The 57,671-nt window shown below is 52.7% G+C and carries 38 protein-coding genes, 2 tRNA genes and 1 pseudogene (1 of these 41 running past the window's edge); 6 read left to right on the top strand and 35 right to left on the bottom strand.

What is annotated here, in order from left to right:
* Nucleotides 1-85: 85 nt before the first annotated feature.
* The 6 genes from FJV47_RS06550 to leuC all read right to left on the bottom strand — a co-directional run bounded on the left by FJV47_RS06550 (nucleotide 86) and on the right by leuC (nucleotide 6,684).
* Nucleotides 86-1,198: a D-alanine--D-alanine ligase family protein gene (locus FJV47_RS06550; protein WP_159611266.1), complete on the bottom strand. Its 1,113-nt coding sequence runs from the start codon at nucleotides 1,196-1,198 to the stop codon at nucleotides 86-88.
* Nucleotides 1,198-2,232 (bottom strand): NAD(P)H-dependent glycerol-3-phosphate dehydrogenase, encoded by a 1,035-nt coding sequence (locus FJV47_RS06555; protein WP_200831968.1) that lies wholly within the window; start codon nucleotides 2,230-2,232, stop codon nucleotides 1,198-1,200. The genes FJV47_RS06550 and FJV47_RS06555 overlap by 1 nt, the downstream gene beginning before the upstream one ends.
* Before the next feature lie 33 nt (nucleotides 2,233-2,265).
* Entirely contained in the window at nucleotides 2,266-3,030 is a 765-nt protein-coding gene (locus FJV47_RS06560; protein WP_235026382.1) for a 1-acyl-sn-glycerol-3-phosphate acyltransferase, read from the bottom strand.
* A 17-nt stretch (nucleotides 3,031-3,047) separates the two neighbouring features.
* Complete coding sequence (gene murA, locus FJV47_RS06565; protein ID WP_159611268.1) at nucleotides 3,048-4,367, bottom strand: UDP-N-acetylglucosamine 1-carboxyvinyltransferase; 1,320 nt, start codon at nucleotides 4,365-4,367, stop codon at nucleotides 3,048-3,050.
* Between the two features lie 257 nt (nucleotides 4,368-4,624).
* Nucleotides 4,625-5,230, bottom strand: a complete 606-nt coding sequence (gene leuD / locus FJV47_RS06570; protein WP_159611270.1) for a 3-isopropylmalate dehydratase small subunit — start codon at nucleotides 5,228-5,230, stop codon at nucleotides 4,625-4,627.
* Between the two features lie 14 nt (nucleotides 5,231-5,244).
* Nucleotides 5,245-6,684, bottom strand: a complete 1,440-nt coding sequence (gene leuC / locus FJV47_RS06575; protein ID WP_159611765.1) for a 3-isopropylmalate dehydratase large subunit — start codon at nucleotides 6,682-6,684, stop codon at nucleotides 5,245-5,247.
* 122 nt (nucleotides 6,685-6,806) lie between these two features.
* Here leuC and FJV47_RS06580 point away from each other — a divergent pair, with 122 nt between their 5' ends.
* Nucleotides 6,807-7,532 carry an IclR family transcriptional regulator gene (locus tag FJV47_RS06580; RefSeq protein ID WP_159611272.1) on the top strand — a complete coding sequence of 242 codons (726 nt, stop codon included), beginning with the start codon at nucleotides 6,807-6,809 and terminating at the stop codon, nucleotides 7,530-7,532.
* A gap of 26 nt (nucleotides 7,533-7,558) precedes the next feature.
* Here FJV47_RS06580 and thiL read toward each other — a convergent pair whose 3' ends face one another.
* The 10 genes from thiL to FJV47_RS06630 all read right to left on the bottom strand — a co-directional run bounded on the left by thiL (nucleotide 7,559) and on the right by FJV47_RS06630 (nucleotide 18,513).
* Nucleotides 7,559-8,569: a thiamine-phosphate kinase gene (thiL, locus tag FJV47_RS06585; RefSeq protein WP_159611274.1), complete on the bottom strand. Its 1,011-nt coding sequence runs from the start codon at nucleotides 8,567-8,569 to the stop codon at nucleotides 7,559-7,561.
* A 6-nt stretch (nucleotides 8,570-8,575) separates the two neighbouring features.
* On the bottom strand, nucleotides 8,576-10,219 hold the full coding sequence (locus FJV47_RS06590) for a GTPase (RefSeq protein ID WP_159611276.1): 1,644 nt from the start codon (nucleotides 10,217-10,219) through the stop codon (nucleotides 8,576-8,578).
* The gene (locus FJV47_RS06595; RefSeq protein WP_159611278.1) at nucleotides 10,216-11,985 is read right to left on the bottom strand and encodes a dynamin family protein; all 1,770 of its coding nucleotides are present in this window, start codon (nucleotides 11,983-11,985) and stop codon (nucleotides 10,216-10,218) included. The genes FJV47_RS06590 and FJV47_RS06595 overlap by 4 nt, the downstream gene beginning before the upstream one ends.
* Before the next feature lie 96 nt (nucleotides 11,986-12,081).
* Nucleotides 12,082-12,157, bottom strand: a tRNA-Glu gene (locus tag FJV47_RS06600).
* 48 nt (nucleotides 12,158-12,205) lie between these two features.
* Nucleotides 12,206-12,277, bottom strand: a tRNA-Gln gene (locus FJV47_RS06605).
* Nucleotides 12,278-12,626: 349 nt separating this feature from the next.
* Nucleotides 12,627-14,132 carry a glutamate--tRNA ligase gene (gltX, locus tag FJV47_RS06610; RefSeq protein WP_159611281.1) on the bottom strand — a complete coding sequence of 502 codons (1,506 nt, stop codon included), beginning with the start codon at nucleotides 14,130-14,132 and terminating at the stop codon, nucleotides 12,627-12,629.
* 158 nt (nucleotides 14,133-14,290) lie between these two features.
* Nucleotides 14,291-15,055, bottom strand: coding sequence for a fumarylacetoacetate hydrolase family protein (locus tag FJV47_RS06615; protein WP_159611283.1), 765 nt, complete (start codon nucleotides 15,053-15,055; stop codon nucleotides 14,291-14,293).
* A 44-nt stretch (nucleotides 15,056-15,099) separates the two neighbouring features.
* Nucleotides 15,100-16,167, bottom strand: coding sequence for a UDP-glucose 4-epimerase GalE (galE, locus tag FJV47_RS06620; protein ID WP_159611285.1), 1,068 nt, complete (start codon nucleotides 16,165-16,167; stop codon nucleotides 15,100-15,102).
* Between the two features lie 75 nt (nucleotides 16,168-16,242).
* Nucleotides 16,243-17,337 (bottom strand): branched-chain amino acid aminotransferase, encoded by a 1,095-nt coding sequence (locus FJV47_RS06625; RefSeq protein ID WP_159611287.1) that lies wholly within the window; start codon nucleotides 17,335-17,337, stop codon nucleotides 16,243-16,245.
* 117 nt (nucleotides 17,338-17,454) lie between these two features.
* Complete coding sequence (locus tag FJV47_RS06630) at nucleotides 17,455-18,513, bottom strand: 3-isopropylmalate dehydrogenase (RefSeq protein ID WP_159611289.1); 1,059 nt, start codon at nucleotides 18,511-18,513, stop codon at nucleotides 17,455-17,457.
* 504 nt (nucleotides 18,514-19,017) lie between these two features.
* On the opposite strand from FJV47_RS06630, the gene FJV47_RS06635 reads away from it, so the two are divergent.
* The gene (locus tag FJV47_RS06635) at nucleotides 19,018-19,926 is read left to right on the top strand and encodes a sensor histidine kinase (protein WP_235026383.1); all 909 of its coding nucleotides are present in this window, start codon (nucleotides 19,018-19,020) and stop codon (nucleotides 19,924-19,926) included.
* A 6-nt stretch (nucleotides 19,927-19,932) separates the two neighbouring features.
* Nucleotides 19,933-20,625 (top strand): response regulator transcription factor, encoded by a 693-nt coding sequence (locus FJV47_RS06640; RefSeq protein WP_159611291.1) that lies wholly within the window; start codon nucleotides 19,933-19,935, stop codon nucleotides 20,623-20,625.
* An 80-nt stretch (nucleotides 20,626-20,705) separates the two neighbouring features.
* Here the strand turns inward: FJV47_RS06640 and metG are convergent, their stop codons facing one another.
* From metG to FJV47_RS06685, 9 genes and pseudogenes are all read right to left on the bottom strand, one after another.
* Nucleotides 20,706-22,256: a methionine--tRNA ligase gene (metG, locus tag FJV47_RS06645; RefSeq protein ID WP_159611293.1), complete on the bottom strand. Its 1,551-nt coding sequence runs from the start codon at nucleotides 22,254-22,256 to the stop codon at nucleotides 20,706-20,708.
* Between the two features lie 57 nt (nucleotides 22,257-22,313).
* A complete protein-coding gene (locus tag FJV47_RS06650; protein ID WP_159611295.1) occupies nucleotides 22,314-23,321 on the bottom strand; it encodes an NYN domain-containing protein in 1,008 nt (335 codons plus the stop codon).
* Nucleotides 23,322-23,345: 24 nt separating this feature from the next.
* Nucleotides 23,346-24,833, bottom strand: a complete 1,488-nt coding sequence (locus FJV47_RS06655; protein ID WP_159611297.1) for a glycosyltransferase — start codon at nucleotides 24,831-24,833, stop codon at nucleotides 23,346-23,348.
* 89 nt (nucleotides 24,834-24,922) lie between these two features.
* Entirely contained in the window at nucleotides 24,923-26,611 is a 1,689-nt protein-coding gene (locus FJV47_RS06660) for a stealth conserved region 3 domain-containing protein (protein ID WP_159611299.1), read from the bottom strand.
* An 818-nt stretch (nucleotides 26,612-27,429) separates the two neighbouring features.
* Nucleotides 27,430-30,147 (bottom strand): stealth conserved region 3 domain-containing protein, encoded by a 2,718-nt coding sequence (locus FJV47_RS06665; protein WP_159611301.1) that lies wholly within the window; start codon nucleotides 30,145-30,147, stop codon nucleotides 27,430-27,432.
* Nucleotides 30,144-30,986, bottom strand: a complete 843-nt coding sequence (locus tag FJV47_RS06670; RefSeq protein WP_159611303.1) for a hypothetical protein — start codon at nucleotides 30,984-30,986, stop codon at nucleotides 30,144-30,146. The genes FJV47_RS06665 and FJV47_RS06670 overlap by 4 nt, the downstream gene beginning before the upstream one ends.
* 478 nt (nucleotides 30,987-31,464) lie before the next feature.
* Nucleotides 31,465-32,730: pseudogene (locus FJV47_RS06675) on the bottom strand (transposase).
* 267 nt (nucleotides 32,731-32,997) lie between these two features.
* Nucleotides 32,998-34,836, bottom strand: a complete 1,839-nt coding sequence (locus FJV47_RS06680; protein ID WP_159611305.1) for a glycosyltransferase — start codon at nucleotides 34,834-34,836, stop codon at nucleotides 32,998-33,000.
* A 34-nt stretch (nucleotides 34,837-34,870) separates the two neighbouring features.
* Entirely contained in the window at nucleotides 34,871-37,486 is a 2,616-nt protein-coding gene (locus tag FJV47_RS06685; RefSeq protein WP_159611307.1) for a polysaccharide pyruvyl transferase family protein, read from the bottom strand.
* Between the two features lie 260 nt (nucleotides 37,487-37,746).
* On the opposite strand from FJV47_RS06685, the gene glf reads away from it, so the two are divergent.
* Nucleotides 37,747-38,919, top strand: coding sequence for a UDP-galactopyranose mutase (gene glf / locus FJV47_RS06690; RefSeq protein ID WP_159611769.1), 1,173 nt, complete (start codon nucleotides 37,747-37,749; stop codon nucleotides 38,917-38,919).
* Nucleotides 38,920-39,214: 295 nt separating this feature from the next.
* Here the strand turns inward: glf and FJV47_RS06695 are convergent, their stop codons facing one another.
* Nucleotides 39,215-40,219 (bottom strand): glycosyltransferase, encoded by a 1,005-nt coding sequence (locus tag FJV47_RS06695; protein ID WP_370514971.1) that lies wholly within the window; start codon nucleotides 40,217-40,219, stop codon nucleotides 39,215-39,217.
* A gap of 384 nt (nucleotides 40,220-40,603) precedes the next feature.
* Between FJV47_RS06695 and FJV47_RS06700 the strand changes: the two genes are divergently transcribed.
* Entirely contained in the window at nucleotides 40,604-41,782 is a 1,179-nt protein-coding gene (locus tag FJV47_RS06700; RefSeq protein WP_159611309.1) for a glycosyltransferase, read from the top strand.
* A gap of 399 nt (nucleotides 41,783-42,181) precedes the next feature.
* Here FJV47_RS06700 and FJV47_RS06705 read toward each other — a convergent pair whose 3' ends face one another.
* From FJV47_RS06705 to FJV47_RS06725, 5 genes are all read right to left on the bottom strand, one after another.
* Nucleotides 42,182-43,222, bottom strand: a complete 1,041-nt coding sequence (locus tag FJV47_RS06705) for a glycerophosphodiester phosphodiesterase (RefSeq protein ID WP_159611311.1) — start codon at nucleotides 43,220-43,222, stop codon at nucleotides 42,182-42,184.
* 65 nt (nucleotides 43,223-43,287) lie between these two features.
* Nucleotides 43,288-46,818, bottom strand: coding sequence for a PKD domain-containing protein (locus tag FJV47_RS06710; RefSeq protein WP_159611313.1), 3,531 nt, complete (start codon nucleotides 46,816-46,818; stop codon nucleotides 43,288-43,290).
* Nucleotides 46,815-47,561: a hypothetical protein gene (locus tag FJV47_RS06715; RefSeq protein WP_159611315.1), complete on the bottom strand. Its 747-nt coding sequence runs from the start codon at nucleotides 47,559-47,561 to the stop codon at nucleotides 46,815-46,817. The genes FJV47_RS06710 and FJV47_RS06715 overlap by 4 nt, the downstream gene beginning before the upstream one ends.
* A 19-nt stretch (nucleotides 47,562-47,580) precedes the next feature.
* Nucleotides 47,581-48,033: an adenylyltransferase/cytidyltransferase family protein gene (locus FJV47_RS06720; RefSeq protein ID WP_235026384.1), complete on the bottom strand. Its 453-nt coding sequence runs from the start codon at nucleotides 48,031-48,033 to the stop codon at nucleotides 47,581-47,583.
* Between the two features lie 91 nt (nucleotides 48,034-48,124).
* The gene (locus FJV47_RS06725; protein ID WP_159611317.1) at nucleotides 48,125-49,315 is read right to left on the bottom strand and encodes a glycosyltransferase; all 1,191 of its coding nucleotides are present in this window, start codon (nucleotides 49,313-49,315) and stop codon (nucleotides 48,125-48,127) included.
* A 380-nt stretch (nucleotides 49,316-49,695) separates the two neighbouring features.
* Between FJV47_RS06725 and FJV47_RS06730 the strand changes: the two genes are divergently transcribed.
* Nucleotides 49,696-52,155 carry a right-handed parallel beta-helix repeat-containing protein gene (locus FJV47_RS06730; protein ID WP_159611319.1) on the top strand — a complete coding sequence of 820 codons (2,460 nt, stop codon included), beginning with the start codon at nucleotides 49,696-49,698 and terminating at the stop codon, nucleotides 52,153-52,155.
* A gap of 71 nt (nucleotides 52,156-52,226) precedes the next feature.
* Here the strand turns inward: FJV47_RS06730 and FJV47_RS06735 are convergent, their stop codons facing one another.
* The 4 genes from FJV47_RS06735 to FJV47_RS06750 all read right to left on the bottom strand — a co-directional run.
* Complete coding sequence (locus tag FJV47_RS06735; protein ID WP_159611321.1) at nucleotides 52,227-53,492, bottom strand: O-antigen ligase family protein; 1,266 nt, start codon at nucleotides 53,490-53,492, stop codon at nucleotides 52,227-52,229.
* Nucleotides 53,493-53,503: 11 nt separating this feature from the next.
* Entirely contained in the window at nucleotides 53,504-54,796 is a 1,293-nt protein-coding gene (locus FJV47_RS06740; RefSeq protein WP_159611323.1) for a Wzz/FepE/Etk N-terminal domain-containing protein, read from the bottom strand.
* 85 nt (nucleotides 54,797-54,881) lie between these two features.
* On the bottom strand, nucleotides 54,882-55,616 hold the full coding sequence (locus FJV47_RS06745; RefSeq protein WP_159611325.1) for a CDP-alcohol phosphatidyltransferase family protein: 735 nt from the start codon (nucleotides 55,614-55,616) through the stop codon (nucleotides 54,882-54,884).
* Nucleotides 55,617-55,780: 164 nt separating this feature from the next.
* A protein-coding gene (locus tag FJV47_RS06750) for a PKD domain-containing protein (protein WP_159611327.1) crosses the window boundary here: on the bottom strand, nucleotides 55,781-57,671 show its final stretch. Its footprint extends 3,575 nt past the window's final position; 1,891 of the gene's 5,466 nt are visible here — the last part of the coding sequence; the start codon falls outside the window, past its right edge; it ends in the stop codon at nucleotides 55,781-55,783.

Raw genomic sequence — 57,671 nt, forward strand, 5'->3', positions numbered from 1 at the left:
AAAGTTGTTGACTTTTTCAGTCCAACTTTCGGGGAGCAGTTCAAAATTTCGTATCCTCGCCTTTTTATTGAATGTTAATTACCGCCTAGCGCAGACCAACGTTGCGTTCGGTCGCTAATGCGATCAGTTCATTGATCAATTCCGGGTACTCAATGCCCGTCTTGGCCCACATTTGTGGATACATGCTGGATGGAGTGAAGCCAGGCATGGTGTTGATTTCGTTGATGATCCATTCACCTTCTGGGGTGTAGAAGAAATCAACGCGAGAAAGACCCTCAGCGTCTAAGGAATCAAAGGCTTTGACAGCAAGTTCACGAATTTCTTGAGTTGCTTGCTCACTGAGCTGGGCAGGGCAGCTCAGTTTCGCCGCGGTGCCATCAACGTATTTTGCTTCAAAGTCATAGAAAGTGTGCCCGTTATCCGCCACGGCAATTTCGCCCGGCATCGAGGCCCGTGCAGCTGAGCTACCGCGGCCTTCCAGAACACCACACTCGATTTCTCGGCCAACAATGCCCTGCTCAACGATGACCTTGGGGTCTTCTGCGCGAGCAAAGTCGATTGCCGCCGGCAAATCGGAAGGAACATCCACCTTGGTGATTCCCACCGAAGAGCCTGCGCGAGCAGGCTTAACGAAAAGCGGGTATTCAAGACGCTGGCAGCGTTCTAGTGCAGATTCACTATCGCGAAGCCATTGCTTATTAGTAATGACTTCATAAGGGCCAACGTTAAAACCGGCGCCTTCAAAGACCACCTTCATGAAGTGCTTGTCCATGCCCATGGCGCTGGCAGCAATTCCGGAACCAACGTAGGGAACGCCGGCAGTTTCCAGCATTCCTTGGATCGAACCGTCTTCACCGAATGGGCCGTGTAACAGTGGGAAAACAACGTCCACATCTGCAACGTCTGCGATGGTTGAGCCGGTCAATGACTGCAGAGAAGTTTTGTCTGTTTCAGGAGAAAGTTGCACTGGGTGATCAACCGTGGATATTTCTGGAAGCTGTCCTGAATCCAGCGCCCAACCTTCTGGATCCTTATCCAGCAGAGTCCAGCCGCCATCACGAGTAATTCCCACGGGGATTACTTCGAAGCGTTTGCGATCAATAGCGTGCATAACGCCCGCGGCGGTGACGCAAGATACGGAGTGTTCAGACGAACGGCCACCGAAAAGAAGTAGTACACGAAGTTTACGATCGACCATTACTGCTGTTCTCCTTCAGACTTCAATTCACGCGAAAGAAGTCGCGCTGCCATGTTCTCCACACTTAGCGTACCTTCAAGCACCATGACCACTGCTTCGGTAATTGGCATTTCGACCTTGTGAGCTTGCGCTAGGTCAAAGACAGCACGAGCAGACTTAATGCCTTCTGCAGTCTGAGACATACGGTCATTGACTTCTTCTAGGAAGAGACCCTGTCCCAGCAATCGACCAGCTGTGTTGTTGCGGGAAAGGGAGGAAGAGCAAGTAGCAACGAGGTCACCAAGACCAGATAGTCCCGCGAGTGTATCCAAGCGTCCACCGAGCGCCAGCACCAGGCGAGTAGTTTCTGCGAGACCACGAGTGATAACTGTTGACTTAGTATTGTCGCCCATGCCCATGCCATCACACATACCAACTGCAAGCGCAATGATGTTTTTGACAATTCCGCCGAGTTCAACACCCAAGACATCGTCATTGGTGTAGGGACGGAAGTATGGAGCTGAACAAAGTTCAGCAATCCATTCTGCTGTTTGGGAATCGGTACAGGCTACCACCGAGGCAGTTGGCTGCTCACGAGCAATCTCCATAGCCAAATTCGGCCCGGACAGCACTGCGATCTGTGCTTCGTTAAATCCTGTGACCTCGGCGATTACTTCGCTCATGCGCAGGTCGGTGCCGCGTTCCAGGCCTTTCATCAAAGAAAGCAAAACCGTTCCCGGCTCGAAGTGTTCCATAAACGAAGCCAGTTCCTGACGTAGCGACTGAGCTGGAATTGCCAACACCACGAGGTCAGCGTCAGCCAGAACTTCACGCTGATCTGAAGAAGCAGAAATATTTGCGGGCAGCTTGGTCTCGCGAAGGTACCGCGAATTGGTGTGACGCTCATTAATTTCTGCAGCTGCGTCTTCACGACGGGCCCAAATCTGAACAGGGACGTTTTGCTCTGCCACAGAATTTGCGAGCACCTTGGCGAACGTGGTCCCCCAGCTACCTGCACCCATCACGGCAATTTTTCGTGGAAGCGGCTTTGTCATGTTCTGTCCTCTAGAAAGTGATGATGAAGTCGTTTAGTTTTCTGGCTTTTCGAAGCCACGTCCAGTTTGCGCTTGGCCGTGCTCAGTTGGATCCCAACGTGCGGGAGGAGCTTGCTCCTGGCGCAGCTCAGACTGAAGATCAGTAACCGCATCCATGATGCGATCTGTGGCCTCTTGAAGAACGGTGCGAGTGCGAGGACCATTCCGCAAATCATCTAGGTCTACCGGAGCACCGACGGAAACGGTGACATGTTTGCGGGGGAAGAGATACATTTTCTTGGAATACCGTGGCAAAAGTTCTTGATCGCCCCAGTGCGCCATCGGAACGACCGGCGCACCGGTCTGCAGCGCTAGACGCGCTGCACCGGTGCGACCGATCATAGGCCATAAATTGGGGTCCCGGGTCAGAGTACCCTCGGGGTAAATGATGATAACTCCCCCAGCATCCAGAACCTTCTGGGCGGCTCTCAAAGACTCACCAGCGGTAGCTGAGCTACGGGTCACTGGAATTTGTCCAGTTTTCTTCAAGAACCAGCCCAGTACCGGAACCTTAAACAACGATTCCTTGGCCAGCCACCGTGGAAGCCTGCCGTTGCTATATACCGCGTGGCCCACCACCAACGGATCAATTTCCGTCAAATGATTAGGGCACAGGATGTAACCACCTTCGGGAAGAGAATCAAACCCCTTCCACGACCTACCAGTCAAAACGTTCATGCCCGAACGGACAATTCCAGCCAAGACAGAAAAGACAATTTTGGTGCCAGTAGATTCACCGGGTGCCAGGATCTTTACCACGCGCTAGATCCCCTTAGTTAGTTGCTTAGCTCGACGTTGGCGCCCAAGCCTTGCAGCTTCTCCATGAAGTGCTCGTATCCACGGTTGATGATCTCAATACCGGTAACACGGCTAGTACCTTCAGCAGCCAACGCAGCAATCAGGTGTGAGAAACCGCCACGAAGATCTGGCACATCAATGTCCGCGCCGGTGAGCTTTGCTGGGCCGACGACAACTGCTGAGTGCTTGAAGTTACGCTGACCGAAACGGCAAGGGGTGGAACCGAGGCAGTCGGTGTGAACCTGCACAGTTGAGCCCATGCGAACTAGCGCGTCGGTGAAACCAAAACGGTTCTCGTACACGGTCTCGTGAATGACTGAGACGCCTTTAGCCTGAGTCAGAGCGACAACTAATGGCTGCTGCCAGTCAGTCATGAAGCCTGGGTGAACGTCAGTTTCTAGGATCAGTGGGTTCAGGTCTCCGCCTGGGTGGTAGAAACGAATGCCATTGGACTTGACCTCGAATTCGCCACCAATCTGGCGGTAAACGTGCAGGAAGGCGGTCAGGTCACGCTGCTGCGCATCTTCTACAAAGATGTCACCCTTGGTAACCAGCGCTGCGGATGCCCACGAAGCGGCTTCATTGCGGTCTGGAAGCGAAGTGTGGTCGTAACCGGTGAGCTTGTCTACGCCCTGAATTCGGATGACCCGATCACGGTGTACAGAAATAATGGCGCCCATCTTCTGCAACAGTGAGATCAGATCTAGAATTTCTGGCTCGATAGCAGCGTTGCTGACCTCGGTTACACCCTTAGCGCGTACTGCCGAGAGCAATACCTGCTCGGTAGTTCCAACGCTTGGGTACTGCAGGTTCAGCTTGGCACCGGTCAGGCCGTTAGGGGCCGAAATGCGGATGCCATCAGGTGCCTTGTCCACGACCGCACCGAATTCGCGAAGAACTTCAAGGTGGAAATCAATTGGACGGTCACCGATGCGGCAACCACCAAGGTCTGGAATGAAAGCTTCACCCAGTGCGTGGATTAGCGGGCCACAGAAAAGAATTGGAATACGTGAATCACCTGCGTGAGCATCAATTGCTTGATTTGAAGCGGTTTTCACGTTGGTTGGATCCAGCGAAAGGTCACCGGTGGTAGGGTCCTGATCAACCTTGACTCCGTGGATTTCAAGCAAGCTGCGTACTACAACGACATCTTTAATCTCCGGTACGTTGCGCAAAACCGAAGGAGTGTCACCGAGCAGAGCAGCAACCATGGCTTTTGGCACTAGGTTCTTCGCTCCGCCGACTCGTACGGTGCCCTCAAGTGGGACACCACCATGGATCGTCAAGATCTTACCCATGTATGAATTACCTCATCGCGTAGTCGTTATCGCCCGCCGAAGCTGTTCAGCTTTCGAACTGGCAGGACTTAGCAAGCATACCGCTTATCTACCTCTTGGTACGTTCAGGTGATCGTGTGGCGCACACATTGTGAGCAGGCTTTCAGCCACGTCAACCCTCCCGCACGGTATGTGCGTCCTTAAAGAAAGGTAGGTCCGTTCTTCACCTATATGAACGGGGAAGAACGGACCTATTATTCCTGAATCATTCTAGAGAATTATCCAGCCGTCTGAGCAGGCAAGGTCTTTGGCTTGAACTCAGGACGCTTAGCTTCGTAAGCGGTGATGGCATCTTCTTGCTGTAAGGTCAGGCCAATGTCGTCGAGGCCTTCCATCAAACGCCAGCGAGTGTAGTCGTCAATTTGGAACGGTGCAGAAATCGATCCACACTGAACGGTGCGTGATTCAAGGTCCACACTTACCGTAGTGCCTGGGTTATTCTCCAGTTCCTTCCAAATCAACTCGATATCACCCTGCGCCACTTCGGCGGCAACCAGGCCCTGCTTGCCGGAGTTTCCACGGAAGATATCGGCGAAGCGCGCCGAAATGACAGCTTTGAAACCATAGTCCTTCAGCGCCCACACTGCGTGCTCGCGAGAGGAACCGGTGCCGAAGTCCGGGCCAGCAACTAGCACGGAGCCTTTGTTGTATGGTGCCTGGTTCAGGATGAAATTTTCATCCCGGCGCCAGCCAGCGAACAGGGCATCTTCAAACCCGGTACGCGTAATACGTTTGAGGTAAACGGCAGGGATGATCTGATCAGTATCCACATTGCTCTGACGCAGTGGGACACCAATGCCGGTATGAGTAAGAATCTTTTCCATGGTGGTAATCCTTTCTAGACTGCGACCGGAGATGCGGCCAGGTCACTTGGCGAGGAGAGCGTTCCACGTACAGCGGTTGCTGCAGCGACCAGAGGGGAAACTAGGTGGGTTCGTCCACCCTTACCCTGGCGGCCTTCAAAGTTTCGGTTGGAGGTTGAGGCGCAACGCTCCCCTTCTTCCAGCTGGTCTGGGTTCATGCCTAGGCACATCGAGCAGCCTGCAAAGCGCCATTCGGCTCCAAAGTCCTTGAATACCTGATCCAGCCCTTCTGCTTCTGCTTCGAGTCGAACACGAGCTGATCCAGGAACGACAATCATCCGTACGTTCGGATCTTTGGTTTTCCCCTTGATGACCGCAGCAGCGGCACGCAGGTCCTCCATGCGAGAGTTAGTGCAGGAGCCAAGGAATACGGTGTCCACACGAATGTCCTTCATTGGCGTTCCGCCTGTCAGGCCCATGTAGTTCAACGCGCGTTCACATGCCTTACGGTCATTCTCATCTTGGTAATCTTCAGGAGAAGGAACGTTCTGTGACAGAGAAACACCCTGGCCCGGGTTGGTGCCCCAGGTAACAAACGGCTCCAGCTCATCAGCGTTCAGGAAGACTTCAGCGTCGAAAGTTGCGCCTTCATCAGAATGCAAATTCTTCCAGTCGGCAACAGCCGCATCCCAATCTTCACCCTTTGGTGCGTGAGGGCGGCCCTTCACATATTCAAAGGTGATCTCGTCCGGCGCAATCATGCCAGCACGTGCGCCGGCCTCGATGGACATGTTGCAGATAGTCATGCGTGCGTCCATGGACAGCGAACGAATTGCAGAACCACGGTATTCAAGAACGTAGCCTTGGCCACCGCCGGTACCGATCTTGGCAATGACGGCCAAGATAATATCCTTTGAGGTAACACCGGGCTTCAAGGTGCCTTCAACGTTGATGGCCATGGTCTTGAATGGCTTCAAGCTCAAAGACTGAGTAGCCATGACGTGCTCAACTTCAGAGGTGCCGATACCAAAAGCCAACGCACCGAAAGCTCCATGAGTTGAGGTGTGCGAGTCACCACACACCACGGTCATACCAGGCTGGGTCAGACCCAGCTGCGGACCAACAACGTGAACAATGCCCTGTTCTTTATCGCCCAGCGAGTGCAGGCGAACACCAAATTCCTTACAGTTATCACGCAAGGTATTGATCTGCGTGCGACTGGTCAGATCAGCAATCGGCTTATCAATCTCAAGTGTTGGAGTGTTGTGATCTTCTGTCGCAATGGTCAGGTCGGGACGACGGAGCTGGCGACCAGCTAGACGCAACCCTTCGAAGGCCTGCGGCGAGGTTACCTCGTGCAATAGGTGGAGATCAATGTAGATCAAATCCGGCTTACGGGCTTCGCCCTCGCCTTCGCCTGGAGACACAACGTGTGCGTTCCATACTTTTTCTGCCAATGTCTGGGGCGACTGCATGGCGGACATGCGACACACTCCTCAAGCTACGTAATTGTGTTAGTTCAACTTTGACACTTCACAGATCGTCTTTTCCAGTATGCGGACTTGAATCTCAAATAATGAGACGCAATACTGAGACTATGACTATTGGTAGCGGTGTCGGCGTACTCGATAAAGCAGCGGCTATTCTCAATGCACTTGAGAATGGGCCCACTTCCCTGTCTCAACTTGTGGACCTCACCGACATTTCACGACCCACTGTGCACCGCATTGCGCAATCATTGGTGCACCACGGTCTAGTTGGTCGAGACATGCATGGCCGCTTTGAGCTGGGCAACCGCCTCGTGGAGTTGGCAAGCGCCGCCGGTGAAGACCGCCTTGTCAGTGCGGCTGGACCAATCTTGATCAAACTACGCGATATCACCGGTGAGAGCACACAGATATTCCGCAAGCAGGGAGACTTCCGCGTCTGCATCGCTAGCGCCGAACGCCCCATTGGTTTGCGTGACACCATTCCAGTTGGAACTCAACTGTCAATGAAGGCCGGCTCCGCGGCCCAGATCCTCCTCGCGTGGGAAGACAATGAACGCATGGTTGATGGTCTCCACCATGCCCGCTTCACCCCCACCATCCTAGCCGGCGTTCGTCGCCGCGGATGGGCACAGTCTCTTGGTGAACGTGAGCCTGGCGTCGCTTCCGTCTCCGCCCCGGTTCGAGGGCAGTCTGGCCGAGTAATTGCAGCGCTGTCCCTGTCGGGTCCGATTGAACGATTAACCCGGCAGCCGGGCAAAATCCATCATGAAGCAGTTACCAGCGCTGCCCACGAACTCTCGGAACTACTGCGCGTTCAAAACGATCAAGTCTAAGGATCAAACTTTGCAGCGGTCCAGCCTTAGCTAAAGTGGTCAAACCCGTCTTTAGCAGCCGCAGGTTTGCCATTCACCGTCACCAAGGAACGGCGGCCGCTTCGAGCAGTCACTTTGCCAATAACTGTAAATTCTTCGGGGATTTTCGAGTCCTTCCCGAAAACCGCAAGTAGGCCAAAGTCTTCCCCGCCGTGCAGCACCCACTTCATTGGGTCATGCCCGGTTAGGTTGGCTGCGGGCTTTAGACGTTCAGCGAATTTAGCCAGTACCTGAAGGTCAAAATCAATGCTCACGCCACTGGCTTTCGCCAACCGTGAGCCGTCTCGGATCAGACCATCTGAAACGTCCATCAGTGCATGCGCACCTGATTCCGCTGCTCGGGGCCCAGAGCCCAAAGGAGGTGTTGGTCTGCATTGTCCGGCGACTAAACGTCGCACCGCCCTGTTCCACTTAGCCGAATCACCGTGATGTTCTAAGACATCTAAACCAGCTCCGGCATCACCCACATGGCCAGCGATGGCGATTAGATCTCCAGGTTGGGCACCGCTACGCAACACTTTGCCATGTTCAGTTTCGCCGAGGACCGTGGTGGTTACCGAAATTTCCGATGCCTTGCCAAGATCGCCACCAAGCACGGTAAGCTCCTGCGCGCCAAGATATTTGATGGCGTCAGTGACGCCCTGCGCGAGGTCTTTTACCCAATCAAGCTCAGTGCCTTCAGGCAATGACAAGGAAATGACGGCACCGGTAGCTTTACCGCCCATGGCGTTAATATCAGAGACATTTTGGGCAATGGACTTCCACCCGATGTCATAGGCTTTATGTTCTTGCCCACTGGGCCAGATCAATCTGAAGTCCTGATTTTCAACGAGTGTATCCACCGAGACGAGAACTTCTTCTCCTCGCACGCGCAACGCGCCAGCGTCGTCTCCTGGACCCAAGCTGGCTTTGCTTGAATCGAGAAGTGGCAAAATAGCGTCAAGTATTCCTTGTTCGCCCAAGTCGCCAACCGTAGCTTCAGATTGAAAGTTAGTCACGGAGTTCTATTCGGCTTTCTTCGCTGCCGAGCTTATGAGTTCGGCATAACTGTTGTATGTGTTCAGGTACTGATCTATCGGGTCCACAATTGCAGACCGAACCAAACCTGACACAGAACGTTCAATGTTCTTCAACGCTTTTCTACGTTTAACTTTAGCCACTATTCGATTGACGAATGAGCACCCTATGCCAAGAACGATTCCAAGGAGCACTCCGGTAATCAGAAGCAACGTTGGGACGGCAATTCCTTCAACTCTCGGCGCCTCTGGGAGTTCAAATTGGAAGTACGTCGCGACAGGATAAGCAGTCAGCCACAGTGCACCAACTAGAGCCGCCAACAGAGCGATCCACTGAACAAATTTGATCACCGGCCACCACCACGATGATCGTTCCAATCCCAGAGGTGTGCCTGCAATGGCTGCATCTACGGCGTTATCTAGTGACGAGACCCGACTATTGACATCTTCTCTGATCGGGTCATGCCAGCTCTCTGGCAACTGGTTCGTGGCCTCAGCTACGTACTTATCAATGCTGTGATCAATTGCCGCCGATTCAGCTACAGAGAGGTCAGGGCGAGAGGTAATAGACAGCTCTGAAGTTTGTTTGCCTCGTCCAAGATTCATCCGCTGTAGCGGATCATTACGTAACCGAGTCAGCCAAGAAGTCAGTGGCCACCCAGTACGTTTCGCGCCGCGAAGTTTGTAGGAAGTCTCTACGGCATCAGCAATGTACATTGCTCCGTGAGCATTAGCTATTGTCCGTTCTAGCTCCGCTTGATGCATTGGACCTGGAAGATAGGCTTTTTCACTACTCAGATCAGCGTGAAGCTTGTGGACTACCTGATCAACGTCGGAACGTAAACGACGAGTCGATAACGCTTTGTTTTTCGATGCCGCGGCAATCTGCCGCTGAACTTCCTCGAGGCCTTCACCGGTCACGGCTGATGCACAGATGACAGGTAATCGCTCCAAACCGGAGGATGCCAAGATTTCACGTAGCGAATTCACCACGTTTTTCCGATCTGACTCCGCAATGTTGTCTATCTGGTTCAAGACGATGACAATATTTCCTTGTTGGCTACGCAAAGAATTTAGATATCCGTGATGAATAGAAGCATCAGCGTATTTTTGTGGATCCAACACCCACACTAGGAAATCCACTTGTCCGACAAGACGGTTGGCGATTTCGTGGTGCTCCACTCTTGTTGAGTCCATGTCGGGAAGGTCCAAGAGCATGAGGCCGGAGTCTAAGGTCTGTTTGGAGGCTCGCCTTTTACCTTCCACCGACTTTTCAATAACGTGTCGGTCAGTAACTTCCAGCCAGTCCAATAGCTCATTGGCGCCCGCTGTTTCCCATATGGCAGCGACAGTTTTCGTGGTGGTTGGACGGATGACGCCTGTGGTTGCCAGCTTCTGGCCAACCAAGGCATTAAAGAGTGTGGACTTTCCACTACCGGTAGCGCCGAACAGCCCGACGACTACATGTTCAGACGATAGTTGTCTACGCGATTCTGCTTTGTTAATGACGGCAGCGGCTAGATCAATACTCTCGGTATCAAGATACGGTTCGGCCAGTTGCATAGCCTGAACGACGCTGTTGACTTGTTGGTCTAAACCGTTCACTGCCCGAACTACTTTACGTTCTGTCACTTGCGGGCCCCTTTGCTGTTCAGGCTCTGCGTAGCGCTTTCTAATGCTTCGACGACTTCTGGCTGGCAGTGTGCGTCAATTTCATTTGTGTAAATCTGAGAGCTGCTCGCAATCAATACCTTGGCACGAGCATCAAGCATTTTCCTCGCACGGGTGGCCATACGGCGCACAGCATCCTCGCCAAAAATCGCTTCAAGAAGCTTCTGTCCGACTACCGCAGAGCCCCCGGCGATGCCAATTTCAATACCGGTGAGTCCAGCGGTGGAGGCAAACACGACCACCATCAGGATCACGGCGACGCCATTGACACCAAATGCGGCCATACGCGCGGTCTTGCGCTTACCGGCACCCTCTTCTCGGATCATCTCCAGAATATCTTTTTGCCACAGTCGAACGCTGTCAGCGGCTTGCTCATCTAAGTCTGCGGGCGGTCGTGGTGACATGAGTTCGTCCCGAAGCGCTTGCCCCAAGGGAGTGTTTTTCCATGATCTGTCGATGTCGTGACAGGCTTTGGTGATTTCGGCAATAAAGACGGTATGAAGGCCGGTTTCAATGGCTTGTTCTACTTTGTGAGTCGCTGCTGGCCGTCCGGAGAAGAACGCCCCAATACGATCACGTACTCGTCCTACCGCTCCTTCAATGCCGCGAAGCAGCTCCCCTGCCCCGACGAAATCTTGCCATCTGGCCAAGATTTCCCCGCGAAGAAGTGAACCATCGTCTAACCCCTCGTTGATTCTCGATAGCGCTTGACTAAATCGATCGTCAGTTAGCTGACGAAGTTCTGCCAGTTGTTCTTCTTGATCTTGAACCTCGGCTAGAAGTTCTCCTGCATCCGCGGTGGTCCGGCGCATCGCGCCCTCAAGTGTCTGCGCTGCTAGTTGTTGCCTCTTGGTCGCGTCTGCGGCTAGGTCGCTGAGCCATTTCAAGAGCGGGGCCACCTGGTCAGCAGGAATGAGCTTGTTTTCACTCAACTGTGTTTCGTTCAGTACGTGCAGTAATGACGAGTCAAGATTCTTTTCGGCTAATAGCCTACGCAAATCAGGAACGATATCTTTTTCGGCGCCAAGCGGGACACGATTGAGCACCACGCAGACAGTAATGTTGCGAACTCCAGCATCGGTTAGCAGATCCCATGGCAGAGCGTCAGCATATCGGTTTGCTGTTGTCACAAAAATCCATAGATCCGCGGCATTCAGTAATTGCCCAGCCAGAGCTCTGTTGTCATCAGAGACGGAATCAATATCTGGCGCATCCAAAATGGCCAAACCTTGTGGAACTTGATTGTGTGGCGTCATAAGCAACGCATCATTTCGAGAGCTGTCACCGCTAACGGAAAAACCCTGCCCTGTGACCCGAGACAATTCGGGCAGAACCCGTTCTGATTCAAAAAATAACTGATCCGACGGATTAAATGCCAAGACAGGCGTTCGCGTTGTCGGTCGTACTGCGCCCGAAATGCTGACTTGCTCCCCCAACAAAGAATTCACCAAGGTCGATTTCCCTGAGCCCGTAGAGCCACCAACCACTGCCAGCAGTGGAGCGCCCAAGTTGGAAACTCGCGGCAAAAGGTAGTCAGAGATTTGGTGCAAAGTCTTGGCCCGAAGCTCTTCGCTTTGAGACACCGGCGCGGATGGATGATGAACAAAGACGAGACTACTGAGTGCATCTCGCAGTTCAGCGAGGTTGTGGGTAGCAGCGCTGCTGAATTCATTACCACTAGCAGCCTGAACTGCTGCGCTCTCGCTCAATTCAGAATTCGACTCCATGTGCACTATCTTGCCTTATGGCAGTCGTGATTACAGAGAACCTAGTGTGGGTTTTTGGGGTAAAAGAAAAAACCACGGATCTCTCCGTGGTTTTAATGGTGACCCCAACGGGATTCGAACCCGTGTTGCCGCCGTGAGAGGGCGGAGTACTAGGCCGCTATACGATGGGGCCGTATGCTGAAGACGAATCTTCAACTCATCAAATTACTTTGATGAAGCGCTGGGATACCAGGACTCGAACCTAGAATGACGGAACCAGAAACCGTTGTGTTGCCAATTACACCATATCCCAAGGTGACTTGGGAGTTTGCTGAAATTAGCCGAAGCCAGCTTAGCACCACTCCCGTAGCACGAGATACAACTATACAGTCCGTCGTTTCGCTACACAAATCGAAACCAACACTCGGATTTCAAGAGGCAACATGCGTCATTACACGGAATTACGTCCTACTAGATAGGAACCCGCATCTTCAAAGAAGCAATTCAATTCTGTGAATTGGCGCACCATCCCGATAAGCACCGTTAAGTGAATTTGCGAGAGCAAGTGTCATGCGTACCCATACAAAGGTCATCCCGGATATCACAAATTTCATTTGTGACACCCGGGATGACGACTCGGTGCGGTGCTTAACTAGTTCTCGCTAGCGGCTCTCGCCGAACGCACGCAGTCGGCTCAAGCTAGACTCGCGTCCCAAGATCTCCATCGACTCGAAGAGAGGAGGCGAAACCTTCTTTCCGGAGATTGCGACTCGGGCCGGTCCAAATGCCTGGCGAGGCTTCAATGCCAGCTCGTCAACCAACTTCGCTCGAAGTGCTACCTGAATTTGTTCTGCGTTCCATTCAGCGACAGATTCCAAGGCCTCAACGGATGCATCAACGACCTCTACGAGGTTAGCCGGCATCCCCTTGAGGGCATTGTCAGCGATCGCGATCTGATCATCAGATTTGAAGAGGAATTCAAGCATGTCGGTAGCTTCACCCAACAAGGCAATACGCTCTTGAACCAGTGGAGCAGCCTGATCCAAAATCTCATTTTCGCGTGCGGTCAGTTCTTCACCAACAAGTTGTGCAGCCTGCAGGTATGGAACCAAACGGTCGCGGAAGTCCTTTGGCTCCAGCATGCGAACATGCGTACCGTTGATGGCTTCAGCCTTCTTCACATCAAAGCGTGCTGGGTTAGACAAGACGTCTTTGACGTCAAAAGCTTCAATGAGCTGGTCACGAGAGAAGATATCTTCATCAGCACTCAGTGACCATCCCAGAAGAGCCAAGTAGTTCAGTAGGCCCTCAGGGATGAATCCATTATCACGGTGTAAGAACAAGCTTGACTCTGGATCACGTTTGGACAGCTTCTTATTACCTTGCCCCATGACGTAAGGCAGGTGTCCAAAGCGTGGCATGTACCGCGCGACTCCAATGTCATGGAGCAGTGCATACAAAACGACCTGTCGCGGAGTGGAAGACAGAAGGTCTTCACCACGCAGTACGTGGGTGATACCCATCAGAGCATCATCGATTGGGTTAACCAGGGTGTATAGCGGCTGACCATTGGCACGAACTACTACGTAGTCCGGCACAGTGCCAGGTTTAAAGGTGATCTCTCCGCGAACCAGGTCATTGAAAGTTACATCGTGGTCTGGCATGCGGACGCGCAAAACTGGCTCACGACCTTCGGCCTTGAATGCAGCTTTCTGCTCATCGGTGAGCTCACGATCAAAGTTGTCATAGCCAAGCTTTGGATCGCGGCCTGCTGCCTTGTGACGAGCTTCAACTTCCTCAGGAGTCGAGTATGACTCGTAAACATGTCCTGCTGCTCGAAGCTTAGCAATGACGTCTTGGTAGATTTCACCACGCTGCGACTGACGGTACGGCTCGTGGGGTCCGCCCACGTTCACGCCCTCGTCCCAGTCGATGCCCAACCAGCCCAATGCTTCTAGCACCTGGTTGTAGCTTTCTTCCGAGTCACGCTTTGCATCAGTGTCTTCAATGCGGAAGATCATCTTTCCGCCGGTGTGACGCGCGTAGGCCCAGTTGAAAAGGGCCGTACGGATTAGGCCAACGTGTGGCGTGCCGGTGGGTGATGGGCAAAAGCGGACGCGAACCGGGGTTTCTTCGGTTACTTCAGGAATCAGCGATAGATCAATCATGATGTCTTCATTCTATGCCTTTGACGCACAAAGTTGCATTTAAAACGCAAGGCTCCCGATCACATAAATGATCGAGAGCCAGTGCGGTTCCACCAATTTGATGATGGCAAGTTGGTGGTAGTTAGCAACTTTACAGTTGAATTTCCGACATCGGGAACCTAGCGCCTAAATACGCTTCGTAATGAACCGATGCCCTCAACTTCAATTTCAACGACATCCCCGGCTTCGACCAAGCCGACTCCAGCTGGTGTTCCAGTCATAATGACGTCACCAGGAAGAAGGGTAAATGCCTCAGATGCGCGTGCGACAAGTTCGTTAACCGGCCAGATCATCTCGTTGGTCGATCCGTCCTGACGAACTTCACCATTAACGCGCGTGATGATTCCGGCGTCATCAGGATCCGCCAATTCAGTTTCGATCCAAGGTCCCAGTGGGCAGGAGCCGTCGAATCCCTTGGCGCGACCCCACTGGGGATCGTTGCGCTGAGCATCACGGGCGGTGAGATCATTGGCCACCGTGTAGCCGAAGATCACATCTTGAGCCTTATCGGCAGGCACGTCCTTGCAGATGCGTCCAATGACCACTGCCAGTTCGCCCTCATAGGACACTTCATCAGAGAAGGACGGTAGCGTCACCGGATCCCCGTGGCCAACAACCGAGGTATTGGGCTTGAGGAACATAATCGGTTCTGCAGGAACCTCGTTACCCAGCTCCTTGGCGTGATCCCGGTAGGTGCGTCCGAAACCGACGACCTTGGAGCGCGGAATGATCGGCGCGACCAATCGGACATCATCCAAGCTGTGGGTTGCACCGGTGGTTTTGATTCCTTGGAAGAACGGATCTCCGGCCAAAACATGAATTTCGTTCTCGTCGACGACGCCGTACATAGGATCGCCATCAACTACAAATCTCGCTATGCGCATGATCAACAGTCTATAGCCCCACAGCACGGATCAGTGACCATCGGCTACCGCTGTTGTAAGTAAGCAGCCAGCTCTTCGTCAGATAGTTCAAGAAGGTGATCCGCTTCGAAACCCATTGGGTTGTCTTTCTGCCACCTCCACATATCCTGAACCATTTGTTCAAGTCCTCGCTCAGCCTTCCAACCAAGCTCCAGTCGAGCCTTTTCAGCGTTCGCGTAACTTTCGGCAACGTCACCGGTTCGCCGGGCGACGATTTCAAATGGCACAGGCTGACCAGAAACCCGCTTGAACGCCTCGATTACTTCCAACACACTAGATCCGGCCCCAGTACCCAAATTCCAGACGTGCACTCCAGTAGTCGTCTGAAGATAGTCCAGAGCTGCTAGGTGACCAGCGGCTAAATCCTCGACGTGAATATAATCCCTTACCCCCGTGCCGTCTGGAGTCTGGTAGTCACCACCGTAAACGCTCACCTTGTCACGTCGTCCGATTGCCACCTGCGCAACGTACGGCATGAGATTGTTGGGGACGCCCTGTGGATCCTCGCCAATTTGCCCAGACTCATGGGCACCAACAGGATTGAAGTAACGGAGATTGGCAATTGACCAACGACTGTCAGATGCACCCAGTTCCTCAAGCATCTCCTCGATATGTAACTTAGTGCGCCCGTAGGGGTTAGTCGCACTTCTAGGGGTTTCCTCTACCAACGGAAGGGCGATTGACTCACCATAGACCGTGGCGGAAGAACTAAACACCAACGTACGGCACCCCGCAACCTCCATTCCGTCTAACAGGTTAAGCGTTCCCGTCACGTTGTTTCGGTAGTACTTAAGTGGTTCAGTGACTGATTCCCCAACGGCCTTCAAACCAGCAAAATGGATCACTGCATCAGGTTTGACACTTGTCAACGTATTATTGACGAGTTTTTCGTCCAACAGGTCAACTCGATACACATCAACGGATAAATTCGACAGTCCCATTACCCGTCGAATTGATTCTGGCGAAGAATTACTAAAATTATCTAAAACCGATACCCGGTGGCCTTCGTTCAAAAGCTGAAGAACTGTGTGAGAACCAATATAACCGGCTCCACCTGTTACCAGTACGTGCATTTTAATCCTTTACAAACAAAAACGATGGTCTCGGGATTTAATCCCCGAGACCATCGTAGTCGCAAGTTTTGACCTCTAGGCCAATCGTTCCAGCCAGCCGTGTCGATCTTCAACGGTACCGAGCTGAATGCCTAGAAGTTCTTCACGTATAGACATGGTCACTTCACCCGCAGGAGCATTTTCGTTTCCGATGAGTTCATCTCCGTTTTTGAGGACACCAATCGGAGTGATAACTGCCGCTGTGCCACAAGCAAAGACTTCTGCAATGTCTCCGGATGCAATGCCCTCACGCCATTCGTCGAGGGTGATCTTGCGCTCTTCAACTTCCATGCCGCGATCGTTCGCCAGCTGAATCACCGATGAGCGAGTTACGCCTTCAAGAATGGTTCCAGTCAACGCTGGGGTTACTAGCTTGTTGTCCTTGGTGACAAAGAATACGTTCATACCGCCGAGTTCTTCTACAGCGTTGTCGTTGAACGAATCTAGGAACAGCACCTGCTTGCAGCCGTGTTCTTCTGCCTCCAGTTGAGCGATCAGTGATGCCGCGTAGTTGCCACCGCATTTCGCGGAACCTGTGCCACCGCGCCCTGCGCGCGCGTAGTCCTTCGAGACCCAAATGGCCACTGGCTTAAGCTCGCCACCGAAATAGTTGCCGGCGGGGGATGCGATGACGCGGTAGGAAACCTCGCGCGCTGCGCGGACACCCAGGAAGGCCTCCGTGGCGATCATGAAGGGGCGTAGGTATAGGGCTTCGCCTTCACCAGTTGGGACCCAATCAATATCTGTAGCAACAAGCTTCTTGAGTGAGTCGACAAAAACTTCTTCATCCAGCTGAGGCAACGCCAAGCGCTGGGCAGACTTATTCAGACGGGTCGCATTAGCGCGTGGGCGGAAGCTCCATACTGAACCATCTTCGTGGCGGTATGCTTTCAAACCTTCAAAGATTTCCTGGCCATAGTGAAGCACCGAGGCGGCAGGATCCATGGCAATTGGTCCGTAAGGTTCAATACGAGCGTCGTGCCATTGGCCATCACGACCACCGTCATTAGCGGTCCAGTCGACTACTGCGGTGTGGTCAGTGAAGAAGTCGCCAAATCCTGGGTTGGCCAATACGCTGGCGCGCTCTTGTGCGCTCTTGCGACTCGTTGAAAGATTTTCGGTGAATTCCATCTACCCTTGGACTTCCTAGCTCAATAATCAAAAGAACGGATGCTCCACGCTACTGCGGAACATCCGTTCGTGGAATTGCCACCAGTTATTAGCTAACCAGTAACGTCTCTTTTTAGCTTATGCCAGTAAAGCGACAATTGCATCGCCGATTTCACTCGTGGTGCGATTATCGGTCAATTCTTGACGTGAAGTGATCTCTTTTTCAACAGCTTGCTCAACTGCGCGTGCTTCTTCTGACAATCCCAGATGATCAAGCATCAAGGCAACGGACAGAATCGCTGCAGTTGGATCGGCCTTCTGCTGGCCAGCAATATCTGGAGCGGAACCGTGCACTGGTTCAAACATCGAAGGGTATGTGCGATCCATATTGATGTTGCCGCTCGCTGCTAGTCCGATACCACCGGTAATGGCGCCGGCTTGGTCAGTCAAGATATCACCGAAGAGATTATCGGTAACGATAACGTCAAAGCGGGACGGGTCAGTGGTCAAGAAAATTGTGGCAGCGTCCACGTGCAGGTAATCGTGAGTTACTTCAGGGAACTCTTTAGCCACAGCTTCAACGGTACGCTTCCAAAGGTGGCCGGCATGAACCAATACGTTGTGTTTGTGGACCAAGGTCACGTGCTTACGCTCACGCGCAGCCGCACGACGGAAGGCATCACGTACCACGCGCTCTACGCCATAGGCCGTGTTCACGGAAACTTCAGTAGCGATTTCGTGCTCGGTACCGGTACGCACCGATCCACCGTTGCCAACATACGGACCTTCGGTGCCTTCGCGCACAACGATGAAGTCGATGTCGCCAGGGTTAGCGAGTGGACTTTCGATCCCCGCGTAGAGCTTGGAAGGACGCAAATTGACGAAGTGGTCCAGTGAGAAACGAAGCTTCAACAGCAGTTCGCGTTCAATGATCCCCGAAGGGATACGGGTGTCCCCCGGTGCTGCCCCAACAGCGCCAAAGAGAATGGCGTCGTGCTTCTTGATCGCTTCCAGGGTTTCGTCCGGAAGGGTCTCACCGGTCTCAAGCCAGTGCTCCGCACCGAGCTTGTACTCAGTGAGCTTGACGTCGTACTTGCCGCCGTTAGTGACATAGTTCAGTACTTTGACCGCTTCGTTGACTACTTCCGGGCCAATCCCGTCGCCTGGAATGACCGCAATATCAAATTCATTTGCCATGCTTTAACTCTAGCGACCCAAGTCCAACATGTGAGAGTTCGTCTCATATGTTGAGAACTTCGTACTCGTGAAGTTTCATACTTCAAACCTGGGCATGAGGTGCATCGCCGCAATGACTCGATACTCTAGGTATATCGAGAGAAGATCTGGCACATTTTGTTGCCTCGCAGCACCACTGAATTGAAGGACGCATTGTTTCTTGCCAACCCCCACCGTCGAATTGACGGTTGGATCCGCGCGAACCCTCGGCGCATAGATTTCATTACAGGGCTGGTCTATACGCTGTTCTGCATACCAGTTGCTGTCGGACTTATCGGGGCAATGAGCACCTCAGCAGTCCTGTCTATCTTTGCAATCATGCTGTTGCAATCAGCGCCGCTAATGGTACGAAGGCGATTTCCTTGGACCGTAACCTTAATAGTTACGCTGGGACACCTTTTGCAACTTGGCTTTGCCGGACTCATGCTCCCTTCTCAACTATCCGTACCAATCATGGTTTACACCATGGCGGTCTACGGTAAGCGCTGGCAATCGTTTAGTACCTTGGCTCTTGGATTACTTGGCGCGTTGCTCGCAACGGCGAGCATATTCACTCCGTCGCAATATGATCCCGGGGCGACACCCTCATTCTCCGGCGACATGATCATCTCTTTCGTCGGGCTTGCACTAGTTATCACGCTTTCATGGACATCCGGTGACCTAGCGCGCACCCGCAGGCTCGCCGTGAAGTCACTCAAGGACCATGCGGAAAGGCTCGAGAACGAACGCATCATGGAGCGTGCTTTGGCCGCCTCCGACGAACGAAATCACATTGCCCGCGAGATGCACGATATCGTCGCTCACTCTCTGTCCGTCATTATCACTCAAGCCAATGGCGCTCGCTATGCCGCTGTCAAGGATCCGCAGATTGCCATCGAAACTCTGAAGACAGTCTCGGATACCGGTCGCGCCTCTTTGAAGGAAATGCGTCGACTCTTAGGGGTCTTGCGCACCGACGAGCAACTGCAGAATCGTCCGTTACCGTCCCTTAGTGACCTTGATGACCTTGTTGAAGTAGCAAGAAACTCGGGACTAGAGGCAAGGTTGAAGTCCGCAGGTACTCCACGAAAGGAACTTCCGGCCGGAGCTGAACTTACAGCCTATCGCTGTGTCCAGGAATCCCTGACCAATGTTTTGAAGCATGCAGGAACCAATGCACAAGCGGAAGTTGTCCTCACCTGGACTTACCGCGGACTTGATTTGCGAATAGCCGACAACGGTCGCGGCGCTGGAGCGATCAAGCTCGAAGGGGCCGGTCAAGGACTCATCGGTATGCGTGAGCGCGTAGCCTTATATGACGGTACTTGCACCTCAGGCCCGCAACCATCCGGCGGCTTCGCCGTAGCAGTTTTCATCCCATACTCCGAGGACTAAATACACATGGAAAATATCAATGCCATCAAAATCGCATTGGTTGATGATCAGCTGCTCGTTCGTAGTGGCTTCAGAATGCTGATTGACTCTCAAGAGGATATGCAGGTGATCGTTGAAGCTAGCAATGGTCGTGAGGCTATCGCCTCTCCCCTGATGAGCCAGGCTGATGTGATCCTCATGGACGTCCGCATGCCAGAAATGGACGGCATCGAAGCAACCCAGCATTTATTGGCTCCGGCTAGATCAGCTACCGAAGGGCCCAAAGTCATTGTATTGACCACCTTTGACATGGATGAGTACGCATTCAGCGCCATCCAGGCAGGCGCCAGCGGTTTCCTCCTCAAGGATGCACCGCCAGAAGAACTCCTGGAGTCCATCAGGACGGTGAATAGGGGTGACGCTGTTATTGCGCCATCGACTACCCGACGGTTACTCGATCACATGGCACCGTTGATGAAAAAAGCATCCGCTCCTTGCAACGAGAAACTTGCAGCCTTTGTCGACTCACTGACGCGCCGTGAGCGTGAAGTCTTCGGGCTCATCGCATTAGGTCGCTCAAATCCAGAGATAGCTGAGGAACTCTTCCTATCTGAAGCTACGGTGAAGACGCATGTGGGACACATTCTCTCCAAGCTTGAAGCCCGTGATCGTGTTCAAGCGGTGGTTATCGCCTACCAAACCGGGGTAGTTAGTCCCTAGATAGATCTAATGCCGGTCTGGCTAGCAATCCCACAAGTAGGATTAGCAGCCAGACCGGCATTTCACGTCTGAATCTGAATCTACTTCTCTTCTTCATACCGCGGGAAGACAGGCGCTGGTGCCGGAAGCTCAGTGCCAGGAACCAATGCGGTGTCGAAGTACTCGAAAGTACGTGCCGACCCTTCGCCCACGGCCAAGGAATTAAGCATGGCAGTCATCGCCTGTGGCAATACTGGCTGCAACAACAGTGCCACCTTGCGCACGATTTCAATGGTCACGTACAAGACGGAGGCCATGCGCTCAGGGTCAGTCTTCTTGAGCTTCCATGGTTCCTGTTCGGCGAAGTACGCATTGGTGTCACCCAGTACGTGCCAGACAGCTTCCAGAGCCCTACTAAATTCCTGACGCGAATATGCATCGCGGTTAATTTCCAACAGCTTTCCGACGGCATCAAGAATCTTATGATCCACGGGAAGGAATTGGGAAGGAGTTGGGACAACTCCACCACAGTTCTTAGCCACCATGGACAAGGAGCGCTGCGCCAGGTTACCGAAGTTATTGGCAAGGTCACCGTTGATGCGCGCGACAATGGTCTCGTGGTTGTAGCTTCCGTCCGCACCAAATGCCACTTCGCGCAGGAAGAAGTAGCGAACCTGGTCTAGACCATAACGGTTCACAAAGTCGTCTGGGGAAACGGTATTACCCAGCGATTTAGACATCTTCACGCCGTTATTGTGCAAGAAGCCGTGAATCATGACACGCTTTGGCAGCGGCAGGTTAGCGGACATCAAGAATGCAGGCCAGTAGATGGCGTGGAAACGAGAAATGTCCTTACCGATGACGTGGACATCTGCTGGCCAGTACTTCTGGAACGAGGCCGAGTCAACGTCTGGGAAGCCAACACCGGTGAGGTAGTTGGTCAGGGCATCTACCCACACGTACATGACGTGCTTTTCATTACCAGGAACTGGAATTCCCCAGTCAAAGGTCGTGCGGGAAATGGATAGGTCGGTCAGACCGCCCTCCACGAAGCGGACAACCTCGTTAAAGCGGGAACGCGGAGCACCAAACTCTGGATTGTTCTCGTAGTATTCGAGCAGCTTGTCCTGGTACTTGGACAAGCGGAAGAAGTAGGATTCTTCCTCGGTCCAGGTAACCTCGGTATCGGTTTCCTTGGCATAGCGAATACCGTCTTCACGGACTTCAGTCTGATCATCCGTGTAGAACGCTTCATCACGTACTGAGTACCAGCCGGCGTACTTATCTAGATAGATATCGCCATTGGCTTCCATTCGGCGCCATAGTTCCTGTGCAGCGGCATGGTGGTCAGCATCGGTGGTGCGAATGAACCGGTCATAACTGGTGCCCAGATCATCATTCATGGCCTGGAATGCGTCTGAGTTGCGTTGAGCCAGCTGCGCCGGCGTGATTCCCAGCTTTTCAGCCGTCTGCATCATCTTTTGACCGTGCTCATCGGTGCCAGTCATGAAGAAAACGTCAAAGCCGTCGAGTCGCTTAAAACGAGCCATCACGTCGGTAGCCACCACCTCGTAGGCGTGGCCAATGTGTGGGGTGCCGTTCGGGTAAGAAATGGCAGTGGTTATGTAAAAAGGTTTCTGCTGAGAAGTCACGTTACAAATTTACCTTAGCTTGATTGCTTTGCAGTTCTTCGAGTCGTTGCTGGCCGGTCACATGATCTTGGCTAGGTACTCCCAGAAGGCCCCTCGAAGAGTTCGGCGAATGATCTGCTGATCAGTCTTCCACTCTCCTAGTACCTGGGCACAGTCTTTGAGAAGTGTTCTATCGATTTCAGGTGGTAGTTGCGGCTTATCGGCCATGAGCTCAACGACTTCCTGTTGCGTCGTGAAGGCCAGCCACGACTCAGCAACTTTAGCGCCAATTTCCTCGGCGGTCTTGAGTTCCTTTTGCTCATAGGCCGCGCTACCTTTGTAGCCCGGACGTTCGCCGCCGCTGGAGTAAACCATCTCCACGTTCGACTCCGGCTGCACTGAAACCTTAGGAACTGGCTTCTGCGCCAGCAGGGCAGGGCTGGGAACAACCGGTTTAGGCACGGCTGGTGTCGGCACTGCTGTTGGAGCCCCGGCAATCTCCGAAGTTTTTTCAGAATGGTTCTTGTCCCATTCCAATACCTTGGTGAAGGCGCTGTCCAACAGCTGGCTTGGAATCGTTTCAATATAGTCGGCAGTCAGCGCTAAGTGTTCAGCAACCGAGGCCACACCTAGACGACTGTCAGACTTGGCGATGCCCAGTAGAACGACCTTCATCCCTAAGTCTTGAGCTTCTTCGACGGCCTCAGCAAGATCGTCGTCCCCAGATACAAGGTAGGCAATAGACGCGGAGTGATTCCGGGCAACGCCGACGAGATCTAGTGCCAGGCGAAGGTCTACACCCTTTTGTTCCCCGTTATAAGAGATACGTCCAAGCCGAACTTTTACGCCCGGAATTAGGCCTATGCGCTTGTGCTGTTCAGTAAATAGTCCGTCTTTAGACGCGTCATACCAGTACACGCGCAAGTTATTCAGACCTGTATTCTTCTTTACTGTCTGAACGATACCTCGAACAAGGGCTTCATAATGGGTGGTAAATGCTGATCTAAGCGTGGTGCCAGCAGCCCGATGGCCACCGAGGGAGAGCAGGAATCCCGCGTCAATGAATATCGCTGTTTGACTCATCATTTACATTCCTAACAGTTAATTAACTTAATTCCATTTCAACCCGAGGACATTCTTCCATTTTTTCAAGATAATTCCATCCGAAAACTGGTTTTCAAACCTTTGCTTTGAACTATGCGCAAAATTTGACCGCAAAATATCATTTTCCAATAGTTGAATTACCCTATCGGCAAATCCCGATCCATTTCTATCCTTAACAATAAATCCAGTCAGTCCGTCGGCTATAATAGAAGCGGGTCCATATTTGCAGTCAAATGCAACTACAGGCGTGCCACAGGACATCGCCTCCACGATCGTCATACCAAATCCCTCGCTCTCCGATGTAAAAACGAAAACTTTGGACTGGCTCATCTCAAGTAATGGTCTTTTCGTCGCACCGCACAGGGTTACGTTGCCTTGAAGACCATTTCTGATTATTGACTTCCTAATTTCATCCCGTTTAGTTCCAGAACCATAGATGGACATTTGAGCTCTTGGAAGTCGGTCGACGACAAGCCTAAATGCATCAACAGCATCCTCCACCCCCTTTCCTGCCTCGAGTCGTGAAATAAGCGTAACGTCATGGACACCATCATCCACTACAGTTTGATCGTCGACGAGCGATGCAACACGATTCGGAATCACGTGAAGTGAATTCAACAACCCGAATTCCTCACGCAAGTCCTCGGCTTGAGCTTCAGTCAGGCAAACCACACCGTCGAACTCGCTTAGCCGGCCAAAGTATCCAGCATATTGTTTCCGCAATTTACCATTCAGTCCAACATGGTTCATGTGAAGAACGGCGTATACCTTGAATCGATCGCTACGCATTCTCAGAAATTGCCGCGGAACATTATTGCCATCACACAGTAGGGAATTTTCACTAGAGTTAGCACAAACCACATGCTTCACGAAATCCCTACGCCAGTCCCATATACTTTTATGAAACTTAACGCGCCCTCCTGAACCACTCACCCAAAGGCCCGACAAGTTACCGTCCTTCGGATCAAATTCTTGACTCAGGTAGCAATAACCATTTTGGCTTAGATACTTTTCCCTAACAACATTTCCATTTTCATGAAAACGAACAACGTGCGGCATTTCTCGGCCATAGTAGATCTCCTCTTTCCAAAGTGATCCAGAATCAGTGAAGAACTGAATCTTCGTAATCTGCCGAGCATCAGTAGATTTGAAAATTCTCGCCCTAATGGTCAAAGTTTCATCCAAATGGGATTCGATTATCTCTTTCGAATTTTGAACTTCATGCCGGTGGATAAATTGAAGCGACTCGACCTTATATCCCAATTTAGAAGAATGTAGTTCGTCAAAATAAGTATAAGGATTGAAAACCTGCACACTCCCACCTAATTTACCAGTTTCTCTCAGGCCAGAAACCTTGGAATTTAAGCCAGGTATAAACTGATAGAAGACAACAGAGCAATCGTTACCTTCCCGCGAAAGTAATGACATTCTATTCAGCACTGCGCCAGTAAGCCCACCTGCGCCGATATCTGGAATAATTGACAGTATTTTCATGATGACAAGGATCCATTTTCGTTATACGAAAGAAGCCTACGGTAACATGTTATCACCGTAGACTTTCATATCGAGGGTTGGAATGAAAATTATATTTCGAATTTACTCTTTACTGGCAACAGTAGCTCCAAGGAATCGCGAATGAATGCATCCGTTTTTGCGCGCTCTTGGGTGGATTCAGGGGTTGAACCGTCGTTAATGACGATGCAGTCTTTATCGCGTCGCTTGATCACACGTTTCATGCGGTCACGACCATCCGTAGTGGCTGGATCAATGTAGTCGTATTTGATCTGCCCTGGAACGGCATGCCCGGAAGCCAAAGCATAGTTAAAATAGAACGATCCAGAAACCGCGATATCGTTGCTGTCTCTGAATTGCGCTGCTCGTGTTTCCCTAAAAGCATCCTCAAATTCAATTTCGGCCGTCTTAACAACATTTTTATCTAGCGGACTAGGAGTATGGAAAAACTTACGTGAAAATGAGCTGTAACCCCTTGACAGCAGTAAATGCCTGGCGTTCTTTGCCGCCACACTCGATGCATTGTCCGCACCTGAAACTTCAGTGAATTCCACCATCGCCTTCGAGAAGAAAACTTTAGATATTCCATTGCCAAAGAAGAATGCAGAAGGGTCCAACGGTCTTGTGAGAAAAAAATCATCGTTAAAGTACAGGTAATGATCTGCGAGCCCGTTTATTCGATGTAAATTCGATTCAATGGCGTGAGAATTGAAATTCGGCAATCCTGTGCTGTCTGGCCAGATATCTTCGTGGGAGATAATTTCCACTCTTGGATTAGAGGTATCTAACCACTTGGGGACCTGACCGGCAGTGACAATCCAAATTTTTCTGATCCAAGGTGCAAACTGATCGATGGATCGCAAGCTGTATCTGAGTTCATCATGGTCGGCGAATCTGGCATCTGAAACGGCATCGTCAACGAATTGCTGTTCATCCAGCACATTTAGGGCACTCGCTTTTTGGGTCTGCCAAAGTTCATCAGCACCGTCGACCCAGGTATAAACCGCATCAATCTCGAAATCGACGTGAGTAGCAAGTGGGTTTTCCGCTTCGCTGAGAGAACGAACAAAATCCGATTCCCTATGAATTGGATTAGGTAACAAAGTGCAGCATTCATTCCAAAGTGGTGCAATGATAACTTCCTGCACCACTTCTTCCTCTTCAGCCTCACTAGTTAGAGCATCGGTAGGTACGTTCACCGGCAACTGAGATTCTTCCCAAAAGCTAAGAAGTACCCCTTGTGAGGCGCCCGAACGAAAACTAGACGTCGTGTTGTAAGCGACTCGTTCAAAGAGGCGTATAGTATGAAAATGCTTGGACCACTTTAGTTCTCGCACAAGCCGTGGTCCGCCAACAGATTTTCCATCCGGACGAACGAATTGAAAGTACCAGTGTGAGAGTTCATGCGACCCTCGCAATGCCGCAAACAATTGGTATCCATTACCCGCTAGAGTGTGGATATTACTTGCGGCGTTAGACTTCGAGGGAAACCCCCAATGGATCATTCCTGCCTCGTCGAGAATCCGGGATATGCATAATCTGCTTTCTTCCCTAATTTCGGACAAGTTCATTGAGCGTGTTAGCCGAAACAGCATCTGCTCGCCTGCCGAAGGAAGTAACATCAAGTCCGATCGAACGTTGGATTCCCTCAGTTCACGAAGGGATTTCTTTTTTCCCCGTGCTCTGCCAACTTCATCAATACGCGAGTGCACCTCACGTCGAATCTTGTTTCTTAAGCGTTTGACGTTATTCGCAATCATGATGTGAGACTCTTTCCTTCGTCATGTAGTTATAAGTGAGGTCGATGCGTCGGTAGTCTAATTCCTTTGGTCTAGAACTCCGACGACTAGGATACAGCGGCTAGTACACATGTCCACATTTTGCCACGACGTGAGATCTTGTGTTACGGTGCACCAAGATAGTGAAGGGGTAATTTTGTTCGTTCCTTGGCTGCCACTATGCCTGCCTATTGACCGGTTGCCAAGCAAGGCGCCTACCGTGGTCGGTCTGCACGTGCTTTCCTTGTCCTATAGCCCCACCCATAACGAACCGGAGCGGCAGCGCTCGATCACTAAACCCGGAAACGCACTATCAACAAGTGCTACTTGGTATATTTCGGCGCATACTATCGCGGTGAGATGAGTAAGAGGACACCGATGTTCTACGATATGTAACACGTTCCAGCGGGGCTGCAGGTGGCAAGAACCTGAATTCAGTAAGTGTCACGAAGCCACCGGTATCACTCATTGCGCACGGAAAATCGTGGTGCGTTTCTAACGTTTGGCGATGCTCGCACCGCCTCAGACGAACATCGCAAAATATTACAGCAGTCCAACCATGCAAGACCGGTGGTGCGGAAAGAGACCTCATCGAATGCGACTGTTTAGACGGTCACCATCAGTCTTATATAGCGACTAATGGCGACCGTCTGGACAGGCACAGTGTCCAATATGGAATGCACACGAGTGTAAGTATGCTCAAACTCGGTCGGTTCCAATTCCGCTCAATTAGCTATCTTCGTCGGAGTTCTCCCACTGAAGTCTCTATTTGAGACTTAGACACCACCGATTCGATGAATCTAGGATCCGTTCTTCTCCCACGGTGCCGGTATTTGAAAAGTCGACCTCATGAACGTCGTAGCCATCTCAAAGGTCAGCCTCGGATTCGGGTCTTCCTCGGACTCTCCAAAAGTTAAGCAATCAAGCGGCATGTACTTCAACTGTGCTAGTCGACGCAATGTGTCCGCTGCGCCGAGCGGAACAAAACTCACATTCAGTGCTCCCTGGATGTATGTCCCCTGAAGATATCCAAAATACTGTCCTAGCGAGGACAACATCGAGAGATCTGAGGGATTCCTGAATTTGTGTTTTCGCGTAGTTTCCACAGAAGGCGCATATCGAGCCGAGATTTCACGAAGTACCGATGCTCGGTGTGGGTGGGGAGTATGAAGCATTCCTTGAGTGATGGTTACACCGAAATCGTTTTCCAACAAGTCACGGTTGTTCATACCTGCGGCTTCGTGCGGCTCAGCCTGCGACCCTAAATCATTCATTTTAGTAGACGAAGGGAAAAACTTCGCTTGACCGACGGACGTGAAATAGTTCTCGGGGTTCTGGTCCCTCATTAGGAAAACGTCGTCGTTCAGGTAGATGAAATGCTCGGATAGTCCTGGGATGTTATGCAACACGGACTCGATCGAATGAGAATTGAACACAGGCAGAACTGAAGTATCCGGATAAATGTCGCTGTGGTCGACAACAGTTACCTTTTCATGTTCATCCAACCATGCCGGACGTTGTCCGTCCGTCACAATGTAGATGTGACGTATCCATGGTGCATGCTGATGAAGGCTACGCAAGGAGTACCTAAGTTCATCGCGATTTAAGTAGCGAATATCTCCCCCTGCCAGGACACCCGAGAGATTAAGACCAGATGCATCGTTCTTTTTGGCGAGCCACACAGGGTCTTGCCCATCTACCCAAGTGTACACAGCGTCGATGGGAAAAGTGACCTGCGACCACAACGGTAGTTCGTGAAGTGGAGTCCATTGAGCAAACAGCGGGGATGAGAAATCTTCAGCTTTGAGGGTGTCCACTTCGTAGTTAACACGGGGAGCAAGATACAAATTCTCGCGACGATCGTGATGGTCCCAGATTTCAATGGTGACGCCAGCCGCGAAACCGACATGTCGGCGAGTCCCCGAGACGCTGTAATTATGAAATAGGAAGAGCCTCGTAACTTCGCCCCAATTCACTTCATCGTTATCTTGACGCCACGAATATCCGTCATTGTCCAAACGCGTCCGACCAGCGTAGAGACGAACTTCCAAGGAGTTGGGAGCGTGTGTTGAAAGGTACTCAAGTAAGTCATCGCGGTCTTCATTCTTTATAGCCCAGGAAAGTCCTCGACTCGAATTGATCGGTCTGGAAAACAAACCCGAATTTTCAAATAGCTTGGCTAGGCGGCGTCGGTTTTCGATTCTCGCGTTTGCCGGAATCATCCCATGCAAATCAGATGAGATTACTTCCTTTGCTCGTTCTGAATTTGACTCTCTCGTCCCCAATTCAGCCTCACCAAGAACACCAAGCTGGGCAGTTTCCAGATCAGACAAGTTAGGGGAATATTCGTCGCTTGGGACACCGTCGTTGGATTCTTTGGCGGAGAGCTGAGTAATGCTGCGTGCCGACCCACGAGTTTTTGCGAGGTCTTGAAACAATTGATCCCACTGGGTCGCAACGGCTTCAGGGCTGAACCGTGCCAACGACTTCGGCGCCCGTTCACTCATACTTCTTCGCTTGTCTTCGTCCCCGATCAACATACGCAATGCTTCAGCGAATGCACCTACGTCGTTCAATGGGACCAAGTACCCATCTCTGCCGTGCTCAATAATTTCACGAGGACCTGTTTCGCAGTCGAAAGCAACTAGTGGTAATCCAGCCCCTCTAGCCTCCAACAAAACTAAAGGTAGCCCTTCCGAGACCGAAGCCAGGGCGCCGATGGACGCGCGAGCCCATTCGTCCTCTATATTTTCTGTTGGCGGAAAAATTTCGACCTGACGCGCAATCCCTAGATTTCGCGCCATAGTAAAGATCTTGTCTCGATCCGGACCATCACCGAAAATTCGAAGGCGCCATTCAGGATTGGCATCAACAACGCGTGCAAAGGCACGCACCAAGTTCACGAATCCTTTGCCTCGCACGAGACGTCCTGCACTCATTACTACCTTTTGCGTACCACTACTTTGCGGACGTGCAGTCAGGTCCAACGAATTTGGAATAACTTCCATGCGCGGTGCTACTGAAGCCCACTTATTTTCAAGCCATTCGCGATTGCGCTCAGTTAATAACACGAGTGCATCCACGTTTAAACTGTGCCTAAGTAGCGGCTCTGCTGTTACACCACGAGCCATCGTGTTTCGATGTTCTTCTTGCACGATTTTTGTTGTTGCTGGGGAGTAAAGTAAGGCATAAACAGCCAAGGCTGGAGTTGATGCTATCAGCACGTCGTCTTCGCGCTGCGCAAGATAATTCATCACAGCGGTGTCTGTTTCACGACAGAATTGGTTATCCCACTCTTCGGGAATAATCAAACTAGCATTTCCGCTGTCTCCGGCTAAGTCAGTAATGTACTCCACTGTGACGCCGTCGCCGAAGTCAAACCCGGTCTCAGGTAGCCTGTATACGCTGGAGACGGTTACTTCGTACCCACGTGCCGCCATACTCTTTGTTTGGTCGGCGATGGCACGTTCTGTGCCGGCTCGTGCATCTGCGCTCGTCAGTAGATAGTTCAGCTTCATCGGTAGCTTCCTTCTGGGTTAGAAAATTGAGAAATTTCGAGAGCAAGTAATTGGTCCAAGGTCCAATACGGACGAATTCGGTATAGCCGATTTCGCTTTGCCCACGAGGATGTAGCCCTAAAACGGACAGTTTCGCGCGGATTGGCCGTTGAACTACCCCTCCACCCCAGACGTTTGCTTTCCGCTAATTTATCGTCTTCGCTGACGAATAGATCCCAAACAGTCTTTCCTCCATTCAAAGGGATTCGCATGTTCTCCCAAACATCGATATTGATTACGAACCGGCGCCGACTTTCATCACACAAATCTACCGGAACCCTAACAAATTCCTTTTTGTTCTTTCTGTTGCGCAAAACCAATTGATGATCGGAATTCAGAGGAACAGGGGAAACTTCAACGACAACAATTCCCAGTCCAGCATCCAGCGCGACAACAGCCGGGCGCATTTCTTTTTTGGCAAGTGGGCAAAGGAGAATTTTTCCGTCATCAGAATGCCGTAGTTTCCATATGTGTTCCTCTGTCGCACCCTGGTTCTTGGTGCGAATCGGGAATTCTGCCGGAATTGAATTCACTATCTCGAATTCTTGCATTACCCCATTAATAACTACTTGATATTCCTCTGATTTAACCCGGGACAGGTCAATAACCCCGAAAGATAGGTCATCTGAATGAAAATCGGAAAAATCATAATATATCTCACCGCTATCGCTGCTAAGCAGGGATAGCGATTGGATGGGTTTCGACGTCTTCCAATTTAGATAAAATCCACCATCAAAGCTTAAAAACAAATTGAGTTTACTGGACTTAAATTCAAAAAGGCCCTCATTCTTGACTTTCAATCCAGCTGACTCCAATTCGCATTCAATGTAACGATACCTGAACCGTTGAATTTCAGCGGCATGGTGACATTTTTACATTGAGTAAAGCGTCTCAGCTACCAACTTAAATAAAAAGGTAAAAGGTATCTAAACCTGACAGATTTTACTGTACACAGTATACACAATAGAGCAGCTATTCGCAGTTCCGCTACGAAGAGCGCCTCCTGACTCCAAGTTTCTCGGCAATATCGTGCACGACAGTCGCCAAACGATCGTGTATCACCACCCCAATCTTACAGAACGACTTTACGAATCTAGCTAGCAGCAGAGTATCCGGTTGCCGCGGGTATGGAGCACTCGCGCAAGAGTCTGGCCAGCCTCCAAAAAAGACAATTGCACGACTTACGCTTCTTCGAGCGACTTTACGCAATTCTCGATGTTTCGCAGGATATTCTGCTTCTCTTTGTTTTCTCACGGGTGCTTTACCGCTTGTCCTGGCTTAAAGGTGTAAATGCGGTCGACACCCACCGTTCGCCAGTAACGACCGTGCGATATAGTGAACCAAATTCCTGAACGCACGCGCGATACCCCGTAAATGCTCCAACCGGTCGTTCAAAGCCTCGATATGTTCATTGGATCAGCTAGCATTTTCAAAATGCGCGAGGATGTCCGTCTTCGTCCGGCGCGGGGTACCGCAGAGCTTGCGGCCGATAAAACCCTTCGGCACATAAGTACCGATCTCGCTGATTAGCTGTTCCGACTTTCACGGTCCGATCTCAGTCGTGTGCTGCCGGTAGGCATCCACCATCTGCTGATGCACACTCCGCGCTAACTGAGCCAGTTCACGCTCCGGTACCTTGGGCAAGTTCTCAGGGTGGTTTTCTGCTTTTCGGTACTCTAACTCATCCCCGTGGTCAAAGTGCTGCGACAATGATGGGAAGGATCTTCCTTGCTACCGCGCCGAACGTATTGCACATGCTAACCCATCGCCTTAGGGTATCCAGAGCTACAGAACCCAATTTGTCAGCATGGAACGGGTCGAGGACCTGCAGCGCTCGGTCAGCACTTCAACGGCAGATGTTTCGAAGCCGGTGAAACTGTCCATTCCCGCCACTTCACTGCCTAGCTATCTTCGTTTATCTTGTTCACAAAACCAGCTTTTGATTGCGGCTTTGGATCTTCCAGAGATCATGTCCGGCAGTCGCACGGTACCAGTGACATCGCGCACAGCGGTGTGGCCCATTATGACAGTCACGTATTTGTCTCCACATTTGGTATGCCGCCATTCATGATCGTCCATACCTATTAGATAGACGCTACCAAAGCGGGCGGGGTCATCAAATGGCAGGCGTTGACCTTCGGTCAACACAGCCTCGTAAGCGCTATTCCATGTGACACCCACTCACTCGGCCATCCGCAATACGGACTCGTACTGGCAACCCAGGCCGATCGAAGCCCAATGCGGACCGGTGCAGCTGATCTCCTGCCGCGGCCCCACTGCTTACTGGAGGTCTTCACGTCATGCGCGCTGGCAGTTTTGGCATCGGAACCGGCGGTGCTCGAAGGCTAGGACGATGGGTCGCGGCATGGAGGGAGTGCCCCTCTTGGCCGCAGCATCGCACCAAGGATCAAGGGTGGTGACGAGACAGAGAATCTCGGCTTCCGCTGCTCTGAAGTACTGACCGATAGCGGTGAATCCCACACCGTTGCAGCCGCTGAAAGTCGAGAGATTCGCTGGGGTATTGACCGAATGGTGCGCAGTCAAAGTCTTCTGAGATGGGTAGCGTGGTCCTCCCACTCTTCTGGAAAGCCTCGACTTTTCGTGTATTTGCGAATTGCCCCGGATCCAGTGTGTTGGGTTTATGTCGTTACGCTATCAATCCTGAAGAGCTACTTCACCTAGTCGTTCGTTGCTTCCGCGTTAGCATTTTAGCAGAAATACCGACGAGACGGCTGTCAATCGACCATCATCTCGTCGACAATTCGTCCGGTTTCCGTCAATAATTCTGACGTACCGAGCAGCCGGCTGTCGTCACCCCTCACCGCGAATCGTTGAGAGATTAAGCTTCGACTCCCAATAGGACTCGCTGGTCAGCTCACCATAGCCATCACGCCACAGACGAACATTCTCTTCATAGGTTGAGCGCAATCGCAGAGTATTCCGTACTAGGCGAAGAGTTTCGCGCCAGAACCTCTTTTGGTTGCGGCGTACTACGTATGCCTTCGACTGGTCACCATTGAGATACGTGACCTGCTTGGCTCCATAGACCTTGTGGAAGTCATCCCTAAAAGGCGAGGACAAGGTCAGTTCCGAGTCCGAGTCCTTGCCCAACGGCAACAGATGACCATTGAGTGTGGCTAGTAGCAGTGCCCGCACTTTACGTGGCTTCTCGCTGTGTCGCTCTACCGGCCGCTCAACAACTGGCTTCCATGCTTCCTCACGAGTAAGGGCCTTGAGATCTGCGCGACGCCGTGCCATGTCCGCATTCTTGTCAAAGAATTTCGGTCCTCTAAGCACGTCTTCAAACGCGAGGTTGATAGCCGACAGTGTGTCGTAGTGGAATCGCATGACATTGCGCTTGTAGAAACTCAAGACCATCTGCTGCAACTCTAGCCAAGACCGCTGCTTCTCCGGTAGTGACAAATGGTGAACGAGGTGACTTCTGAAGTCCAGGTACCACGTCATTGGCGAGGCCTTGTCAGTGAAATTCTCCTGAACGGATGCGACGCCTGGCAGTGAGACGATGTCAAAGTCATTGACCAACGAGAAGCTCACATCGTCGCCTCGCACGAAGAACGGGAACGGCAAGTGCTGAACCTGGTCAACTGGGAAGGCGAAGAACCACCAACCTGCGTACAGATCTTCAGGAGCCGGCAGCGTAGTTTCGTATTCCATCCGGAATACTTCATCACGGTTGCGAAGATCCAGGCCGTGATACCTCGGCTTGCATCCCAAATCGAATTCAGCGCCGTTCTCCCACAGCTGCCATCGGTGCGAGGCGTTGATCATAGAACCAGCAACGGCAGTCTTTGGATCCTGAGCGTAGGCGAGCAACCACCAGGTGCGGGACAGTGCTTCCATTTGGATGGAAGCATCATCATCCATAAACAGGCAGTGCGTTGCACCAATTTCCCGTGCGCGTAGCAGACCACGAGTAAAGCCGCCGGCGCCACCAAGGTTTTCGTTGGGAATAATCTCAACGCCGTCACCATCTTCAACGTTGAGCGAATTGCCGTTATCCACTACCGTCATCCGAACGTGTTCATTGAGTTCCGAATCAGCAAGGAACTCACGGAATCGCTTGATAGTGTCCTCAACTTCGGCCTCACGCTTGAACGTGGTCACCGAGAGCATAAGGTCTGGGGTACGAATAGGTTCAGCGGTAGTAGCCCAAGCGAAGTCCTCTAGCTCGCCATCTTCCAACGCCATCAGGTCAAAGAACAGCACCGTTTCTTCCGGTGTCTCTTCATCAATGACAACAGGATGGCGGTGCAAACCATCAAGGTTAACAATTTCACTGACAATCTTGTGCCATGACTGATGACGGTCCGCCTGGAAAACCGTCAGCTGGAAACGGCCGCTACCCTGGAGCTGGAGCTCCAGTGGCAGGTTGCCACAAACTCGCTTCCACTTGCCGTAGTTGAATACGTTGTAGTACGTGCCGGTGGAAAGAAGTCCGCCGGGAGCAAATTCAGCCACACCGCGGCTCAGTGAAATGCCTACCGGTCCGAAGACGTGGAAGTGGGCTTCCTGTTCGGTTGATATTCCCGACTGCAGCCAAATCCCAGGCTGTACAGGATAGGCCGTGGCTGATTCACCAACGCTTTGTTCTTCGGTCTGTTCCAGATCTGATGTTGCTGGCGCCGTCATACTTTTATCGCTTTCCTTACCAGTTAGATGATGATTAGCCGTGTCGCTTCAGGATGCTGTCTGCCTCCACGCGCTTAGAGCGTGGAACCAACACGTCCTGGTCATAGTTTCCGACTGCCACGAAGGCGATGAAGACTTCATTTTCCGGAAGATCAACGATGTTGCGGATCTTCTGTTCCTTCTCGACGCCCATCGCCGTATTGAGCAGGCAAGACCCCAATTCCATCTGGGTCAAGCCAAGCAACAGCGACATCATGAACAACCCGCCATCAACAAATGGTTGGTTACGTTCCGGAGCGAAAAGGAATGCATCAAGATCTGCAGTGACCAAGAGCAGTCGTGGCGGGGCGTTGAATCCAAAGAATCCACCTTGTACTTCAAGTAGCTGCTTGATGATTTCTGGATCATCAAACTGGTGGACCCTGGCTCCCTGACGGCTGCAGACCGATGGAGACTGCATGGCAATCTGTACAGCCGTTGCAATCGCTGAGTCGTCTACCGGGGTGTCGGTGAATTCTCGGACGCTACGCCGTCCGTAAACGACGTCCATGAAGGCCCGCTCATCATTAGGAGTTTCGACCGGAACTTCACGCTCCTGCGATGCAGGGAATGCGCCGCCCTCCCCCAGCTGTCCGTTTGCAATGACCTCAAGCGCTTGGGCTGAGAAGAGATTACGGAAGTGCGACACGTCCGTATTTGTCTCCTCGTTTCGGGCAAAGTAGGCCTTCATGACCGATGCGGAGCTTTGAACGATGGTGTCATCGGTCCCCAGCCCGCGTGAGAGCCACGCGTTCATTTCTTTGGCCAAACCTGGAATGGCGACGCGTCCAAAACCGGGACGGAAGTTGCTGTGCGTCAGTCCCTTTTCAATGGCGTGCGCATGGAAGAACATGCGTGCCCGGATCCCGGTAACTGAGTCTGCCGAACGACCGCGAGTGAAGGAGCGTACCTGCTGTTCTACGTCGTGGTTAGCCAAGCGACGGGCCTGCTTCGAGAATCCCTCAACAATGTCTTCCGAGGACTTCTGCGCCGCGGCGTTGGCAGTCGCCGTGGCTTTAGCATCCGCGATCGAGATTTCGTGGACCTGCACGCCTGCCTCAGGGCCGGTGAAGTGCAGGGCTCCGAGCATGATCTGGCTTAGGCCAGGCTCGGCTACGGAGAACTCGAATTCGTCGGTGCGTACATTGCCGGCGTTCGCTGCTACTTCAGCCTTGCCGATCACTCGGAATGATCCCGAGTCTGGGTTGCGCAGGTGAACGTTGATGTTCTTGGTCTGCGTGGTAGGGGCCCACTGAATCTTGATTCGCTTTTTTGCACCGGGAGTCAGTGGCTCTGGCAGGTTGGTCCAGACATGCTTTCCACGAAGTTCTTTGTCCTTACCAACGCTCAACGTCACGCCCTCGGCGCCCTTGTCGATCGACCAAACGTCACTGTTGGCTGCGAAGTCCAGATCTAGAGTCTGGCCTTTGCTGGCTGACTCCGCGGCAGCAACTGCCTTGCCGTTATCCAGTGCAGCCGTTGACTTGACGCTAGGATCTAGGGCCGCCTTGAGCCATTGAAGAGAATTCTTGCGCCCAGTGGTGATGTAGTCGCGGGCCTTAGTGAAATCGATGTCCGTCGTGACGTTTGCGTTGGCGTTTACAGACTCTTGGGTGTCACTCTCGTACACTCGACGAGTGTCGCCGAATCCCAGGGAGGACAGTAGGTTCTTGAACCGGTCTGCCCCGCGCATGTTGTTGTAGATAGATGAGAACGGCTTTTCAAAGATCACAGAGAAGGCGGTTCCATGGAAGCTATCGGTCACTACGTAGCTTGAATCTTTGTAGCCACGTAGGAAGTTTTCTGGTGCGTCGGAGGCAATGATTTCAGCGCGTGGTTCATCTGCCCAGATTTCCTCAGCAGCCTCGCGTCCTTCATCTGGATTACAGATCACCAGGATCTTCTCCAGACCGGTCTTTTCTAGGATGGCCAGCGCGGTTGATTTCTTCTCTGGTGTTGGGTCCAAGAAGAACACTGCCATGTACTGACCTTCAGGCGAGATAGTGGCCTTGGAGGCCAGTTCGTTGTAGTGCTCCTTTTCCAGGAGGAACACCGGATCAACAACAAGATCCGCCTTGACACCAAAAATGTCTTTCGCCGTATTGACGGCATAGTTCTCTCGAACGGAGATGGCTTTGAACTTCTGGAGGTTCTGCGAGTGCTTTTCCACGAAGTCCGGCTTGAACTTGTCGGTTCCCCTGTTTCCGAAGGAGGTGCCGTAGGCCACTCGGTTTCGTTCCGGAGCAACGAAGTCAAGGAAGAGGTCATCGTTGACGCGACCGATTAGTGGGTTCCACAACTGGTCGCTACCGACGACAAAGGTTTGGGCGAGGTTGTTGAGCTGCCCGAGGTTTTTGAAATGCAACTGATCCGTGTACTCGTAGCCGGTGCGGCGGGCGAACTCCATTGACAGGATGTCTTTTGGCCAGCGAACGCGGAAACCGTTGTATCCAAGTGGTTCATGCACCATGAGTACTGAATGCCCCAGACTTTCGATGGCACGGTTCAGACCGTAGTAGGTCAGAATTGATCCGTAATTCTTGCCGTACCACCAGCCGAGGACCGCCACATCAAACTTGCTCTTCGGATCTACCAAGGGAAAATTCCTCATTCCTTGTCTTACTCATCGTGCGTGAACTAGTAGGTCGCCATATCGAACATCCTGCTGTTTCGGACGCTACTGACAGCGTGAAGTCATCTACTAGAGCGATCCGAAACGGACAGTCCGTTGGCCGCGAAAACCCACATTAGCAATAAATCAATTCCGTGACGTTAGATTTTCGGGCGTTCACGTATTTGTTTAAATTAAGTACACCTTGCGTTAACCTTCAATACGGTGACTCTTCACTAGGCGATGAATAAATGACAAATATGGATACAGATTTGTTAGTTGTCGGATCAGGTTTCTTCGGTCTCACCATTGCAGAACGTGCAGCGCAGGCCGGCCTGAAAGTCACAGTCATTGACCGTCGTTCACACATCGGTGGCAACGCCTACAGTGAGCCAGAGCCAGAAACAGGCATCGAAGTACACCGATACGGTGCCCACTTATTCCACACCTCGAACGAACGGGTATGGGAGTACGTCAACCGTTTCACTAGCTTCACCAACTACGTACACCGCGTATACTCGACGCACAACAAGCAGACCTTTGCACTACCGGTAAACCTGCACACCATCAACCAATTCTTTAACGCGGCTTACACCCCAGACGAAGCACGTTCGCTCGTCAGGGAACAAGCCGGCGAATTTGACGTTGACACGGCAAAGAATTTCTACGAAAAGGGCATCGCCCTCGTTGGTCGCCCGCTGTTCGAGGCGTTCTTCGCTCACTACACGGCAAAGCAGTGGCAAACGTCCCCAGAGAAGCTTTCCGGTGACATCGTCAGCCGCCTGCCAGTGCGCTACAACTACGACAACCGCTACTTCAACGACAAGTATGAGGGCCTGCCGGTTGATGGTTACACCGCGTGGATTGAACGCATGGCTGACCACCCGAATATCACGGTTCATTTGAACACTGACTTCTTCGACTCCACCCAGCCGTTCAATAAGGATGACCTAGCAGGTCGAATTCCGATTGTCTACACCGGACCTATCGACCGCTACTTCAACTACAGCGAAGGTGAGCTCTCGTGGCGAACCCTTGATTTTGAGGAAGAAGTTGTCAACGTCGGGGACTACCAGGGCACACCGGTGATGAATTACCCGGATGCGGACGTCAACTTCACGCGCATTCACGAGTTCAAGCACTTCCACCCGGAACGCAAAGACAGCTACCCCACGGACAAGACCGTGATCATGCGTGAATTCTCTCGCTTCGCGACCAAGGACGATGAGCCGTACTACCCGGTGAATACCCCTGAAGACCGCAGCGGCCTTCTGGCATACCGCGAGCTAGCCAAGCAAGAAGAGAATGTGTTCTTCGGTGGACGTCTTGGTACCTACCAGTACCTAGACATGCACATGGCTATCGGTTCGGCCCTGTCAATGTGGGACAACCAGATCTCCAAGATTGCGGAGCAAGTGAAAGCCTCCGTCTAAGACGAAGCAAAGAAATTGATGTGCCGTGCCCGTTGCTGAGCAACGGGCACGGCCCATCTTTCACTATTTCTACCGACGAGAACCGCTACAGCGCTCAAGTTGGAGGAAACAGCACACTATTCGTTGGTAACTGGACATTCTTGCGTAGCTACGCGCACTGAACTGACAACGACATAGAGGACAAAACAGTCGTGATACTCACTGGAAAGTGTGCAACCACCACCGTCATCGATGTAACGCGGGTGTCTTTCATTGTGCCGTTGTTCTTAGTTAGATCGCCGGCCCCAGCTTCAGGCTAACGAGCTCTCACGCCAGCTGCATGCAGGGGCGCCATTGGTTTCCAAGCTTTATCCACTTCAATTTTCCGACCGTCGCGTAAACCCCTGAAGAGATTGGACGTACCACGGACAGTTCTTTCCACCAGTACGAGGCGAAGAATTTCCTTCGCGAATGTAAGGGCTGTTCCGAGGCCAAAGTGAACGGGATGAAGTAGCCCATGGGCGCGATAGTACTGTTTCAAAATCGCTCGGTTGCGCATGATGTAGTACCGATAGCCATTGCTTGAAGCGTTAAAGTGGCGGATCCCCAGATCCAACTGCTGAATATCGCGAGTGCGTTTGAGGACAAACTCGTTGACGATGACCGCGGTGGTGATTCGCGAAGCCAGCCAGCCGTACAATTGGTCATCCCAATAAATGAAGAAACGCGGGTCCGGCAACCCGATATGGCGAACAACGTCGCGATGAATGAACATTCCTTCGAAACATCCCGAGTTCATCTCACGATATCCAGTGATATCAAAGTCGCTTGGAGCAAACGGAATCGGAATCGCCAGCCTGTCAGAGATCCGGTACTGCCAGTAGAACTCGCTGCCATCGTAGTCGTACCGACGTCCTTGAATGACTTTGAACCGCGAAGCCCACTTACCAAGCCGACCCAGAGCATCCGGGATGACTTCAACGTCATCATCCATCATCCAAATCCATGAGACACCTAGCTCATAGGCCTTCTTCACACCGTGGTGGAACCCACCTGATCCTCCGGTATTGGTAGGAAGCTTTTCATAGATCACCTCGGGCGCTAACACTTCGCGGTACTTGGCGACTACTTCATGGGTGTCATCGGCGGAGTCGTTGTCAACGATAACCACGTGTCCGGGCGCTGGAACCATCGTGTTAATGCTCGCAAGAAGACCATCAAGCAGATGCGATCGGTTGTAGGTAACAATCACGATCGCTGTGTCGGAAGCGGAAAAATCCTTCGCTTCTTGCACCATGTGGTCTTTGGATTCAGAATTCATATCAAATCCACATTATCGTACCAATAAGTTGTCAGCCATTCATGGTTTCAATTTTGGAAAATGATAACCTAAATTCTATCGTTTATTTACCGTTTGTTCACCCGCGACAAACCGAATATTCACTTCGCCAATTTCATCGATGGGCTAGCCCATCAATGTCGCCCGACGGGCCGGACCTTCGGGGCGCTAATGATGCTCTGAGTCACCTGCAAGAAGAACAGGCACGCACCCAGCCTCGCTGGCTTCACATTGAACCGAGCAATTGCCGCCCCATTGAGTAGTCGCAGAGGCAACCTACCCTCTACTTTTACTTGTATTGGCGCACACTATCGTTTTCTACTGTCGTCAAGTCTTTCCCAATGGGATGATCATTTGATGGGGAATATGACGAGCAATCGCACAGTCGTGGTGGCGCATTCAGGCTCTGAACTGTACGGATCAGACCGAATGCTCCTTGAAGACGTCAAAGGACTTCTACGCGGAGGGTGGGCTGTGACGGTCGCTCTTCCAAGCGATGGACCGCTCGTCGAGGCTCTCAAGGATGCCGGAGCAAAGGTCACCTTATGCACAACGCCGGTGCTGAGAAAATCCATTTTTACGCCTAGAGGGGCTTTAGGCTTCGCCAAAGACTGTCTGGGAGGCGCACGTCAGACCCACTCACTTCTCAGAGACGTCAAACCGTCGGCCGTCTTGGTGAATACCATTACCATCCCCCTGTGGGTTACCCTCGCATCGGTTACCGGGCACAAAGTCGCGTTGCACGTACACGAGTCTGAACGACAGGCGCCGGCCCCAATGCGGTTAGCACTATCTCTGCCTGGGACCTTGGCACGTCGGATCATCACTAATAGCCGTTGGACCACTGAATCGTACTGTGAGTACATCCCTTGGGCAAAGAAGAAAAGCAAAATCATCTTTAACGGTGTCGGTGGGCCTGCCAATCCTACGCCACCACGCCCGGAGCTATCCGGTCCAGTGAAGCTGCTTTATGTAGGGCGCCTATCTGAGCGCAAGGGTCTAATGGTTCTCCTCAACGCGGTTGAAATTTTGCAGCGTCGTGACATCAATCTAGAACTCTCGTTAGTCGGGTCGATATTCGCTGGATACGAAGCATTCGAAAGAGAACTCAATGAACGCATCGGTTCTCTCCCCCGCCCTGATCAAGTAAAACGCCATGGCTTCCAGCCAGAAGTCTGGTCTTACTATGCGGAAGCTGATATTTCCATCGTCCCTTCGCTAGCTGAGGAGTCCTTCGGCAATACGGCCGTTGAAGGAGTGCTGGCGAACTGTCCGGTTATCGTCTCAAGCATCGGCGGTCTCAAAGAGGCGGTCACGCCATATGCCAGCGCCATTTCAGTGACCCCTGGAGAGCCAGAAGAACTAGCAGAGGCAATCGAAATCATCATCAATGAGTGGCCTGCCTACAGTTCGGCAGCCATTAGGTCAGCCACTCAGGCTCACCGACTACACGACCCTGAAAAATTTGGAGAGAAAATCGATTCGGTCCTCAAGACAATGGTCGACCGACCAGCCGCGTCAATCAGTCACTCGACTGCGCCCTAGAGCGACTACGCCCGCTCTACACGGATACGCTTAAAGTCCACCGCATAGCTCGCGGGAATGAGGGTCAATAGATTCATGTACCCAACGTGAAGTTCTTCAGGAATCAGAGTAACCATGATTGATTGATCCAGTCTGATTCTCAGTTCACTCGAAGTCGAGGTAAGTTCCACCTCGCTCCACTCGCCAGCGGCCGGTGGAATCCATTGTGACCGAGATAGTTGCTGAGGACTCGTTCCGTCTGCACGCCAGAGGGATATCTCGCCATTCGTTTCGAACTGCAAATGGTACCCATCGCTTTGTGAGCTCTCGAAAGCGCGATACGGACCATCAGTATGCAATCCAATGGCTACCCCGCCACCTGATTCTGCAGTCCACGCGTTGGCCAACGAAATGCAAATGTCACTCTCCATCCCCTGCCATTGCTCGCGCCATCGATCCTACGACATAGCTGGCTTTGTGCTGATCCGAAAGTCTGAGGATACCTTCGGCGGGGATAAATTCTGGCTGAGAACGCCATGTCAGGACATCAGGCAAGTCACCATCGGTCCTGCACCCCGATTCAAACTCATCAGTGACCATGTCCAAAGAATCGATAGCACTCGTGACGTAGGGATAATTTGAACACATCATGACCTGGACGCCTTGTTCCAGCAGCGTGTCGCGCTGACTTCTGGTGTGCACCTTCCAGCAAATGACGGGCAAGCCAGTAGACACCGCACGGCTGATGGTCTTAGGGTCCGCAGAGTCGTATATGCCAATGGCATCAAAAGCAGTTGCCAACGGCTCAATGTCCGCGAATACCTCCGGAGCGAAATACCCCCATGTTTTGAAACCAGCTTGAGACGCCACGGTGTGGGTCGAGGCCATTGCTGGTTGCTTCCACACAATTGGATCATCGGGGGCAGATGAGCCTTCTAACAGTTCGATTAGATCCGTGGCATGCTTACCACTCTTGTCTTCAATAAATAAGACAGCCTTCCCGCCCACAACGCTTAGGGCTTCGGTCAGTGATGGGATCAGTTCTAAAGGTGTGCTCGGACCAAGCCAAGCTCGTGCGTCATTACGTACCTTTTGCAGTTGCTCCCAGCTGATATCGCTGATCTCCTGGGAGACTCCGCAAGGCCGTTGAAGGTTCGAGTCGTGATGACAAACGAAGTATCCGTCGCGAGTTCGATGTACATAGATTTCGATTGCACGTGCGCCGTGAGCGATGGCTTGCCGATAGGCATGCAGCGTGTGTTCTGTCCAGTTATCCCCTGAACCTCTATGTGCAATGTAGAAGTGATCGCTTGCTAGTAGTTCCCCGGCGCTCATGGGCATGGGACGGAGTTCTTCCAGCTGCATCTGATCAGAGCAGTTCACCATAATCAGAGACGCTCCAGCCATCGCTAGAAATGTCCGCCGGCTCAATCGCGCCGCATGCGGATCCACAGTCTTCACTGCTGCTCCTTTAAATTCATGCCCGCCATACATAAGGGCATGGCGGGCATGAAATCGCTCGGTCGTTACTGACCGATAACGGATAGGTTATCGAACTCAGCGGTGACTGGAGCATTGGCGGTTGAACCTGAGAGGTACAGCCTCAAACCAACTCCCCCTGCCACTTGTAGTTCAGATGCAGCGTCGCTGGCATTGACTTGCCATTCCTCCGGCTCTACCGAGGCAGCGTCCCACACCTTGGCGGATAGTTGGGTGGGATTCGTTCCGGTGACAGAGAACTTGAGTTTGACTTCACTTCCGGCTTGATAACCAAAGCCCGCCAAGTTTTTCGTCACCAGCACTGTTTCTGATCCGGCTATGGCACGAACTAGTTGAATCCGTACATCTCCTGTAGCCAGAAACTGGCTCTTCAGGTAGTACTGATTTGCACTATTCAAGTACCTCGGCGAGAACGAAACATATGTGCCACCACCTGTCGGCTTCTTATCCAGTCGGGTAGCAACCGTAGCAACGGTGCTCGTGGAATCGGTGGAAGGCAAATAGATACCTGGCCCCGAACCGGCGTTTGGTCCTATGAGCTGTCCTGCTCCCCCAGCGACGTTGGCCGTTGCTGAACTACTCGTCCTGGTCCAAGTACCTCCCACGTCTGCGGCCCCCCAGTTGCCAGTCACGGTTCGGTCAAATGCATCCGCTGCGACTGGACCCTGCGGGATCGATACAGTGACCGAGTGGGCCTTAGTATCGGTGAGTCCAGCCGGGTCGCTGACTTCCACGGTGATGGTGTACTCGCCGGGTTCGGTGTACGTGAATTCTTGGTCGTTGGTGCCGTCGATCCAATCGCTGCCGTTCCCAAACGACCACCGGTAAGTAAGTTCATCCCCATCGGGATCTGAACTCTTTTCGGCATCAACGGTGACCTTGAGACCTTGAATATTTGAAATATCAAAATCTGCCGTCGGAGCCTGATTCGGTGCCGGTGGAGGCGGGATTACCACGGACTTGGACGTTGAGTCCGTAGCCCCGGCTGAATCAGTCACGGTCAGCTTGATCAGATAGGTTCCTGGGTCAGCAAAGGTGTGGTTCGCGGTAGCCTCGGTTGATGTTTGACCATCACCAAAATCCCACGCATAACTAGCGATGGAACCATCAGGATCCGACGACCCGGATGCATCGACGGTGACCTTTAAACCATCTACCTCGTGACTGAATGCAGCCGTAGGGCTAACATTGGCTGGTTTGCCTGTTCCTGATTGATAGTGATTCAAGACCTTTTCAGCACTGAGTTGAGTGTCATAAATGGCGACCTCGTCAAGGAGCCCTGCGAAACCGCTGCTTGGAGCTGAGCTCCAGCCGCTGACGCTATCCTTGCCCAGCCTCCAGAAACCATCGAGCTCCAGCGCAGACGTTGTGCTGGATCGTGAGGAGACTTGCTCACCATCAACATAGAGCCTCATACCTCCAGCGCCCAAGCTAGAAACTACGTGGTGCCACTTGTTGTCTGTGTAAGTGGACGAAGAGGTAATGACCCTTTTGGTACCGCGTTCGGTCACACCAAAGGACAGCCGTCCCGAGGAGTTAAGGTACGTTACCCGGTCGTGGTCAGTCGAGTTGACGCCAAGTCCGTTGCCATAGCCAATCAACCGTCCACGCTGCGTCGAGCTGGCTTTGAACCACAGCTCCGTCGAGAACTCTTGTGGCCGTTTCCAACGGACAGCATCTGCAGCAGTACCGTTGCCTAGATTCAGGCTCTTCCCGTTGCCACCCGTAATTGCATTGGTGGTACTGATACTCGAGTTTCCAGAAAGCACTAGGTCTTCGCTTCCGACGGCATCAACGACCGTCCCTGAATCTACTGATCCAATTGGCCAATAGGTTTTTGGCCGGTCTGCTTTAATGACCTTTTCGTAGGCAGTGTCAGCAACAGTAGCATCCGCGACTTGAATGCTTTCCGTAGTGCTACGCGCATCTCGATTCGTCGGGTCCACCACGATGATTCGGTAGGTGTGAGTGCTTCCTGGCTCCACATCCTTGTCAACATAGGACATGCCCTTGCGCGCCCAAAAAGTTGAGTCAGCTGTCGCCGTGTGGATTGGGTCATTGATCGCTCCGTCACGGATGACTTTGTAAGTCAGCGTCCTATTATCCATGTCGGAAGCCGTCTGCCAACGAATCCTTACTTCACCCGCGGTTGTCGACGTGAGAGTTGGGACAAAATCAGTTCCGGTAGGTGACGGTCCGCGCAAATTCGGCGCGTTGTTTTTGGTGGCGAAGCGCACCAGACCTTGCTGGTCCTTGAAATTGACTCGTTGGAATTCACCACCATAGACAATGTAGTCATTGTTGCCAGTGACGTTCCAAGGACCCTGACCTTGGCCAGTGTAAGTACCAGCACTGATGGACGGGAACCACGTCTGTAGCTGCGGATGTGGCAGTCCCTCGTAGTTTGTGTAGCCATGAATTTCGCGACTAATCCTTCCAGCGATTGCCTTGCTGAAGGAGATCGCGCGGTTGTAGGCCCAATCAGGTTCTTGAGCGAATCCTTCAACGTTTCCGCAATAGTGTGGATGGCCGGCGACGTAGATGTTGTCTCCCGCAGAATGCACCGAATAGGTGTCACCGTGACAGTCCTCCACCCAACGCGTTTCGAGATCCTCCCACTTGATGGCCACTACCCCTTCCAGGGTGCTCTCGCGCCCGTAGGTGTAGCCACTGGCGTAGAACGTGTCGGAATCTGAAGCGATGGAGGTGATTGATCCGGTGCTTCCTCCATTGCGAATGTAGGACGCTGCTGGATAGGCATATTTTTGACTCGTTGTGGTGTCAACTATCGCCAAACCATTGGCATTCTCAGCAGTTGAATTCACCTGCTGGAATTTTCCGCCCATGGCCAATTTGGTACCGTCCGGAGACAGCGCTAGCGAGTCAACTTGTCCGCCGCCAACCACTGGGCGGAATGCAAGCAGTGCCCCATCATTGGCACGCAGCGCTGCGACTTCTTCCCTCCACGCAGTACCTAACCTGAAGAATGAACCGCCTAAATAGACTGTGCTATTGGTGGCGACAATGGCTCGTACCGAGTTGGAAGGCTGCGGGTCGAAATTCGCGATCCTTTCTCCTGTACTCGGGTCAAGAGCCACCATTCTGGTCGCCGCTTCTCCGTCGAGTGTCGTGAAGTCTCCCCCGACATAAAGCCGGCTGCCATCTGGGGACGCCGCGAGCGACAATACTTGCGCGTTGAAAGCCGGAGCGAAGCCAGTGATCAAATCCCCAGTGCGGATGTCGTAGGCCAAGAGATTTTGGCGTTCGACGGTTTCGGTACCGGCAGCTGCACCGGCAGGGCGGGCAGTGTTGAAGCTACCACCGGCATAAACCGTGTTACCGATCACTACTTGTTTCCATACCACACCGTCTATTTGAACTGTCGGCAAGGCATCTGCAGTGACCGTCGGCGAGGTCAACGGATCGGTTGGAACGCTAGGCGATGAGTCGGCGCTCGCTGCCGGAGTTCCCATGACAGTTGCGGCAACAGCCAGAGCGAATACCGAAAGGATCGACAGGCTTCGGTGGCGAAGTCCTCGGACTGGGGTCCTGGTCATCGCGACACCTCACCTTTGAGTTGCTGAATTTCTTCGGTTGCCCCAGTCTCAAATTCCACGAGTACTTTCTTGTTGTTCTTTTTCGGCGCAGCGAAGAGGTAAGTTGCCGTGATGCTGTCTCCAGCCTTGATTTCCAGAGGCAGTGGGGCACTACGATCATCGGTCAACAATGACGCAGGCTCCTTTTGTTTTCCGTAGAAAAGACGCAGCTGAGCCACGCTCAGATCCAACTCACTATCCGATTTGTTGTTTAGTCGAATTTCGACCAGTGTGGCCGGCCCGGCGATTTCTCCGATTCCTTGTGCTTCAGAAGTGGTGCTCTTGATCTGTGAGATGCGCATTTGGGTTTGTGGACCGGCATCTACGGCTTGGTCAAGATTGACTTCATCAGCGATGGCGGGATCATCATCGCCGGCTTGAGCATCTGCTGCGACGGATCGCCCATTTTTCGTTTTCTTCCATGCAGTCTTCTTCCGAAGCGTGGACTCCGACGACTTTGATGCCTGTTCTGCGGGCTTTACTTGGCCGTCACTGTTCGCACTGGCTGAGCTCTCAGCCTCCTGCGCGACTGCTGATTCGGCGGGATCAGAAAGCGGCTGATCTTCCGGAGCAATGTTGCTCTGGACCACTGGAACGATGGCTTCGGCCTGCGTAGTTTGTGTTCCTGGATTTCCTGTGCAGGAAACCATAGCCAGTCCAACAAAGACCGTCAGTAGTGTCTTTGTCGCTTGCGACCGATTCATTTTGTGCCTGGATTCTCGATTAGGCCTGGCGGGCCTGGTCCGAAGGTGCTGATAATTGCGCGAGAGCAATCCTGAGCTTGGTGCTAGAGGTGTGCATTGTGTAAGGGAAGTATTCAACCTTGACCCCGACAGTTTTGAATTGCTTCTCCAGCTCTATCCCCTTAGGGGTGTTCTTCCAATCATCACCTTTGAAGAACACATCAAATCCAACTTCTTGCCACGTTTTCAGTCGGCTTGAGTGATACTCCAGAACCGCTTGGTCAACGAAGTTGATGGAAGAGACTATTTCGAGCCTCTCATCTTCCGAAATTATTGGGCGTCGCCCTTTGGTTTCTAAGAGTCTGTCGTCACTGACGACACCTGCAATCAGGTGATCGCACCTGCTTTTAGCTTGTCTCAGAATGTTCAGGTGCCCGACGTGAAAAAGGTCAAAGGCGCCCGCAGCGTACCCGATGATCATGTTGTTCCCCATGTGTTTTGAGAATCGCTAGCGATTCGTTTGCGAGTGAAATCCGGCCATCCCCATAGCCGAACGGTGGTGGTGTATACAGGCTTCCTACTAGTTATGAAGCGCGTACACGCCGCTCTTGCGATGATTCAACGCCGACTTGTAGGTCCTTCATCTTGCGGCGTTGAACCAGATCTTGGCAGAGTTGACCATAAGCGTCGGCCACATCTGCCCAGTTGTATGCTTTGGAGCGTTCCTGGGCCTTGTTGCCTCGACCCATCACCGATGCAATATCTGCTTCGGTACGGTCAAAGAGGGTAGCCGCAGCATCGGCAGTGCCAAAGTATTCGCCGGCGTCCAAGGCGACTTCCCGGTTAAAATTCACGTCGAAGGCATTGATTGCGGTGCCTGCGCCTAGTGCGCGGAGCAACGATGGATTAGTTCCTCCGACCGAATGTCCATGCCAGTAAGCCAACGCGTGAGCATACAATTCGTCGAGTAGTTCCTGGTCCCAAACTCCCCCCAGGAAGACGACATTCTCATTGGCTACGCCTCGAACTTCCTGGGTGTACTGCTCCGCGTACGGAGCAGAGCCAACCACCACCAGTGGCAATTGCGCGTTCGACTGTCCGTAGCCTTGCACGATCATGTCAACGTGGTTTTCTGGTTCAAACCGTGCGACAATCAAATGGTACTTTTTGGACTCTAATCCCAATTCAGCAAGGCGAGTTGCCTTTGCCGATTCGAGTTGTGGTGCCCCGTAAGTTATGAGTCGTGTCGCCCGTCCGAACTTGCTCGCGTAGTAATCAGCGATCCCCTTGGCATCGGCGATAAGTTCGCTGCTCCACCAGACCGCTAGCCGTTCACAGATCAGGTAGTATCGCTGACCGGTCGGCCCCCACTTTGAGCGCTTCCATTCCAGTCCATCCACGTGTGTGGCGAAGGGAATACCGGCCAGTCCGAGGATTGGAAGCATCGGAGCATTGGCAGCGTTAAAGACAATTGCCACATCGGGACGACGGACTGCTGCATGCAACACCGACAAAGCCGTATGGCTAAGGGTTTCCAAGCTTCGCCGGCGCATGGCTGGCAAATGCACCAATCTCATGCCAAGGTATGCCTTCCGGCGCTCTTCCTTGGCTACCCCACGGCAATAGACGGTGACATCATGGCCTTCTTCTGCCAAGCGACGTCCCACTTCTTCTATCGCGGTTTCAAATCCGCCATACCGTGCCGGAACTCCCCTAGTGCCAATCAGCGCGATTTTCAATTTGGCGCGCGAATTCGGCCTATCCGTATGTTGCATTGCGTCCCCCATAGACTCAACGAGAAATTCCGGTGTCATCACCCGGTATTACGTTGGACTACTCCTACGTACTGGTACCGAGCTTAGATTCCGTTCTGGGAAGAAGCACGAGTGCAGCGCTACGCTATTTACGCAATTACTACCTATCAGAATTTCTTGAATACTCGAATCTCACTTATTCGTTTTCTGAAGTCGGATGGGAGACACTTGTGATTGAGGTGAACACCATGTTGGACAGCTAATTAGAACCATGTCATCATGGTGCAGGGAGTTCGCGTCCCTATCATCGACTTCTATTTTTGACCGAGACTGTCTGTTTTGCTGGGGAGCACGGACTATGCTCCGAGGATCCATTGCAGCAACTTGCGCCTAATACCACCATGTCCCAGCACACCACAGCCAGACGGCCATTCTCGCCCTCTCGCCGCACAGCAACCTATACGCTAGCGGCAGTGTGTGCGGTACTCGCCGGCACCCTAGCGCCGGTCACCGCCGAAGCTGCAACCACCACCTTTGTTGCCGATTCAATGAATCGTCAGGTAACCAGCGGTTGGGGAACTTCCTCCAACGGCACCGCCTACTCAACCAACGTCGGTGATGCGTTCTCAGTGAACGGCGCTCAGGGTCTGATGAAGCTTGTTCCTGGCAAGCAGCGATACGCCGCCACAGCAGTCAAAGCCTCCGATGTTCAATCCGGCGTTGATGTCTCCTTCGATTCATTGCCTAGCGCCGGATCCACCTACGCTCAGTTTGGCGCCCGCCATTCCCCAACCGGTGAGTACACCACATCTCTCCGACTTGAATCTAGTGGCCGACTCTCCGTAGAAATCTCGCGCACCGTCAGCGGAACCAAGAACGTTCTTGCCTCAAAGGTCATCAGCCAGGCGGCCAAACCGGGAATGGCCTACCACGTAGATTTCCAGGTCACCGGTACCACCACCGTTGTGCTGAAAGCTCGTGCCTACGCTGCCGGAACCAGTGCACCATCATGGCAGGTTCAGGCACAGGACACCTCAACAACACGGATCGCAACCCAGGGCAACCTCGTTCTCGGCGGGTACCTATCAAGTTCCGCCACCACGAACTCAGGGCTGCACTTCGATAACTTCGTGGCGAGCTCAGCCACGGCTTCCGAATTCACCCCGCCTCCATTGCCAAGTCCTGCACCGGTTGCACCCATCGCGCCAATGCCAGAAGAAAATGCTGCTCCAGCTATCCCCTCTTCGGCACTTTACGTCTCACCCACTGGTAGCGACGCATCGACAGGTACCGCTTCGGCTCCGTTGAAGACCATTTCCAAAGCCATCGCCAAAGCAACTAATGGACAAACCATCGTCGTGCGCGGTGGTAGCTACCACGAATCCGTAACTATTCCTTCCGGCAAAACCGTGCATCTACGCCAGTACTCCGGTGAAACCGTTTGGTTGGACGGTTCAAGCGCCGTCACTGGGTTCACCGCTTCGGGGGCAGCTTGGGTGAAGTCAGGCTGGAACTACGATTTTGACACCAGCCCTACCTATACCCGTGGAGCTAAAGACAACACTGCGGAAGGCTGGGGTTTCATCAACCCTTCCTACCCGATGGCCGCCCACCCCGACCAGGTATGGATCGATGGAGCCCGCCAGATCCAAGTAGCGTCCCTCTCCCAGCTTAAGGCCGGAACCTTCTACGTGGACCGGACCAACGACAAGCTGTACTTGGGAACCAACCCGAGCGGAAAATCGGTACGCGCCAGCACTTTGGTCAAGGCCCTGAGTATCCGCGGCGATCAATCGAGTGTCTCCGGAATCAACGTACGCAAGTACGCTCCATCCGTCCCAGACATGGGTGCCGTCACGGCCGAGAAACCGGGCATCAAACTAGAGAATCTAACCATTGAAGATTCTGCGACAACCGGGCTGAATATCAGTGCAGTGAAGAACTCGGTCTACAACGTGAAGATATTGCGCAGTGGCATGCTTGGCATGAATGCAACCTACGCCGATGGCTTGGTCGTCAACAAGTTGACCGCCACTGGCAATAACATCGAGCGTTTCAACACTTCACCGGTCTCGGGTGGCGCCAAAATCGCCCGTTCGCGTGACATCACGGTGAAAAACTCCACGTTCAATAACAACTACGGTCCAGGCCTATGGCTCGATGAATCCGCGTACGACTCGAAGATCGTCAACAATGACATGATTGGCAATTCGGGACATGGTCTTTCACTAGAAATCTCGGCCAAATCCGTTATTGCCAACAACCGCATCGTCAATAACGCCGGGTTCGGCATCAAGCTGAACAACAGTAGCGACGTCTCCATCTGGAACAACACGATCAGCGGCAAGAATCGAGTACTGAATATCGTCCAAGATGCGCGGCGAGCTGCCAACAAGTCTGATCCTGGCCACGACCCACGCCAGCCATTCCCGGACAGCACCATGACGTGGATCAACAAGAACATTCAGATCAAAAACAACGTCCTGTCGAATACCGGCGGTGGCAATGCGATTGTTGCGGTAGAAGACTACTCTGGCACCTACAACGCAGAGCAAATGAACATATCCCTCGCTTCAAATGCCTACCACCGAACTTCTTCCACCAATCCACAGTGGTCAATGGTGTGGTCACGTGGCGCGGGTAATCCTTCGGTCTACACCACTTTGGCTGCTTTCACCTCTGCCAAGGCCCAAGACAAGAATTCCTTTGAGTTAACCGCCGCTGCGGTCTTGACCGATAGCAATGATCCGAATTCGGCTGTCACCAGCCGGCATGGTTCTGCAACTGCCTTGCCAAGCAATATTGCTACTCTGACCGGCCAAACCGCAGGTAGCCGGCGCATCGGAAACTACCCACGCTAGGTCTGCGACCTCGCTAACAAAGCCCTGGGGTGGAAAACAGATTCTGTTTTCCACCCCAGGGCTTTGCCACATCATGAAAATCTTGGTGCACTGTTGGGCTGCTTGAGCAACGAAGAATTGTCCCAATCAAATGCCTCTGACTTACTGACCGGTTCGAGCATCAATGCGATCACCAGAAAGGACAAGAACAGCGCTCCTGCATCCAGCAGTCCGTTCTCCATAACGCTGCGGATCAGTAGGAAAGCAATGAGAGGCAAGAGTAAACTCCGTAGCTTCTTGCTTGTTATCGCCGAATGGATTGTTGCAATAACCCAGATGCCTATCAGCGCAGTACCAATAATCCCAGTCTGAGCCAAGAGGGAGATCCACGATGAGTCAAAAACTTGTTCATCCCAGTACTGACCTTGCACGGCAATGGTCTTCTGACTCATTCCTGCACCGATCCACCGTTGCCATGAATCAATCGGTAGGTTCAGCACCACGGACCAACTGATGGTTCGAGAATTCAGGGTCATGACCGAGGCACTATCTTCTCGGGCCATCATGTGTTGAATAATTGACGTTGCAAAAATCAGATAGGACGCGATCGGTAGCGTGATCAGCCCAGCAACAATCGTTTGTACAGGTAGTTTGCGTAACATCAAAAGCATCATCACCGCGGCTACTGCCGCGGCGAAAAGGGCAGTTCGTGACTCGGAAAGCAGGAGAATTCCGCTCAGGACCCCGAGCGCGACAATGTGCCACCAGCGCACCTGTGCACGCAGAGCCTGGTGGAACAACACGAGAGCCGGAAATCCTGAGAGCAGCGCAATCTCATTGGGGCTCAATGGAGGGATACCGCCGGAAAGCCGCCCGGCTGCGCCGCCAAGCGCCAACCCACTGATCGCACTGACCATCCCGACCGTAGCCATGCCAATGCACAAGCTACTCACCACTTGTTCGGCGGGAAAAATCCGCATGATCAACAAAATCGTTGTCGCGAGCATGGTCATGCGGATGGCGATAATTGCTGAAGCCATCAGATTGCCTTCGGCGAGCGCCCCAACAATACTCAACGCAAGCGTCGGCGCCACAAGCATGATGCTCCTGACTCCTACGAGCTGGCGTTCACTACTCCAGAGGTTGAGCAGGACGACCCAGCAGAGAATCGAGGACTGTAGGAGTGCCTTGAGGATCACGACACTGTCTACACCGCCGGTAAACAATGCCCCTTGACGCCAAGCAACCACGCTAAAGACCAGCAGGATCCACATGAGAGTCAGCTGCCATTGACGCGGGATGCGTTGCGTTCTGCGTCCGCGACGGTGAAGGCGAGGCTCCCACGGCGGACTGATCACCAGTTGCATACTTACCGCCCGCGTCTACGCTGGAAGATGTGAGGCTTCTTTACGATCAGCAGCCCAGTCGCTCCGATTCGTACGGCATTAAGTTCCTCCAACGAGCGACGCACCTGATGATAGGTTGTGCGGCGTTCGCGGCATGCAACCATCACACAGTCACTGTGAAGCGCAATGGCTGTGGCGTCAACAGGGTAGCCATCGAGGCTCGCAACAAAAATCGCCACGTCGAACTCTGCTTCAAGAGAAGACATGACAGCTTCTAGCCGTGAAAACACATCATACTTGCGCAGTGATTCTTGTCTGGGCCCCGCTGGGACGTACGCCATGGGCACCGAATCGATGCGCAGAACGGCATCGTTGAGTTCATTGCTACCATCCAGAACCTGAGTTAGCCCAATTGGCTCGGCACCAGCTGTATCCACCGGCGCCATCGATTCGTCAGCCTGAACAACGACTGCTCGTTTACCGGCCGCTGCAAGAGTCTGTGCCAGCTCTTGCCCGTCGATAACAGTATCGGTACGAGTGCTCAGCACAAGGATGCGTCGTGGCATTCTGCCATCGTTGGCCATCAACAGGTTGGAAACCAGGTGGCGGTATCCGAGACGAGAGCTGGATACATGATTACTGCGCTCATTTATGAGCAAGGGATTCACCGTGCCCAAGACCCGCAGGTTCAACTGCCGTTCGGCGTCCCGTCCTCGCAGAATTCTCGGATCGAGCTTGTGCAGCACCATGGCCAGGAGCAGACCGAGGCTAAGTCCCGAAACCAGGCCGAGGGCCAAGTTAACACTCTTTCGCGGAGCACTGGCAAAAGCTGGCTCGGCGGCCGGAACTGATAGGTCAGCCTTGACCGCTAGCGCTTTTGGATCCGTATTTTCCAACTTGCCAATCGAGTCAGCCAAGAGTCGGGCTGCCGTATTCGCGATGTCAGCAGCCTCCGACGCTTTAGGGGCGTTGGCTGTGACGGTCAGCAGTACTGTGTCAGTCGGGTTGGTAGCCGTCAGGTTTGCCTTGACCTCTTGGAAGCTACGGTTGATTCCCACCTCGCGAATGACCTCATTGATTAGCTTCGGCTCGTTAATAAGTTGAGGATAAGATCCCACACGTTGCAGCGCGAATTGCCCACGAGCATACGCTGTGTCTGCGTTAGAAGTGGTGCTGACAAACAACGTAGCTTTTGCCGTGTACACAGGCGTCATGGAAAAAGTGATTAGGGCAGCAGCAGCCACACCAACAATTGTGCTGGCAATAATCCACCACAGGCGGGTCTTGAGTACAAAGATAAAGTCGCTCAGATCCATACCTGAGGCCTCCTGCTCTATGGAATTCGCCGGAGAAAATGTAGTGCCCCGGCTCTCCTCGTGCTGTTTTCGATAGGTTAGTAGCTTAGCCAAAGCTCTTCACCTCCCGATACCACTTGTTGAGCGCTAGAACGAGGAAACCAGCAGTAGCCAGCAAAAGGAGCGAATAGGCGGTCATGAATACTGGCTGCCACCAGAGCACGGAGAACAGTACGCACATCAGCCCGTAATCTGTTGGCAGCACCGCCAAGGAATAAAGCGCAGAACTAGAGCCTTGGCCCTGAAGAAAATGTTCTTGTTTTCCAGCTCGTTGACGCCGCAATTGATCGGTGAGAATCATCGCGAAGAATAGCGAACAGGCAACGATGACGAAGGCAAGCGGTACCAAATACCAGCTTTCTTGTATGGAATAAAAGCGGTACCAACAGATAAGCACGACGACATGAAGCGACACCGTCTTAAACGCGTCAACCACATGATCCAGCCACTCGCCAGCCGTAGAGCCTCCACCACGCAATCGGGCAAGTTGGCCATCCGCGGAGTCCAAAGCGTAGCCAATCATCAGCGCAGCGGCGGTCAAGACGGACGAAATAATTGATGGACTAGCCAGAGCGATAACGCTCAACCCCACGGCTGTGAACAGCGCGCTGATCCAAGTGACCCCGTTAGGTGTTAGCCCTAGTGCATAGGCTACAGCCGCCAGGTGGCGGCCCATCGGCCGATTCACGAAGCGCGAATAGGCCGGCGCTCCCTTATTGGTCTTCTGTCGCTGCCGCAATTCAGTGACGGCCCAGCGATAACCATGATCTTGTTTTAGCATTCGAGTCCCCCCAGTGAACTCCTAGCGCGTCTTCGGTGACAATCCACCGAAACACATCCCCAATAATTTACTTGGCTCAGTACAGCACCTGACCAACGTCAGCTTCTGCTCAGACCAAGTAACCTACGTGTGTTCTGGCCAAACCATCTAGTTACCTCCCTTACTCATTTGCTGATCGCCGTGACGGTCAAATCATCAAATCCGCCCAAGACCGGAGCGTTGTTAGCCGAACCGGACAGATAGACCGAGAGCCCCAAACGTCCGGGCACTTGCAGTGCCGCTGTCGAATCCGTTGAACTCAGCTGCCAGTTCGCCGGCTCTGATGCACCTACGTTGTAGACCTTGGCCTTCAACGAAGTGGAGTTGGTTCCCTCCGCTTGCACCCGCAACCAGACAGGATCGCTTGCTGCGCCCGAGACTTGGCCGATGACTGTTTCAGGGGTCAAAGCCGTGACCGTGCCGCCAACAACTTTTTCTATACTTGCGGCCACCGACTTGTTCGACAGGAAGCGAACTTTGGCCCGATAAGATCCAACGCCCGAAATGTCTCGAATGGTCACCGTCTGATAGATCCCGCCACCGGTTGCGTCCTTGTCGCGAACGAGCTTGATCCGCAGGTCTGCCTCCTGCAGGTTCACTGGCAACCATGACGATGGCCCCGAACCCGGGGACGACATCCTGATCTTGCCCACCGAATCTGCCACACTGAAGTTGGCGGCAGTACCGCTGCGCAGCCAGGTCTGTCCCGACGTGGCGACTCCCCAGCTACTGGTAAGATTTCGCGCGAAATCGTCCGAGGCTAAGACCTTTGGCTCCGCCACGGCGTCAATTTTGACCTGTTGCACCAGTTCGGCGTTGGTCCCGTCCTCGTCAGTGACGCTCAAAGTGATGTCGTACTCTCCGGGTTCTGCATACTCGTGAGAGACAACTTTGCCGGTTTCAGTGCTTCCATCGCCGAAGTCCCAGGCATACTCTTGAACGGCGCCGTCTGCGTCGGTCGTGCCAGAAGCATCAACGTCTACCTTCGTTCCGTTCACTGACAGAGTGAATGCCGGAACTGGCGAAGAATTGATCACGTCAATCTCAGACTCAGTGCTGGCCTCTAGTCCGCTGTCATCAACAACTCGCAGGGTGACGGTAAATTTGCCGTCCTTTGAGTACCGGTGCTCAGCATTCTTGCCGGTTGCTGATGCACCGTCACCAAAGTCCCAGTGGTAACTGGCGATCGGAGAATCGCCGGCCGAACTTCGCGAAGCATCAACGGCCAGCTTGCGTCCGAGAACAGACGTTTCAAATGCTGGCGCTGGCCCCTGAGCAGCGGCCACGGTAATGACTTGGCTGATTGTATTCTCACGCTCTCCCGCAACAACGGTGAGCTGCACCGAATAGGTGCCAGCCTGAGCAAATTCGTGGCTCGCGGTCTTACCCGTTGCCGTGGCTCCGTCACCAAAGTCCCACTGGTATTCGGTTATTTCACCACCGGCCGCCGGTGGTTGAGAGGTGGAGGCATCAACGTTAATACTCAACTGTTGCGCCTGGATGGTGAAGGCAGCAGTTGGATCCAGTTCGGCAGGGTCTTGGACCGTAACCTCGGCACTCGTACTATGCGTGGCTCCATCGTTATCGGTCACCGTCAGTTTGACGGTTCTGGTACCGCTGCTGGCGTATTGGTGGAGAGCTTCTTCACCAGTACCGGTGGTCCCATCGCCGAAGTCCCAAGACCAGAACACGATATTTCCGTCATCATCGTGGGAATCTGCGGCGGAGAAAGCGACGCTCAGTCCCTGAACTTCGGTACTGAACGCGGCCACCGGATCTAGGTTCGGCACTTGCGCGCTGACCTGAATCTTCTGTTCTGCGCTGGCACCATGTTCATCGGTCACTCGAAGCGTGATCTCATATTGACCGGCAGAAGTGTACTCATGGTGGGCTGTGGCTCCAGTGGCCGTTGCCCCATCACCGAAGCTCCAGGAGTACTCCAAGTCGCCGCCCTCTGGATCACTCGATTGTGAACCATCCACGTCGACGCTCATCGCGTCAACGTTCACGCTGATG

Origin of the sequence: Glutamicibacter sp. JC586, assembly GCF_009805585.1 — a bacterium.
Lineage (GTDB): Bacteria > Actinomycetota > Actinomycetes > Actinomycetales > Micrococcaceae > Glutamicibacter.

Excerpts from the sequence above, each read along its gene's own strand:
- FJV47_RS06695 (WP_370514971.1), bottom strand. The coding sequence starts at position 40,219 with ATGAATTCTGAATCCAAAGACCACATGGTGCAAGAAGCGAAGGATTTT.
- FJV47_RS06640 (WP_159611291.1), top strand. The coding sequence starts at position 19,933 with ATGGAAAATATCAATGCCATCAAAATCGCATTGGTTGATGATCAGCTG.
- FJV47_RS06710 (WP_159611313.1), bottom strand. The coding sequence starts at position 46,818 with ATGACCAGGACCCCAGTCCGAGGACTTCGCCACCGAAGCCTGTCGATC.
- FJV47_RS06550 (WP_159611266.1), bottom strand. The coding sequence starts at position 1,198 with ATGGTCGATCGTAAACTTCGTGTACTACTTCTTTTCGGTGGCCGTTCG.
- FJV47_RS06740 (WP_159611323.1), bottom strand. The coding sequence starts at position 54,796 with ATGGATCTGAGCGACTTTATCTTTGTACTCAAGACCCGCCTGTGGTGG.
- FJV47_RS06555 (WP_200831968.1), bottom strand. The coding sequence starts at position 2,232 with ATGACAAAGCCGCTTCCACGAAAAATTGCCGTGATGGGTGCAGGTAGC.
- FJV47_RS06745 (WP_159611325.1), bottom strand. The coding sequence starts at position 55,616 with ATGCTAAAACAAGATCATGGTTATCGCTGGGCCGTCACTGAATTGCGG.
- FJV47_RS06630 (WP_159611289.1), bottom strand. The coding sequence starts at position 18,513 with ATGGCAAATGAATTTGATATTGCGGTCATTCCAGGCGACGGGATTGGC.
- FJV47_RS06580 (WP_159611272.1), top strand. The coding sequence starts at position 6,807 with ATGACTATTGGTAGCGGTGTCGGCGTACTCGATAAAGCAGCGGCTATT.
- FJV47_RS06685 (WP_159611307.1), bottom strand. The coding sequence starts at position 37,486 with ATGAGGAATTTTCCCTTGGTAGATCCGAAGAGCAAGTTTGATGTGGCG.
- galE (WP_159611285.1), bottom strand. The coding sequence starts at position 16,167 with ATGCACGTACTGGTAACAGGTGGAGCCGGTTATATTGGTTCTCACACA.
- FJV47_RS06720 (WP_235026384.1), bottom strand. The coding sequence starts at position 48,033 with ATGGGGAACAACATGATCATCGGGTACGCTGCGGGCGCCTTTGACCTT.
- FJV47_RS06660 (WP_159611299.1), bottom strand. The coding sequence starts at position 26,611 with ATGATTGCGAATAACGTCAAACGCTTAAGAAACAAGATTCGACGTGAG.
- FJV47_RS06730 (WP_159611319.1), top strand. The coding sequence starts at position 49,696 with ATGTCCCAGCACACCACAGCCAGACGGCCATTCTCGCCCTCTCGCCGC.
- gltX (WP_159611281.1), bottom strand. The coding sequence starts at position 14,132 with ATGATTGATCTATCGCTGATTCCTGAAGTAACCGAAGAAACCCCGGTT.
- FJV47_RS06680 (WP_159611305.1), bottom strand. The coding sequence starts at position 34,836 with ATGACGGCGCCAGCAACATCAGATCTGGAACAGACCGAAGAACAAAGC.
- FJV47_RS06700 (WP_159611309.1), top strand. The coding sequence starts at position 40,604 with ATGACGAGCAATCGCACAGTCGTGGTGGCGCATTCAGGCTCTGAACTG.
- FJV47_RS06625 (WP_159611287.1), bottom strand. The coding sequence starts at position 17,337 with ATGGAATTCACCGAAAATCTTTCAACGAGTCGCAAGAGCGCACAAGAG.
- FJV47_RS06655 (WP_159611297.1), bottom strand. The coding sequence starts at position 24,833 with ATGAAAATACTGTCAATTATTCCAGATATCGGCGCAGGTGGGCTTACT.
- leuD (WP_159611270.1), bottom strand. The coding sequence starts at position 5,230 with ATGGAAAAGATTCTTACTCATACCGGCATTGGTGTCCCACTGCGTCAG.
- glf (WP_159611769.1), top strand. The coding sequence starts at position 37,747 with ATGGATACAGATTTGTTAGTTGTCGGATCAGGTTTCTTCGGTCTCACC.
- FJV47_RS06595 (WP_159611278.1), bottom strand. The coding sequence starts at position 11,985 with ATGGAGTCGAATTCTGAATTGAGCGAGAGCGCAGCAGTTCAGGCTGCT.
- leuC (WP_159611765.1), bottom strand. The coding sequence starts at position 6,684 with ATGCAGTCGCCCCAGACATTGGCAGAAAAAGTATGGAACGCACACGTT.
- FJV47_RS06650 (WP_159611295.1), bottom strand. The coding sequence starts at position 23,321 with ATGATGAGTCAAACAGCGATATTCATTGACGCGGGATTCCTGCTCTCC.
- FJV47_RS06615 (WP_159611283.1), bottom strand. The coding sequence starts at position 15,055 with ATGCGCATAGCGAGATTTGTAGTTGATGGCGATCCTATGTACGGCGTC.
- FJV47_RS06635 (WP_235026383.1), top strand. The coding sequence starts at position 19,018 with ATGGCGGTCTACGGTAAGCGCTGGCAATCGTTTAGTACCTTGGCTCTT.
- FJV47_RS06715 (WP_159611315.1), bottom strand. The coding sequence starts at position 47,561 with ATGAATCGGTCGCAAGCGACAAAGACACTACTGACGGTCTTTGTTGGA.
- FJV47_RS06725 (WP_159611317.1), bottom strand. The coding sequence starts at position 49,315 with ATGCAACATACGGATAGGCCGAATTCGCGCGCCAAATTGAAAATCGCG.
- murA (WP_159611268.1), bottom strand. The coding sequence starts at position 4,367 with ATGGGTAAGATCTTGACGATCCATGGTGGTGTCCCACTTGAGGGCACC.
- FJV47_RS06665 (WP_159611301.1), bottom strand. The coding sequence starts at position 30,147 with ATGAAGCTGAACTATCTACTGACGAGCGCAGATGCACGAGCCGGCACA.